A 49,243-nucleotide genomic window follows, 5' to 3' on the forward strand; every position below is an offset into this window, starting at 1 on the left:
CTTAACCGCCGCTTCCAGCGTCGTGTGGTTTCGGTTGATTGCGCCTGCCGACAGCAAGTGCGTGGCGGGGACGGCCTCCAACAGACCTGACCGGTAGTCGGCGACCATAAAGCGCACCTGTTCTGGGCTGTTCCGCGCACAGATTGCCCGAGCTATGGCATGGGCGATCGTCGTCTTGCCAGACTTGGATGCGCCGAAGATCAGCTGGTGCGGGCTCGCGTGCATGGAGTTGTGTGTAACGGTCAGATCCGACTCGCGTATGCCGACCGGAATACTCCAGCGGGTCCGGTAATCCGATTCTGGGCCCGGAGGGTTGGGATCCAGTTGGTGCAGGTAGATCCGTTCGGGCAATACGCGCACCCGTGGAGCCTCGTCCAGATGACGAGCGGTAATCGCCTGCACCGCAGCCGAGATCGCGGGCACCAGGGCCTCGGCGCTGTGCACCCCGTCCAGTCGCGGCACGCCGATCATCAAGTGGTGTTTGTCTGTCGAAACAGCGCGTCCCGGGCGGTTCAGCGGGATCTCGCGCGTGACTCGGTCCACCTGAGTCTCGTTGACGTCGCCGAGCCGAAACTCCACCTTGGTGCCTAGATAGTCACGGACCCGGGCCTTGAGCTCCGTCCAGCGGAGCGTCGAGATAACGGTGTGCACGCCGTACGCCAGTCCTTGGCCGGCGATGTCCTGCACCACGGCTTCGAGATCGGTGAACTCGGCGGCGAATGCCGGCCAACCGTCGATGACAAGGAACACGTCGCCGAAAGGGTCCGCCGATGCCGGATGATCGGGATCATCGCGCATCTTCCGGTAGTCGACCATGGAACCGACCCGGTACTGCTTGAACTTCTGTTCGCGTTGCCGCAAAACGGCTTTCACCTCGGCAACCAACCGCATAATTCGGTCGGGTTCGGCCCGAGTGGCGACCCCACCTACATGTGGAAGATCCTCCAGGTACATGAGACCGCCACCGCCCATGTCAACGCAGTAGAACTGCAACTGGCGCGGTGTGTGTGACCCCGCGCCCGACAGGATGAGCGTCTGCAGGAAAGTCGACTTGCCCGTCTGCGGGGCGCCGCCGACGGCGATGTTACCGGCCGCAGTAGCGAAATCGATGCCCCACACTTCCTGGCGGTGCCTGCGCGGTTCATCCATGACTCCCAGACCGATCCGAAGGGGGCGGCGGTCATAGTCGCGGGAGATCAGCTCGTTTACCGGCGTGGGATCGGCCAACGGCGGCAACCACATTCTGTAGGCATGGTTTTCGCCTGTGCCGAGTTGGTCGAGGACGACCTCGCGCAGCACCTTCTGATCCGGCTCGCGTGAGGTCACGGTGTCATCGACCCGTCGAGCACGGGGGCGGCGGTGAAGCGATGGACGCGGGTGCTGCTCGCGACCGTACCCGGCGCGACTCCAGCGTCGATGGTCGCCAGCGCCGTGGGCACATAGGGGTTACCGGTGTAGACGCTCTGGAACTTCACTGGGTCCTCCATCCCAACCCGCACGAATCCCACGCCGCTCTCCTTGTTCGAGATGTACTGCGCCTCTGGCGTTCCGATGACAGCTTTGGACTCTGCGGAACTTGTGGTACGCAGAGCAATCCGATAGGTCAGGTTGGGTTCGAGTTTGTCGATGCGAGTTCCGCCGGTGTTCAGCGACTGGGTCGCCAGCAGCAAGTGCACCCGCAGCGACCGCCCGACACGGCAGATCCGGTCGAATAGTCCGATGAAGTCCGGGTGGTTCTGCAGAAGCTCCGCGAATTCGTCCACCACAACGAACAGTGTTGGCAGTGGGGGAAGCTCGGCTCCGCGCTCGCGGTGCTTCTCGTACTCGGCTACCCCCGACAGTGCACCGGCGGCGCCAACCTGGATTCCCGCCTGCCGCAGGATGGACTGCCGGCGGTCCAGTTCGCCGCTGAGCACCTCCCCCATCCGGCTGACGAGCTCTGCTTCTTCCTCCATGTTGGTGACCACCGCCGCAGTGTGTGGCAGCTTCTCCATTCCCAGAAAGGTCGAGCCGCCCTTGAAATCTGTGAGTAGGAAGTTCACCTGGTCTGGATGATGCGTCGCAGCCAGTGAAAGAATGAGTGTACGAAGGAATTCTGATTTGCCTGAACCGGTGGTGCCGATGAGCATGCCGTGCGGTCCGGCGCCGAACTCAGCGCCTTCCTTGATGTCGAGATGCATCACTTCACCAGTCTTGAGCTCGTGACCAAACGGGATCCGAAGCCGGTCGCGGTCGTTGTCGGTGAGCGTCCGCCAGCGCGCTGGTATCACCTCCTCGATGGACTGCGCGCCGACGATCTCGTGCCATTCGGTGGCGACCCGCTTCTGCACTCGGGTGTTCTTGTCGATCACCGTCCCGGTGATCGACCAGCCCGCCAGCTTGCGCGCAACCCGGTCGGCCTGACCCGCCGTCATCCCGTCCACCCGGCTTGCCACCTGCCGGAAGGTCTGGGCCGGCAACCGGTCATCGGCCATGCCGTTCTCGTCAACCCGAATCCGGTAGCCCGGGCCGCGATGGTTGCCCCACGTGATGACGCTGACCCCCGATCGGCCGTCCACTGGGAAACCCGCTGTGCCACCAGTCAAGTCGATGACCACCACGTACGGCCCGCTGGGGTTGGCGTCCGCGGTGTGTGGCCCACGCCCCATCAGGTCGCTCAGCCCATCAGGCCGGCTGAACACCATGCGTATCGGACCGGCCGCATCGGTGTCGGACGGGTGCTGGACGTGTGGCAGCCACTTCAGCCATGCCCAGTCCGGGTCGTCGGGGCGTTCGATCAATACCCGGATCTGAAGGACGTCAGGTGGGTGAAATACCGCTAGATGGCAGATCATCGCCCGCATGAGCCCTGCGGCGACCTCCAGGTTGCCGCCCACTGCGATCATCGGAAACGTTCTCAGCTGCACCAGCTTCGGGCAGTCATGGATCAGACCGTGGGTGCGCAGGAATTTCGTGACCCACATGTGGCTGACCGGTTCGAGGTGCGGCTGCGGGGCACCCGCGGGGCCTCCCAACTCACCGCCTACCGCGGGTTTGAGCAGGCGATCTACAGCGGGCTCGGACCCGGTGCCGATCCGGGTCGCCGCGTAGAAGTCGGCGCTTGCGGCCCGCGACCATTGGCGGTGAGTACCGATGATCGACAACAGATCGTCCGGATGCGGCGCGTGGTAGTTGAAGAATGTCACCTGAGCGGCGGCCGAGGAGGTGACCCGGGTTCGTAGCCCTGCGAGATAGCGGAGGTATTCCTTACGGTCGGCGTTGATCTCGGGCACCTTCTTGCCCCCGCTGCCGCCGCTGGCCACCAGCCCCACGGCCGCCATCACCATCATCAGCGGCATCATCAGCATGTACGGCGACAGCTGTCGAACTCCACTGAAGATCATGATCGCGATCATGCCGAGCATGCACCCGCCCAGTACCCACGGCATCGCCTTCTGCATGCCCGAGGGCGGGATGTCAATCCCGAGGTCGTCCGGCGGGGTGACGTTGACCTCACCGGGAGTCAGGCGTGGCCCTCGTTTGATGGTCGGAGTGAACTTCCGTGTCGTCATCGGCCGCCTCCGTTGCTGGCTCCGGCTGGAACCTGCTGGTAGGCATTGATGTCGGCCGCGACTTTGCGCGGATTGGGATCCGCCGGCAGCGTGTCGTGTTCGACCAACGCCGCCTCCTTGGACAGCACGGGACCGTCGATCAGCAGGCTGACTACCTGCCAGGGCGCTGTCCTGGGCGAGTTCAGCGCCAGCTTCGCCGCCGTCTCGGTGTTCGGTATGCCGTAGCGCACACCCTGCGGGTCGACGTAGTACAGGCTCTCGCCGTAGCGGGGGTCTGGTGACTGCACCTGGATGTACCGGCCGCCGGTGATGTGCACCGTGGCGTCCTTGCTGATCTGTCTGATCCCCGTCTCGAGCGACGGGGCAGGCAGTGGCAGGCGGCGGCCCGCGATCACCGTTGTTTTCGGGGCGTGGGCCCCGGGCTCGCGGTGCCAGGCCCAGCACAGCGTGGGGATCTCGTGGCGCAAGAGAATCTTCATCGGAGAGTCCGGCAGCGGCGAACTGTAGACCTGCTCGACCGCCCGCGCGACGGCGCTCGGTTCTACGGAGGGAGGCGAGATCAGACCATACGAGTTCGTAGCGCGCAGCGCTGCGGCAGTGGTGTCATTGACTTTTGCCACACCGTTGGGCAGCACCACGAAATATCGTTCGCCGGCCTGCTCACGCGATCCGGTTTCGGTCTTGAACACCGAGCCGACCACCAGTTCGGGCGGCAAGCCCAACGAGTTCGGCGCTCCGCCGCCGGGAATGTCGGGCAGCCGCCACGGCCCTGCATTGGGCAGCGCGTTGAACAATCCCTCCGAGATCGGAGTGGACCTCGCTGTAACCGGCACTCCCACTGCAGAAGTGACGGCACGGTCGGCAAGGTCGATGGCATGGCGGCCCGCGGGTGTGACGAGCCAGTCTTGGTTCCTGTAAGAGATCAACATGCCTTGCTGGGGACGCATCGGCCCGACCGACGAGTCCAGCGACAACGGGGAGATCAGCACCGCCGAGTCGACGGCCGGCACGACACTCTCGGGCTTGACAACCGTGTCGCACACAGCCCATCGCGACTCAACCGACCCTGACACCGGGGTGGCGTACGGTGCCCCTGGTATGCCGAGCGGCGGGCCCTTCGGCATGCTGTCGAGTTCGTCGGACTTGACGGCGACAGGCCTCCCGCTGCTGCCGAGGATCAGCCGTGCCGATGTCAGGTTGTAAACGGGCCTCAGCTGACCAGCGCCCGGGAGAACCACGAAGAGTTGGTTGGTATCGCGGTCGACCAAAAGGCTGTCCCCGCCACGCTTTCCGAGGGGCTTGAAGTAGGCGAGAAGTGCGGCGCCAAGGCAGATCAGCACCGCGAGCACGATGCCCGCTGCCACCGCGCGGCTGTAGAACTGGAGCGGATCGTCGAACATTCGGGTGTCGCGGCGCACGATTGCATGCTCCACGCGGCGCAGCAGGAAGCGCCAGCCGCTGACCTGCACCTTGGTGGTGAGTCGAAATCCTGGCATGGTCTACTCGCTGAGGTTGAGTTGATTGTGAACCGACGTGATCGCCACGGCCATGTCTTCCCCGCAGATCTCACTGAGTTCCTCGATGGCAAGTGAATCGACGTCCGCCGACTGGGCGAGTCGCATATCGCGGATCTGTTCGCCGGCTTCCACGAGCCGGCGCGCGTAGCGGCCGTTGCCGGCAACATCGAGGGCGGGTTTTCCGTTCGTGGTGCTCTGGATCAGCAGCGCTGCAGCCTCCAGCACCTGCTCGGCGGCTTCGTCTGTGAAGCACGAATCATTATTGTCAGCAATGCCTTTGGCGATATCCACGATTTCATCGGCGGAGTAGGAATTGAACTCCAGCCGGGTGGAGAAACGCGACCGCAGTCCCTCGTTGGTTTCCAGCAGTCGATCGATGTCGTTGCCGTATCCCGCGATGATCACCACGAGTCGATCGCGGTCGTTCTCCATCCGGGCTAACAGCGTGTCCAGTGCTTCGGTGCCGAATGGGTCGGCGCGTCCATCGCGCTCCTGCACCAGCGTGTAGGCCTCGTCGATGAACAGCACGCCACCCATCGCCCGGTCAATGGTTCTTGCGGTCTTGACTGCTGACTGTCCTTCGTACTCGGCGACGAAGTCCTTGCGTGCAGCCTCAACGAGTTTCGGCTCGCCGATCACTCCAAGACCGGCGAGAATGTTTGCGACGACGCGCGCGATGGTCGTCTTGCCCGTACCTGGCGGGCCGGTGAAGACCATGTGCTTCGACGCTTGCGCCACCTTCATTCCGCGGGCGGACCGAACCTTGGCCATCTGCGTGGCGGCGCGATAGCGCTCAATCTGCTCCTTGACCCGGGCTAGCCCGATCTGTCGATCCAGCTCGGCTTCAGCCTCAGCCAGCAACCGCTCCCTGCCCGAGTTGTCCGTCTCGACAGTGGACGGATCCCACGGGTCACGCCTGGCCGCGATCATCTCCGCCGTCGTCGTCTCAAGCCGGTACCCAGGATCCCTCAGTGCCGCCGCGACTTTCGGAGAATGGTGAGTAGCCTGCAGCCATTCGAGCAAGGCGGTAGCCGCTTCCTCGTTGCCCTGGGCTCGGCGGGTCATCGCCAGGAACCAGGCGATCACCGGAGCGCACGCCTCGCCAGCGGGTGACGAATTCGACTCCACAAGACGGCGTTCGGCCTCAGTGAACAGGCCGAGGTTAGCTGCGGCGACGCCGTGGGTCACCCCGGCCGCCGACGCCAGGAACTTGTCCGGCCACGATATCGCGCACCGGACCTCTTCCATCACTTCTGTCCACCGTTGCGCCGCGCCGTAGATGACGGCCCTGACCCAGGAGACCAAGTGCTCAGCACCCGCGGCGGGCGCCGCGTCGAGGGCCTCCATCGCGTCGGTGTAGTTCCCCTCGGCGGCCTCGCTGACCGCGAACCCCATCGTGATGGCCAGCGGGGAGTGCACCGGATATGTGAAGTCGCCGTATTGGCCCCCGATCGGCACCCGGGCGGCCAGGCTGTTCATCGATATCTCCGCGGCCCCCGCGAGCTGCCCGAAGTTCGTCCGCGAGTACCACGCCCTGAACATCGTGACCCGATCCGTGTCTCCGCATCGGATACGTCCTACCCAAGCGTCACAGGCAGTTTCGTCAAGTTCGGTGATCTCGGTGAACATCTCTAGAGAGCTCGCAGGCGAAGTGGATAGCATGCCGACCGCAGCGGCGAACATGCGTTCCAGCTGCTCCGTCATTCCTCACCTGCGTAGCGCGCCCTGAACAGCTCGGCGCGTACAGCGTGGGCTTGTTCTGGAGTGGGAAGATCCAGCTCGCGGTTCAGGAAGTCGCGGGTGGCAACGTTGTCATGGCCGTGTTCACGCATACCTTCCAGCATGAAAGCGTATTGCGCCGACCTGGCGTCCTGGGTGGCCAGCCCGGCAATGACCACGATCTCCTCGGCCAGGAGCGCCTCGGTCAGGGTGGTCACGTTGGGTGACAGGTCGATCTGGTGCACGCGGCCGTCCACCAAGGTCGTCACTGTCACCGTTCCCGGCGGGTTCGTGACCTCGAACATGGGCGTTGCGAGGTCGTCACTAACGTCGGCAGGGTCGTGATAGTCGCGAGAGTCTCCGTGGCCGAGGAAGTCCGGCGTGCCGCCCTCGGATTCGCCAGATGCGCATGGGGGCATGTATCCGCCGAGGACAGCGGCGAGGTCTGCCTCGCCGCGGTCTTCGACGGCGGCGCTGAAATCCAGCGCCGCCAGATCGCTCTGGTCCCCATCGTCAGGGGCACCGGGCAGGGCCAAATCCACCGTCTACCACCGTCCCTGGTCTGGGTGCACAGCACCAGAGCCGACGATCGCGGCGTCATGATCAACGGCGACATTGTGGTCGTCCCACGCTCGGGACGGCAGGAACTCCACCAACCCGTTCAGCGCGCGCTGGAGATTCTCCTGGTTGCCCGGTAGGAAGCTGCCGTACAGTTCGCCGTTGACCCGTCGCGGAATCGACACGATTCTGCCGAGGGCCGAATCGAGGACACCCGCCCCCACCCCCGCATGCGCGTAAGTCCCCCCGGGGTGCCTTTCATTGGCGGTGATCTCCACCCAGCTATCGGGGTTGTCCGTCGCCTCCGCATAGATGCGTGCCGACGAATGGGACAAACCGTACCTGCCGAGTTGTTCGACGGTACAGGTCCCGGACAACTCCTCCGCGAGTCCGGTCAACGGCTCGACGTTGGCCGGCGTTGCGTTTCCGATGACGAGGTTCACCATGCCCGCCAGGCCGATCTGCGGAGCGACTCGCTGCAGCACAAGCATGTCCTCATCTCGCGCTGCGACGACATGGCGTTTGCCTCTGCGACAGACGACGAAGCGAACAAGTTTGCCTCCGGCATCGCCTCGCCACCAGCGACATTCCAGAGTACGGTCGGGCCTGCTGAGGGTGTCGGCGATCGCCGCGACTTCGGGATGTGGGTCGCCCGACGGTGTCAAGATTCCTTGCGCGGTCAGGTCGCGGGTCACCTGATCCCATACGACCGCGCGTTGATCTTCGTAGGGTATGTTCGGCCGGATGCCAAGGGCCAGAGGGAAGTCCACGAGGTGGAGTCGATCGGCGAGGACCAGCATGCCGTCGATGGTGACTTCGACACCCACCACGTCGTCGTAGTGGGTGGGTCCGGCGTCTCCCATGCCCGGGCTGGCCATCAGCGTGGGCGCCGTGGCGCAGTCGGACCGGACTGCAGCTGTTCGTCGAGGCGCGCAACTGATGCAAGATCGGTCGCCTCATATCGGTCGGCAGCGGCGGTCAGATTCCCACTCAATGCTCGCGATTCGCCGGCCATGCTGTCTCTGGCCTCGCGCCGTGCCTGCTGGATCGCCTCGATGGCGTCGGCAGTGGACGACGAGATCACGCCATGGGATGCGCGCACGGAACTTGCCACGCCGGATGCAGCGTCGGCGGCCAGGACTATCTCAGCGGCCGCCTGGCCTTGCTTGGCCGCCAGTTCGCGTAATCGGGCGGTCGTCACCTGAAGTGCTTCGGGGGACATTAACGTGTCGCCTCCTGGTGCGTCGTCTTCTTCTGGTGTGTCATTGCGGTGGTCTTGTGGCAGCCGGCGGCACCGGCGAAGTCGGTGGCTCCCCGGGGTTCTTCGAGTGGGGCTGCGACGCTTCAGCTTCCACAACGACATCAGGGGTGGCCGGACCGCTGCCCGCAGTCCCGCCTGCCCCAGCGCCGGTCGGGTCAGGATCCTCGTCAGACGTCACCTCCGGTTGGGCGACATCGACTTCCGGCTTCTTTCCCGCATTCTCCGCGCCGACAACATCTGCCGAGTTCATCGTCGACAACGACTGGCCCGCTGCGCCGGCGGCTCCCGTCAGCGCGGCTGCCATCGGGGCGACCACCGCCCCGATCATTCCGCCTACGGCGCTGAACGCCGATGTCATCCCCGAAGTCATCTCGGATGGCGCTGGGGACGCCGGGGCCGACTCCGCAGGCTGGGCTGCAGCCCCGGCGACTGGCTCATCACATCGACTCGCACACGAGACCGGCACGGGCTCAACGACCGTCGGCGCGTCTGGCAGAGCAGCAGCTGAGGTTGTGGGCGCAGGGCCCCGAGCCGGAGCCGGGTTCGGCGCGGTTTGTCCCGGTGCAGGTTGACCCGTCGGACCAGGCACGAGTGGTTCATCGAACGGCGGCCGCGGGGGCACATCGTCGAGGTCTGGCGGAGAGCGCTCCCCGGTCAATGCCGAATACTCCCCGGCAAGCTCACGCAATTGTGTGGCGTTCTCGTTGGTCTCCTGCCAAAGCTGATAGAGCTCCGTACTGCAGATACTCAGAGCGGCGCTCACCGCGCTGAGCTCCACAGCGGCCTTCATCGCCTTCCCGGCGCCGGAGGCGAGACCGAGCGGCCAGGTGAGGTAACTCAGGTCACCGAGGTAGTTCGACTGGTCGTCCAGCTTGTCGCGGTGGTAAGCGATTTGGTATGCCTCACGTGCGATCACGGTCTGCACACTGCGATCCAGCATCGCCATCGAACCGATGCGGTCGGCCTGACGGCGATTGGCCGTCTCGTAGGCCTGAGCCCCCGCCCCTGTCCAGTCCTGGTTCGGGTATGCCGAGCCCACGGTCTCGCCGGCGCGAGTGAACAGTGTCGCGCCGTACCCAAGAGGATCGCCTCGTTCAGGGTCGTCCCAGCCAGTCGTCATGCGCATCCCGGCAATCAGCACCTGCCCCGCGTCGAGTATCGGGGAACCAAGCGCAGCTCTGAGGGCATTTCTCAGCCTGCCCGAGGTTCCCGAGGTCGCCGGGGGAGTCTGCGCTGTCACTCCCTGGGGAGCGGTGGCGGGCCGCTTTTGACCGTGGAGGAGATCGGCTACGACTGTGGCAGGATCGACTTTGCCAAAACTCCCATTACCGTCGAATTCAACCATGTGAGCACACCTCCTTCGGGGGAAGCGTACCAGCGGAAAATCCCGCTTCCCGCACGAATTCTGTTGCACCGAACCCGCGCACTCAAGCCGCCCCTGCTGACCTCCAGAAATCGGTTCTCGCGCGCTGACCTGTGAATATCCTGAAAGCCTCCGTCCCACGCCGCGCCTCGGAACCGGTGTCCGACATCCGCCTGCGCGCCGTAGAGCGGCGCCCACAAGCCGTGTCTGGCCGCTGGCTCGGCGAAGCCGCCCAGGCCCCTGGGCGGGACGGCGGAAAGTTTGCTCGGGGTATCGGCCAGCTAGCCTGTCAAATGTTGAGTGGCAGCAAGGAGCTGGGTTCCATCCGGAGGAGGCGCTTTTGTGACAGACCGCGACGACGGGTTGCGCGGAGAACCGGGCTGGCCGGGCCCGCCTCCCCCACCGGCAAGGAACGAGCCCCCACGGCCGGTCCCGCCGCCGCACCACGGCGCGCCCTGGCCGGCGCCGCCCTCGCACACACAGCCCGCACACCCGGAGCCGCAGTCCTTGGCCGACCGCATCCGCGCCGAGGAGCTGGTACCCGCCCGCAAGCCGGTACCCGGGCGTGGTTGGCGGCGCGCCGTCTACAAGGGCTCCTTTGGACTTGTCAACCTCGGACCCTCACCCGAGGAACGTCGCCTCGCCGACCTCGAAGCCACGGTCCGCGGCCCGCTGCGGGGGCACTTCAAGATCGGCGTGATGGGCAAGGGCGGCGCCGGAAAGACGACCGTGGCGGCGTGTATCGGATCGATGCTTGCCGAGCTGCGTCAGGAGGACCGGGTCGTCGCCGTAGATGCCGATACCGCTTTCGGCAAGCTCGGCAGCCGAATTGACCCGAAGGCGCCGGACTCGTTCTGGGAACTCGTAAGCGATGAACACCTGGGGACATTCGCTGACGTGCGCGGCCGGTTCGGCAACAACGCTGCCGGGCTGTTCGTGCTGGCCGGTGAAGGTACTCCAGCCCGTCGCCGAGTTTTGGACCCGGCGATCTACCGCGAGGCGATCTCCCGCCTGGATCGCCATTTCACGATCTCCATCATCGACTGCAGTTCAACGGTTGACACCCCCGTAACCCAGGAAGCGCTGCGGGACTTGGACGCGCTGGTGGTGGTATCCACTCCGTGGGTGGACGGCGCGGCCGCCGCCGGGCAGACGTTGGATTGGCTCGCCGACCGGGGTCTGACCAGATTGTTGCAGTCCACAATCGTCGTCCTCAACGACTCCGATGGGCACACCGACAAGCGCACGAGAGCCATTCTTGTGCAACAGTTTTCCAGGAACGGCCAGCTGGTCATCGAGGTTCCCTTCGACGGCCGGCTACGACCGGGCGGAGTCATCGACGGCTCCGGTTCGATGTCGCCGTCGACACGCCGCCGATTCCTCGAAATCTGCGCGGCGTTGGCCGCGTACTTCCCGACCGCGGACGCACAGTCTCGGAAACCACGCTGAGCTACTCGGAGACGACGGCGCGGGCGGTGACGTCGAAAACGGAAACGACTGACCTGCGCTGGACAACGACTCGCCCGGTTCAACCGCCTTGTCTGGCTGAGTGAACGCAGTCTGTTGAATTCCGTCCTGAGCACCGTCCAGCTGAGACGAGCCTGCTTGCTCTGGTTCAGGCGCACCGTTCGGGTCAGCCACATCAGTCATGTAGTCGGCGGCCTGTGCGCTGGTAACTCTTTGCCGCGCCGTCGCATTGGGAGCTGGTGCGGCGGGAGCGCCGCCTGAGTCCCGGAGGACCTCGGGCAGAACGGGTTTGGTGCACAACGCTTTGCGACGAGCTCGGCTTCGACTGCGCCGCCCAGACGAAGCCCGGAAGAGCTCGCCGGTTGCTGCTCCCCAGTCGTCGAAGAGCAGCGGGTCATCAAAGGACGACCCTGGAGATCCCCCATTTGGTACCCGGCGTAAACGCAGTGATCAAGAGACTAGGAGCGGACGCCGAGCAGAGCAGGAACCGCTTCTGCGAAGTCGATAGAGAAATCCAGGTCGTACAGGGTATGCACGCCGATCACCAGAGCGATGGTGATCTTCGCGATCACTTCTGCGTCCAGATCGTTCCGGACGCGGCCCCGTTCCTGATCTTCGCGAACGTAGATCGCCAGCCGACCGATGCATTCGTCGACCAGTGCGAGGTAGCCACGATGCACGTCCGGTGAACGAACGCACGCGTCGAGGAGTTGGTACGGCCGAAGCCCCCCATGCCGCGTCATGGGGTACTCGCCGCTGAAGAGTTGGCCGAAAAAGTGCTCGAACAACTCGGACATGCCAGCAACCCGCTTCGACTCCGCGTCCCCAAACAACGCGTTCATGAACCGCTTGCCGAGGCGCGTCATCACCTCCAACGTCAGCTCGTCGCGCGTTTGGAAGTGCACGTAGAACGCACCTCTCGTGTAGCCGGCATGGGCGCAGATCTCATCGAGGCTTACGTCCAATCCATGCTTCGGGTACAGCTCGGTCGCCGCCTCGATGAGCGCTTCTCGGCTGGCGGCCTTGGCCGCTGCGCGAGAGGCTGAGGTGGCGCTTCTTCTCGTCTTCCCCATGCGACCTCCGGTGACTCAGGGGCAAAGATCGCGCACCGCGCGCTAGCGGATGCTGCCCGTCTTGACATACGGACCCGTATGTGAAATACATTTCGCATACGCCACCGTATGTGAAATGGGGAAGAATGCAAGCTCTGGTGACGGGTGCCGCGGGATTCATCGGGTCGCACGTCGTTCGGGCGCTGCTTCGCCGCGGTGATCGAGTACGGGCACTGCACTTGCCAGGAGAAGACCTCCGCAACCTTGCGGGTCTGGACGTCGAGCTTTTCGCCGGCGACGTGACCGATCCCGAATCGATGGCCAAGGCGGTCGATGGCTGCCAGCGCGTCTTTCACCTCGCCGCGGTCTACGCGCTTTGGCTCCCCGACATGTCACGCCTGCGGGCGGTGAACGTGGGTGGGACTCGAAACGTTCTCGAAGCGGCCCGCCGAAGCGATGTCGAGCGCGTCGTCTTCACGAGCTCGATTGCACGTTTTGGAGGTCAAGGCCTGCACCAGGTCGCGACCGAGGCATCTGACTTCGCACTGGCACCGACGCGGAACCTCTACGCGATCACCAAAGCCGAAGCACACGAGCTTGCCGCCGAAGCTGCCCAATCGGGACAGGATGTCGTCATCGTCGCGCCGACAGGCCCGATTGGACCGGGCGACCTCGCCCCAACGCCTACCGGGCGCTTGATTCTCGAATGCGCGAAAGCCCCGGTCGTCGTCGTTCCACCCACCGTCTCCAATTTCGCCGACGTGCGGGACATTGCGACGGGGCACCTCCTGGCCGACGAGAAAGGAGTTCGAGGTCGCTCGTACCTGCTCGGCGCGCAAAACTACACCGGTCGAGAGATCACGAACATGGTGTTCGAGATTCTCGGTGTCAGGCGGCCCATCGTCGATCTACCGTTCTCCGCCGCCAAGGCGGTCGGGGTCGCCGCCCTTGCGTACACAAAACATGTGAGTCGCCGTCAACCACTGATCACGCCTTCGGTCGCGGCGATCGCCAAGCTGGGGCTGGCGGCGGACTGCACGCGCGCGGTCCGCGAACTCGGGCTGCCCCAGTCTCCGCTTCAGAACGCGATTGTCGACGCCATCGCGTGGTTCGCTCACGAAGGGTACCTGGGGGACGGCGCACTTCGACGAAGGGTCGACGACCTCGCTCCGTCGACAGGCATGGAAGGAATCGCACGATGAAACCGCACGCAGCACAACTACGACCCGCAACACCGCGTCCGCTCCGGTCTGGCCTCGGTATGCGGGCGCCATTCCGGAGGGAAAACGGTCGCACCGTGATCTCGTTTCCGATCTTCGTCTACGACGTTCTTCAATGGCTGGCGTTTCCGATCAACTGCCTTCTCGGGCTGCTCTGCTACGTCCAGCCGCAGCGCTCGATCTGGAACGATCCAGGTTTCGAGAACGAGGACTTGCGGGGCTCCGGAATTGATCTGGAGGCGCTCAAGCGCATCGTCCTGACCGAGCCCGACCACATCTACACCGAGGCAGACATCGTTCGACTGTTCGACTCCTTGCCCACGGTGACCGCGGAAGGCGACCTCATCGGACGGGTCTGGGAAGGTCAGATCCTGCGTACCAATCGATCGGCGTTGGACTTCGCACACTACGCGATCCACTTGCCGCTAAAGCTGCTCGGCTTTCAGTGGGGGAAGCGCTATTGCACAGCCACTCAAGGCGATCCGTTGTTTCTCAGGTGGCGCAACACCCTCTACATCCCGGTTCCGTTCTGGGGCAACGTCGCGATGATGGATATTTCCTGGCGAGGCGAGTGCACCGCAACGATGAACTACGATCACCAACCCTGGCGTGACTATTTTCGTTTGTTATCGGATGAGGACGGTACGGTCGTTCTCCTCGGCGTGTGGACCCACAAGCACATCGCAGGAGGTTGGTTCACACTGACACTGGACCGGACGATCACCGCGACCGGTGAGTAGTTAGGGCGACAGCGGCACCCGGATTGGGTAGCCGACATCCACGGGAAAGGGTTTGGCTGGCTTTGCCGGCGGCCGAGTGGAGCTGGTCGGTTCGATGTCGTTGCTGGCCGCTGCGCAAAAGGAACTCAACACATCTGGCGTTTCCGACACTGTGCGTCTCGCGCTCCAACAAGCCGCAAGGCTGTACAGCGCGCGCAATTCGGCGAATTACGAACAACGGCGGTCCGACGGCGGCCGTGCGTATGAGTATCTCCCGACTAACGATGAGCACTGGCGGGCCGCCCTCAATGCCCAGCGCGCTTGCCCGCACCGGACGACACCGTGCAGTGGGCATGGCGGATCTGTTGAATTGTGTGCTCGCGGCTGAACATCGTCTGGATCTGGTTCATTACGGCGCTGATGTTGAGATCGCGGGCGAAGTGCTCCCGATCCGGTTCCGGTGAGTCGTCGAACGCGGCAGCATCGACTGAGTTGATTCCTCGCCGGACGAGTCCGGCAGGGCTTGGTCGGCGGCTGAAGGAACGTGGCGGCGAAGACCGGGGTCAGCCCGGCAGCACCAACACCGGGACCGGGCTATGCCGCATGATTTTCGTGGCCCGTGAGCCCAGAAATACGCGCTTGGCGCCGCCCCGCGGGGACGTCCCGAGAGCTAGGATCTCTCCGTCCTGCCAGTCAGCCACACCCAAGACCTGACCCCAGCCGTTACCGGCAACCACCTGCAGTACTGCGTCTTGACCCACGACGCCGTCAGCCCGCAACTGCGCCAACAGTTCTCGGGCGTGCTCCTCCCATGCGACCAGGATCGAATCCTCGGCATGCAGCCCCACTTCAGGGGGATACATCGTCCGGCCACGCACAGCGAACGTGACAACCCGCAGCGGCAACCCCAGCTGTTCGGCCATTTCGGCTGACCGCTGCACGACGGGCACCGCTTCGGGAGTGCCGGGGTAGGCGCAGGTGATCCGGGTGAACCGCCCGGCGCCCGCACCGCGGTAGCCGCACGGGGCGATCGCCACGGGCACCGGCGAGGAGTGCAGGAGTCGGTCGGCGGTCGACCCGACCTCAATCTGACCAGGCTTTCCGTCGGCCGACGATCCCAGAACCAGCAGATCTGCACTGAGATCCTCGACAACCTGGACGAGCCCACCGGACGCTGACCGGTCGGCATAGCGGCGATAGTCGACACTCAAACCGTTTGGCAGGGCGGCGATGTGACCCTGCGCCTCTTCGGCTGACTCTGCGGCGAGTTGGTCTGCCCAGGTGCCGTATCGGGTATCCGTGCGCACCGATGGCGGTGTGAGCCAGGGCTTCGAGACGATAGTCGCCACTGTCAGCGACGTGCGCGCGGACCGCGCGGCAGCGACCCCGAGTCGCAGCGGAGCGGCCCCGCCCTTACCGCAAAGGTAGCCGACCACGACCGTCATGACGCGTCCTCCGCTGGCGGACCGATGATCTCGACGTCCTCGACACCCGGCACGGCCGGGCCCGCTCTGCCGCCGCGGTCGTTGAGCGCGCTGTGGTGGCGGCCCCATGCGAAGTAGAAGACCAGCACAACCGCGACCCAACCCGAAAAGGCCAGCCAGGTGTACCAGTGCAGGCTGAAGAGGATGTACGTGCAAGCCAGAATGGCCAGAACAGGTGTGACCGGGTAGCCCGGGACCTTGAACCCTCGGGGCAGTTCAGGTTCGCGCACCCGGAGGATGATGACGCCGAGCGAAACGACGATGAACGCGACCAAGGTGCCGATGGACACCATGTCAGCCAGGTAGGTCAGCGGGATGAAGCCTGCCATGAAGCTGATCACCACCGCAGCGACGATCGTGTTGTTGACCGGGGTCATGCTGCGGGCATCAACTTTCGCGAACATCGACGGAAGCAGGCCATCTCGCCCCATAGCGAAGAGGATCCGCGTCTGTCCGTACAGCGTCACCAGTGTCACCGAAAAGATCGACACCACCGCGCCCGCTGCCAGGACGGTTCCCCAGTAGTTGGCGCCGGTGACATGGTCCAGGATGGCGGCGAGGCCGGCCTCTTGGTTCTGGAAGTCGGTCCACGACTGGGCCCCCAGCGCTGCCACCGCGACCAGGATGTAGACCGCGGTGACGGTCAGCAACGCGGCGATCAGGGCGCGCGGCATCGTCTTCTGCGGATTCTTCACTTCATCACCTGCCGTGGACACCGCGTCCATGCCGATGTAGGAGAAGAAGATGGTACCGGCGGCGACGCTGATCCCGGCCCCGCCGTACGGGGCGAACTCGGCGAACCGGTCGGCGTCGAAAGCGGTGAACGCAATGACCACAAACATCAGCAGCACGCCGAGTTTGATCAGCACCATGACGGTATTGACGGTGGCGGACTCGCTTGCTCCCCGGATCAGCAGCAGCGCGCACAACCCGACCAGAACGATGGCGGGCAGGTTGACCAGCCCCGGGTTGGAGTCCCACGGGGCAGCCGAAAGCGCCTGTGGCAAGCCGTGTCCGAAGAAGTTGTACAGCAACTTGTCGACGTATTGACTCCAGCCGACGGCGACGGACGCCGTCGCAACCCCGTATTCCAACAGCAGGCACGCGGCCACGCCCATCGCAACCAATTCGCCGAGGGTCGTGTACGCGTAGGAGTACGTCGAGCCGGACACCGGAACAGCCGAAGCAAGCTCTGCGTAGCAGATGACCGCCAGACCGGCCGCGACCCCGGCGATCACGAACGAGACGACGACGCCGGGACCGGCTTCGGGTACCGCCACAGACAGCACGAAGAAGATACCGGTGCCGACGGTCGACCCCACACCGAACATCGTGAGCTGGAACGTGCCAATGGTTCGTTTCAGTTGTTCGGAGGCACCGTCGGCCACGGGTGCGCCGAGCACAGGTCGTCGGCGCAGCATCTGCTGGGGCAAGTTGATCGACGGGGCCGTCATCGGTGCCGCCCGGGGGCGTCAAGCCGATTATGGGGCTGTCCCGGCAACCGTGCCGGGTGAACTGATCAACCCCTTGGCGGTGATTACCCGCACCGGAGTCGGAGAGCACGCCCGGGGCGATCCTGGTACTCAGGCGAGCTGCGTGACCAGCGCCTCAATGGCCTCGACGTCGGCGCCAGACACCGGCTCCTCGGCTTCGACCTGCTGAATGACACGCTCGGAAACGCCTGCAGCCTGTGCGGTTTCGAACACCGTCAGGTTCGCAGCGCGGCGTGCGGCGTACAGCCGCTGGCCGAGCGTCGCCTGTGGCGCCCCCGCGGCACGCACCATGAGGTCGTCATAGAGGCCGCGGACAGTGCCCAGCGCTTTGATCAGTGCCGGCGTCACCCGACCGATCCGTGCCGCCCGCGCTGCGACCGCTTCGAGCTGGCGCAGATCCGACAGGATCCCGGTGACACGAGGGGTGAACGCGGGGTCGTGGGCGGGCGGCAGCGCGGTGACGGTGGAGCTGAACGTACTGACAGCGGTGATGACCGCCTGGGCGATCAGGGATACCTCGTCGCCGCCCGCCGACGTTGTCAGTGCGGACTCACCGATCCGAACCGGTTGACCTTGCCGCAACCTGACGATCGTGCCGGGTGGCCATCTCAGGACTTCCTCAAGCTTTGACCTGGTCCGCGCCCTCGGCCAACTGCGGCCCTTCTCGAAGGCGATCAACGCACCCGCGTTGATAACTCCGTCGGCGGCAAGGCTGCGTTGGCTGATGTCGAGCTCACGCCGCCGCGCCGCCGCGGCAGCGCCCGCTCTGACCATTCCGGGATCCGGCACGTCGGTCGATACGTGGATCGACTCCGCGTTGGTCATCTTCCGGGATTCCTCGTGCCGTGTGGTCGGATCCTGCGCGCACTCGCCATCCGAGCGGCCGGGCCACCGCTACGGCTCGGTTCGGCAGAATGCGATGGTTCCATGCCCAAACTACACCGTTCTCGATGGCGGAACTGCATCGACGCAACGGAAACTCCGCCGGATCGCCATTCGCTTCCGTGCGGGTATCGGTACTAGAAAGTGACTGGTCAAACAGTTGCGGTCGGCGGCGGCGCGGCGGCACAGTTCTCTTTCCGGAAGATCGCAACCCTTGTTCCATCGCACTAACTGTTGCAACGCTACGGTTTATGGATTACTTTCTGTAGCGCTGCGGCCACCTGGCCGCGCAAGCACACAGAGGAGCGACACCGATGACCGCAATGCCGTGGGACGAAATGCCGTGGGACGAAATGCCGGTCGGCCCCTGCACCAACGAACCCGAGCGGTGGACCACCACTGCCGATGACGAAGCCAAGGTCATCTGCCGGTCCTGCCCCCGCCGGTGGCTGTGCGCCCGAGAAGCGTGCGAACTGCCCCGCGCCGAAGGGCTGTGGGCCGGCATCTACGTACCCGAGGGTGGCCGCGGACGGACGTTCGCTCTGCGGCAACTCAAGTCATTGGCCGAACGCAACGGTTACCCGGTCCGCCAACGCCGCGCCCATTATGCCGAGAGTGCCTGACCGCGGGCCGACTAATGATTTCGCCGACCCGCTCGACCGAAGCTGAGCGGCCGCCGCGCACACACCTCAGGCGAGGTACTGCGCGGTGCTGCCGGACAACGGCATGCCCGGCATGCCCAGCTTGCGATGGTCCCAGCTGCGCATACGGGACGGCAGGACCCGCACACAGATGCGGTTGTTCATCATCTGATCGACGAAGGGCCGCATCTCGTCGGTGTAAGGGCCTGTGTAGCGCTCCCAGACGCTGATGCCTACGCGCAGGTTGGTGTCAGGGTCGTCGACGATCTCGGCCTGCCCGTCGATCGACACACCACGCAGCGTGTCGTAGGTCTGGCCATCTTCGATCATCACGGTGATGGTCGGGTCACGGCGCAGGTTGACCGCCTTCTGCGACTTGGCCTTGGTTTCGAACCAGATCTCTCCGTCCAGCACCGCGTACCACATCGCGACCAGGTGCGGTCGGCCGCCGGGCAGCACTGTGGCCATGGTGGCGGTGCGACTGCGTTCGATGAACTCGGCGATCTCTTCGTCGGACATCACGATCTTCGAGCGTTCTTTGTTGCCCACGTTCCCGATACTTTCAGGCCGCGGCGCCGGCCGGTCGCCGGGGCGGGGCACACGACCAGATCATCCGTGCCGACCTCGGAGCGCCCGGCGGTGGGCTTCCCCTCAATCGGAACTCGACCTTGCCCTCGGTCTCGGCAGACTCGACGGTCCACCGCCTGTTCACCACCGATTTACCTTTTCTCCATGCGCTTTGGCGAGAGTGCGGGGTGTGGATATCCGCCGCGGGGCCAGCGCCGCGGAGCCACCCATCAAAGGAGAGTCATGTCCTCGACCACCAACGTCCCCCAGGAGCTGCGGGATGTGCTGGCAGGCGGGCAGATTGCGAACTGGCTCAAGGCGGTGCCGCTGCCCGCCGAGCGCAGTCGGCAGCTGGCCAAGCTCACCGGGTCCGAGCTCCGACAGCTCGGGGTGATTCTCGATGTCGACACCGCCGAGGACTTGTTGGACTCAGTCGACGACGACCTGGCGGCGCGCACAGTCTCGGCGTTGGATCCCGCTGTCGCCGCTCCCCTGGTCGACGGCCTCGACACCGACCACGCCACCGAGGTGCTGCGTGAGATGAAAGACCCGGCGCGCGAAGCGGTCCTGTCGGCACTGCCGCCCGAGCGCGCCGCAGCACTGCGGGCGCTGCAGGAGTGGCCCAAGGATTCCGCGGCCGCGCACATGGTGCCCGAGGCACTGCTGGTCGCACCCGGCACCCCTGCCGCGCAGGCCATCGCCGAGGTGCGTCAGGACGCGGCCGCGCTGCGCGCCGATTCCCGGACCGGCGCCTACATCTACGTGACCGACGCCGACCGTCAACTGCTTGGTGTGGTGGCGTTTCGCGACCTGGTTCTGGCCGAGGCCGACCAGCAAGTGTCGGCGTTGATGAGCGAGGACGTGCGGTGGGTCTCAGCCTTGACCGATGCCGAGGAGGCCGCCCAGGCGCTCGATGATTTCAATCTGGTGGCGGTGCCCGTCGTCGATGGAGACCAGCGCCTACTGGGCATCCTGACCGAATCAACCGCGGCCGACATCGCCGAGCAAGAAGCCACCGAAGATGCTGAGCGACAGGGCGGTTCGGCGCCACTGGAACTGCCCTACTTGCGGGCGTCTCCGTGGCTGTTGTGGCGCAAGCGAATCGGCTGGCTGCTCCTGTTGTTCGCCGCCGAGGCCTACACGGGCACGGTGTTACGGGCGTTCGAAGACGAGATGGAAGCCGTGGTGGCCCTGGCCTTCTTCATCCCTTTGCTGATCGGCACCGGCGGCAACACCGGAACGCAGATCACCACCACGCTGGTGCGGGCGATGGCCCTCGGCGACGTGCGACTGCGGGATGTGCCGGCGGTGCTCGCCAAGGAACTGTCGACCGGTGTGCTGATCGCTGTGACGATGGCGCTGGCAGCACTCATCCGGGCGTGGATGCTCGGGGTGGGGCCGGAGGTAACCCTGACGGTCTCCCTGACCGTCGGCGCGATCGTGCTGTGGGCCGCGTTCGTCGCGTCGATCCTGCCGCCGGTGCTCAAGAAGGTCGGTATCGATCCCGCGTTGGTCTCGTCTCCAATGATCGCAACCATCGTCGACGGCACCGGGTTGATGATCTACTTCTGGATCGCGCATCTGACGCTGTCCCAGTTGCAGGGTCTGTAGGCCCCGCGTTCGCGATGACCCCATCGCGGGTCAACTCCTAGGACGGCTCAGTCGCCGCCAACGCCAGCAGGGTCGGCAACCCGGCGCACCCAGATGTCACCCTCGAGGGTTCCCGGTAGCCCTGCTTCATCAGCGACGAACACGGGATTCTGTCCTGCTTCGGTCTGTCGGTGGTAGTCCTTGATCGCGGCGAACGCCCACTTGCCCAATAGACAGATCGCGACCAGGTTGACCAGCGCCATACATCCCATCGCCACGTCGGCGAGCGCCCACACCAACGTCAACTCGGACAGCGCGCCCATGGCGATCGCCATCAGCACAAAGACCCGAAAGACATTGATCGTCATTCCCCGAGCGCCGAGGAAGAACAAGTTGATCTCGGCGTAGACGTAGTTGCCGAGCACCGACGAGAAGGCGAAGACGAAGACCAGCACCACCATGAGCGACACGGTCCAGGAGCCCAGGCCTTGGGCTACTGCGGCCTGGGTGAGCGTCGCCCCCTCTACCCGTGTGGGTGTCGACGGATCGTAGATATCGGGTCCCGACACGAGGATGATGAACGCGGTCGCCGTGCAGATGATCATGGTGTCGACGAAGACGCCCAGCGACTGGATCAGACCCTGTTTGACCGGGTGGGAGACCGTGGCCGTGGCGGCCACGTTGGGCGCGCTGCCCATGCCGGCCTCGTTGGAGAACAGTCCGCGCTTGACGCCGTTGAGCATCGCTGCGGCGATACCACCGGCGAAGCCGCCAGCCATTTCGGTGAACCCGAACGCGCCTCCGATGATCTGGGTCAGCACCTCCGGGAGGTAGTCGATGTTGATCGCCACGATGACCATCGCCAGCACCGCGTAGGCGACGGCCATGAGTGGCAGGACGATCTCAGCGATCCGCGCTACCCGCTTGACACCACCGAAGAGCACCGGGGCGGCCAAGACGAGCAGGCCCACCGTCGTCCAGCCGACTTCGACCGTGTACGACACGTTGAGCACCGCGGCGATGGCATTGGCCTGCACCATGTTGAATGCGATGCCGAACGTGAAGATCAACAGGACGGCGAAGATGATGCCGCCGGTGCGCGATCCCAGCCCGCGCTGAATGTAGAACGCCGGACCGCCACGGAACGACCCGTCGCCGGCCCGGACCTTGAAGATCTGTCCGAGGGTCGCCTCGATGAGGGCGGTAGCCATCCCGATCGCGGCGACCACCCACATCCAGAAGATCGATCCAGGTCCGCCCACAGTCAGCGCGATGGCGACACCGGCGATGTTGCCAGTGCCGACACGCGAAGCCAATCCGACGCAGAACGCTTGGAACGACGAGATCCCTTCGCCGTGCGTGCGCGAGTGGGTGAGCTGGCCCAGCATCTTCTTGACGTAGCGGATCTGGATGAAGCGGGTGCGGATGGTGAAGTAGATGCCGACCGCGACCAGCAGATACACCAGGATGTAGCTGTAGAGCACATCGCCGACAGATTCGATCAGCTCTTCCATGACCACTCCCGATGTCTATTTGGGTGAACGCGGTCGGATCATCCTGTCACCGTGGCGCCGATACCGCGCGACAGTTGGCGGAAAGCACGCGCGACAGTTGCCAAGGAAGCGGGCCGCGGTCCCGCCGGCGGCGACGGGCTTTTCCCTCGTCCCAACGGGTTCCGGGCAGGATTCGCCGATCCCACTTCCCCAAAGTGGGGGCCATTTACGGGTGGCGCTCGGTGCACGCAACATTGGTAGTTCCCACGTGGATTACGCTGGCGAGTCGGGCTTGTTGCCACTGTGCAAATAACCCGCGGCCTTCGCGCAAGGCTGTCGCCGTTGGGCGGGAGGCCCGCGCGGAGGTTGACCACGTGGAAGCAACGCCCCGCCTGACTGATAGGCGGCCGCGCTTCCCAACCGTCCATCGTCAGAGGAGTCACGTGTTATCGCCCGAGTCCACCGAAATCGTCAAAGCCACCGCCGGTGTCGTCGCCGAGAACTCCGTCGCAATCACCGAGCGGTTCTACCCGCATATGTTTGCCGCACACCCCGAGTTGATGCGGGTGTTCAACAAGGCGAATCAGGCGATCGGTGAGCAGCCGCGGGCCCTGGCCGCCAGTGTTGTGGCCTATGCCGTGCACCTGATCGACCCGGACGCGCCTGACTTCGGTCCGATCATGCGCCGAATCGCCCACAAGCACGTGTCGTTAGGGATCAAGTCCTACGAGTACCCGATAGTCGGACACCACCTGATGTGGGCCATCGGTGACGTGCTCGGCGACGCGGTGACCCCCGAAATCGCGGCTGCCTGGGACGAGGTCTACTGGCTCTTCGGATGTCAGCTCATTGCCGAGGAAGGGCGCCTGTACGCGCTGGGGGGAACCGATCCGGAGCATCCGTGGCACAAGTACCGGATCGTCGAGCGGATCGACGAGAACCCGGAAGTGTTCTCCCTCCTCCTCGCCCCGGTTGACGGCGAGGCGCCCGAGCACTCGACCGGCCAGTACGTGGCGATCGCGGTGGACCTACCGAACGGTGAGCGGCAACCGCGGCAGTACACCATCTCCTCGGGGCCGCGCGGCGACACGCTGCGGGTGACCATCAAGCGCGTCCGCGGCCTGCACGGCGCCCCGGATGGCCAGGTCTCGAACTGGCTGGGCGACAACGCGGCACCGGGCATGCTGCTGGACGTCTCGCAGCCCTGCGGTGACCTGGTGCTCGACGAGTCCGATGGTCCGCTGGTGCTCGTGTCGGCGGGCATCGGGATCACCCCGATCGCGGCGATCGTCGAGGATCTGTCACGTCGCCAGCCTGACCGGCAGGTACGGATCTTCCACGCCGACCTGTCGCACACCAGCCATGCGCTCTATGACCACCTTCGCCGCCAGGTGCTTTCCATGGGCGACGCGAAGGCGCAGAACTGGTACGAGGAGGACGCCGAGTCCGCACCCACTCTGCATCCGGCCCTGCCCGGGTTCATGGACCTGTCGGACATTGAAATCCCTGAAGATGCAACGGTATTCATGTGCGGTCCATTGCCGTTCATGCAGGCTACCCGCAAAGCCCTGCTCGGCAAGGGCGTCCGCGCCGAGCGGATCCGCTACGAGGTCTTCGGCCCTGATCTATGGGCCAACAACCCCGACAGTGCGGAGACCGCTGGGTAGCCGCTGCAGGAGCCGGGTGATCTCGGTCGATCACCCGGCTACAGGTTCAGCGTGCAAGTTCTTCGCCGTGGGCGAGGTGGGCACCGTCGCCGGGTCGGGATAGGTGCGAAGTACCCGATCGGCAGTGCCCGAGCTGGTGACCGTGAACCAATAGTGCTCGTTCTTGAAGTGGTGCAGCCGGTGATCGCGGTAGATCGCTCGGTACATACGGGTTTTCGGCTTGTAGTCACTGTGGATGAGGTAGTGGCTCCACTCGTAGACCAAACCGAGCACGGTCAGGAACCCGAGGAAGGTCAGACCCAGGCCCGGGCGCGGAAACGCCAGCAGCGCAATCGCAATGGCCACCGGTAGCACCCACAGCAGCGCCGGCCAGGGAATGAATATCTCGGGCACACTGCGCGGAGCCAGGTGGTGTTCACGATGCTTGCGGGCCAGCAGGGAGTCGATGGTCAGCCGCCCGACGCGGCGTGGCCGCCAGTGCAGGATGAAGACGTGGATGATCCATTCGAAGAACGGGAACAAAGCCACCATCACCAACGGGACCAGCGCGTCGGTGTACTGCCAGTCGCCGACGGCGATTCGCGCGGTAACCGCGCCGACGAGCGTGGCGAGGATCATCCAGGGCGATGGATAGGTCCAGAACTCACGCCGGGCGTCACTGAGGGTAAAGGCCTTTCGCGCAGTCGCAGTGCTCATCGAGGTTCCTCCATGGATGTGAACACGGCACTCAGCGCCGTGGTTGCGGGTTCGAGCAGGTTCAGCGCGGCTGCTTTCGCAGCGGGGGCGTCGCCGAGCGAGATCGCCGAAGCGAGCGCGCGGTAGGCCTGCGGACGGCCGACTTCGGCAGCCATCACCGCCGCGAGGGCGGGAAGCGCGGGCTCGTAAGCGGCGCGAAGGGTGTTGTACATCAGCCGGAAGGTGATCGAGTCCGCGCCGTCGACGACGCGGTCCCAGAACGTCAGCGCGTGACGCTGCCGCTCGATCTCATCCGTCTCGGCCTCCAGCGCACCTACCGCCTCGTCCAGCAACGCGGGCAACTCCGGCCGGCGCCGCTGTGCGGCGAGTTCGGCAACCTTGGGCCCGTTGTGCAGACGTGCTTCAACGATGCTCCGCGCCACGCTGATGTCGAGTTGCCCGCCCCGCAACAGCAGGCGGGGCAACAGATCCAGTCCGGCGTGCCGGCGGAAGTCGCGCACGGTGGTGGCGTCACCCTGACGGACTTCGACAAGACCGGCGGCCGAGACTCGCTTGATTGCTTCGCGCACAGCAGGGCGCGACACCCCGAGCACCTCGGCGAGCCGGCGCTCACTGGGCAGCGTCTGGCCGGGTTGCATTTCCCCGCTGAGCACCTCGGCCACGATCTGCTCGAATACGTCTTCGGGTACTGATCTGCGGTTCACCGGCTGTAGTGCCATAACTCAGCATGGCCCATTTCCCGGCTAAACGTCAAGTGGTCTTACCAATACGGATGGATCACCGCCCCGGAGCCGCGCGAAGACGTCGTCGCCGAGCGATCCGGGCGCACCGATCGCCACCAGTCGGGCACCCGACCGAGTCGGCCCCGTGACACGGGGAGTCACCCGAATCCGGGTGCCGACGACCTGGACGGTGCAGGCCGCGGGCCCATCGCCGGTGAGTTCGGCGACACCCTTGACCCGCAGCACTCCCGGCGGGAGCGCGTTCAGCCAGTCATTGAGGACTCCCCGGTCGAGGGGCTCGGTAGATTCGAAACTCTGGGTGTCGAGTTCGGTATGCGCAGGACCCGCGCCATCGACATGCCCGGCAGGTGAAGCCGGTGTTTGTAGCGGTCCCAGAATCACCTCCAGCGGCACCGCACCGCGCACGGCTTCGACAGCGGGAACCCCCGGCGCCCGCTCGGAGATGAAATTCCGAATGGCCTCCTGCTGGGCAGGGTCAACCTCGTCGACCTTGTTGATGACGAGCAGGTCGGCGCTTTCGAGCTGCTCGCCGACGGTGTCGCCCACGTAGCGATCCGCCACTTGCTTGCGCACCGCGGCAGCATCGACCACCACCAGCGTCCCGTCGAGTCGCAACCCAGGCCCGCCGGCGGCGCCGACGATGCGCCGCGGAAGTGACACCCCGCTGGCCTCCACGAGAATCTGGTCCGGCGGGGTCGGGAGTCTGCGAAGCACCTGCAACGCTTCGGTAAGCCCGCCGCCCAGGCTGCAGCAGATACACCCGTTGCGCAGACTGATCGTCTGGCTCCCCGCGGATTCGATCAACTCTGCATCGATGTCGAGGTCACCGAAGTCGTTGACGAGCACCGCCAGCCGGCGTCCTCGATTCGCCCGCAGCACGTGATTGACCAGCGTGGTCTTACCGGCACCGAGGGCTCCCCCGATCACCGTGATGGGGATGGGGAGGCTCAACCTGGCACCGCCTTCAAACAGAGTGTCCTCGGCGCCAAGCTGGCGCCCATCGGCCTAGCCGTTTCCCGGCGCGGGCCGCGGAACCCCGCCGACCACCGTGCCCCAGATTCCGATGTCCCGAAGCTCATTAGGTGCCACTGCCAGTGGATCCTCGTCGAGTACCGCGAAATCAGCGAACTTCCCCGGTTCGATCGAACCGATTTCAGAGTCCCACTTGTGTTGGTAGGCACCCCCGAGGGTCACCGCCCGCAAGGCGTCCTCGACACTTACCCGCTCGGGTGCCCCCAGCACCTTTCCCGACGCGCTGAGCCGATTGACCGCGCACCACGCCGAGTGCAAGCCGCCGAGCGGGGTTATCGGTGCGTCGCTGTGGAAGGACAGCGGAATGCCTTCTCGCAGCGCCGTCGCGGCAGCTTCCATCCCGTCAGCTCGATCCGGTCCGACCACCATCGAGGCGTGCTGATCGCCCCAGAAGTAGATGTGGTTGGAGAAGACGTTCGCGCACATTCCGAGCGCCTTCATTCGTCGGTACTGGTCGGGTTGGGTGAACTGGGAGTGCTGCACGGTGTGGCGGTGGTCGAATCGTGGCGCCACCGTCAGCGCATGCTCGACCGCATCGAGGAAAGCGTCGACGGCGAGCGTCCCGTTGCAGTGGCAATGGATGATGTGGCCTTCGCGGTGGTACGCCTCCACGACGGCGGGCAGTTCGTGCGGATCGATGTTCCAGATGCCCTGGGGCGCCCCGTTGAAGTAGCCGGGGAATCGAAAGCAGGCCGTGAAACCCTGCGGTGATCCGTCGAGCACCAGCTTGATCCCCGGGTACCGGAGCTTGTCGGTGTTTTCCGCCGCGAATTGCGCCGAAATCCGTGCCGCGTCCGCCGGATCCGTTGGTCCGCCCAGGGCCGTACACGCCAGAATCGACACTCGCGCCGGGTAACTCGGATCGTTGACCACCGTCGACCACAGCGCCCGCTTGGCGGGATCGTAGACGCCCGCCGATGCGAGCTCTCCGAGCGCGGTGACGCCGGCGTTGCGCGCCTCCTCAGCCCAGGCCTTCATCGCCAGTTCGTCGTTCGCCGCAGAGATGAAAGCGCCCATACCTGCCGGCGCGCACGCCATCGCCGCGAGTTCCTGCAGCACCCCGGTCGGCTTGCCGTCGTCTCCCTTCAGCACGCCCTCGACGTCGGTTTCGGGCCCGATGCCCTCCACCGCCATCATCGCCGTGTTCACAACTGCGACATGCCCGCTGGCGTGCTGGACGAAGACCGGCCGTTCGGTGGACACCTGGTCGAGGTCGCGAGCGGTGAACTCAAATCCGGCTGGAAAGTAGATCGGGTCGAATCCCCAGCCGATCAACGGCGCCTTGGGGTCCTCCATCGCAGCGTCGGCTGCCCTGAGACGGGCGATGACCTCGCCCTTGGAACGCAACCCCGGGCAGAGCGTTCCGTCGGGAGCCTTGCGGTCGAACCAGCCGAGAAACGGCCAGCGCCACATCGCGCCGGCATGGACATGCGCGTGGGCCTCCACCATCCCCGGCATCAGGACCTTGGTCTCAAAGGTGCCGTCCACGGTGTGCTCACCCCATCCGGCGAGCTCGTCGACGGTACCGACCCCTACAACCCGTCCGTCGCGGACAGCCACGGCCTCGACGCTCGGGCGATACGGATACATCGTCTCGATGCGTTTGGCGGTGTAGATGGTCAGTGCGGTCATCGCGTCCTTCCCAGAATGCCCGCGGGCATGGTTCGGTTCCTGCTGCGCGAAACCCTACTGGCTGAGGGCCACACCGATGCACGATTAGGGCCGGACACCGGCGACGCAACCGCCCGCTGCGCGGGAACCATCTGGTCATGCTGACGGGGATAGAGCGCGAAACGCGCGAGGTGTGGACAATGGGGATCGTGAAGGCCGCCAACGTTGCAGATTCCGTGCTCGAAGCCACCGTTTTGCCGAGTTTCAGTCGCATCGGGCCGGAGCTACGTTCACGGCTCGACCATTGGACGAGCACCGACGCGTACCGGCTGGACGGACGGGTGATCGTGATCACGGGTGCAACATCAGGATTGGGTCTCGTCGCGGCGCGGGCCTGGCTGACCGCGGGTGCGACGGTCGAGATCGTCGCCCGCAACCCGCAGAAGGCCGCGGCGACGGTGGCTCGCCTTCAGGACGAGATCGAAGGTGCGTCGGTGACGGCGACCATCGGGGAGACTGCGGATCTCGACAGTCTGCGAACAGTGGCGGCGACCCTGCGGGAACGTCACGATCGAATAGATGCGCTCGTGCACAACGCGGGCGCGCTCGACCTGACCCACAGCTACGCGGCGACGGGGATCGAGCAGACAATCGCCAGTCAAGTGGTGGGTCCGTTCCTGTTGAGCGCCCTGCTCTACGAGCCGCTCATCGCCGCGGCGCCGGGCCGGATCGTGTGGGTGTCGTCGGGCGGCATGTACACCGAGCCGCTTTCGGTGGACGGACTCACCATCGGGCCTGCGGGCTACCGCGGCAGCGTCGCCTACGCGCGCGCCAAGCGGGCGCAGGTAACGCTCACCGAGATGATGGCCGAACGGGTCGATAGCTCCGAGTTGGTGGTTCAAGCGATGCATCCGGGCTGGGCCCTCACCCCCGGGGTCGAACGTTCGCTCCCGACGTTCCGTCGGTTGATGGGCCCGTTGCTGCGCACCGCCGAGCAGGGCGCGGACACGTTGGTGTGGCTAGCCGCCGACGATGGCCAACCGCTGGCCGCCACGGGCAAATTCTGGCTCGACCGGCGCGTGCGTTCACTGCACAAGAGCAGGGCGACCCGCGTCGCGGACACCCCCGCCGAACGAACCCGCCTCTGGGAATGGGTCACAGCCGCAGCCGGAACCGATTTCCCGCCCCAGGGGTGAACCAGATGCTTGGGCTGTCGTTACGGAAACTCATCGACAGCTCGCCGAACGTGCGTCGGGGATTGACCGTCCCCGCCGTCGCGTGCACCGCAGGCACCCTCGCCGCGGGCGCGTGGGCATGGGTACCAGTGACCGCCACGCTCGACCTCTTGAACGACCCTGGTCGACTCCCCCGGCTGCGGACCGTGTCGATGGCCGCGGCGTGGGCCGGGCTCGAGACGCTCGGGGTCGGCATGTCGACCGCCCTATGGGCTGCGGGGCGCGCGGGCGACGTCGACGCGCATTACGCCCTGCAACGGTGGTGGGCCCTACGGCTCATCGACACGATGCGCATGTTCGCGAACGTACAGCTGGACGTGAGCAACCTCGACGCGATCGCACCCGGCCCCGTCGTGCTCGCGGCCCGCCATGCCAGCATCGCCGACGTGCTGCTGCCGGTGTGGCTGCTGGCGCAGCACGACATGCGACCTCGCTATGTCCTCAAGCGCGAACTGCTCATCGATCCCTGCCTCGACATCGTCGGCAACCGGGTACCCAACCATTTCGTCGTCCAAAAAGGAGACGCTGCCGAGCTGGATTCGCTCCGCGCGATGGCGGCGGGCATGGGTCCACGCGACGGCGCCGTGATCTATCCCGAAGGCGGCATCGCGAACGACCCCCGCCGCGCCGCCGAGCTAGCAAGGCTCGCAGCGCGCGACCCCGACCGGGCACACCAGCTCAAGACGCTTGGCCGGCTCATGCCACCCCGGTACGCGGGACTTTGGGCCATCCTCAGTGGATCACCCGACGCCGACGTCGTGTTCGTCGACCACACCGGCCTGGAAGTGATCAACAAGATCCGCCGCGCGCCCGCACAGATCCCGTTCCGATCACCGATTCGCGTCACGCTCCACCGTGTCCGCCGCGCTGACATCCCCGACACCCAGGAGGCGTTCAAGACCTGGCTCGACGACGCGTGGCTCAACCTCGACCGACAGAGCACTCCCTGAACACCCTGGTTGGCTTTCGCTGACTCCACCGCCGGGTTGGACGACAAGATCACCTAAACCCGGTGGGCTCCTTCAGTTGGGCGTTGCCACCCCGGTGGGGCCAAAATTCGTGAAGAAACCCGGCCAAAGTGGGGCCAAGTCAGGTGACCACACTCAGGCGGACGGGGCATCGGCCCGTCTGGGCTGTCTGCCGCCAATGCGCTGCGCCTGTCGACTCAGATTCCCCGCCGCGCGGACTACGCCGTGGTGGATCGCCCGCCGGCGAACGGTGACGTGGTGCGCTTCGTGGCTCGTTCCTCGCGACGGGGCCGCGCCGTACACGATCTCGGCCCGCTCGATATCGCGGCCCTTGAGGTGCTTGATAGCTGGGACCGGTTGATCGAAGTGGGACCCAACGAGGCTATGGGCCACCTGACATGCCTCATCCAGTCGGGCACTCTGAACGCCAAGCGTCTCGCCTTGGCTAGCGGGACGGAACCAGGATCCTCTCGTGCGCGTCTTCGTTACTTGCCCTGTAGCGCAGGGCGGCAAGATCTCGCCGATGCGGTGCCGCCGCCGGATCCGCGCACCGAGTCCAAGGCACTCACTGGCCTGACAGTCGCTTGAGGTGGCCCTCTGGCGCAACCAGGACCCGGGGGGCTTCGCAGCGACGATCATCGCCGCAGCCGTCGGTGCACCGAAGTGCGGCGGTGATCGCCACCGTGGCGTTGTACGCCGTTCCAATTCAAACTATAGTTGCGCTACTCTAACTTTAGTTGGATAAAGGAAGGTATGCGCGCGATGCAGCTGAACCGGCCGTTCGCCACGGTGACGCCGACGTTGGATGGCGACGTGCTTGCGGTTTTGGCAGCCAGCGAGGTGACGTTCACCATCACCCAGATTCAGCGCATGCTGACCACCGCGTCAGGGGAGGGGATCCGCAAAGTCCTCACCCGCCTCACTGCCCAGGGTGTGGTGCTCCATGATCAGGTCGGCAGAACCAACACCTACCGACTCAACACCGAACATCTTGCAGCAGAGCCGATCCTGGCGTTATCGCGACTGACCGCCACGTTCCTCGATCGCCTCCAAACGCACCTGGAAAGGTGGGGCGAGGCGCTCAAGTACGCGGCGGTGTTCGGATCAGCGGCAACAGGGCGGATGACTCTCGACAGCGATATCGACCTGTTCCTGGTGCGCGCCTGTGACCCTGGACACGATGGCCGTCAGGAGGATTCGGCGGTATGGGAGCACCAGGTGACCGAACTCGCACGGTCGATCACCGCGTGGACCGGTAACGACGGCCGCGTCATCGAGTACACCGAAGATGAGCTTCGCACGGCGGCCGCCGCCGGTGAGCCGCTGCTGCGTGAGGTGGCCAGGCAGGGCCTGACCGTCGCCGGGACACGAGCATGGCTCAACAGGCAGCTGCGCCCGATCAGCGAGGCTGCTACAGCGAGGAGGATCTGATGGCGGGGACACGTGAGTGCGATTCCGTGGTCATCGCGGGGCGCTTGTCTAAGGCGATCGAGTTCTTCGACGCCGCTGAGCATCTGGAAGACGACATGCCCAACGCCGCGGGTGATCTGTTCGTGGACGCCGGGATCGCCGCTTCCGACGTCATCTGCTGCGTCCGGCTCGGCGTGCATTCGTCCAGCGGAACCCACAGCGAAGCCGTCACACTGCTGGAAACCGCAGACAAGGGATCCAAAACACACTTGAACACCCTGCTCGGTTTGAAGAACAAGGCGGCCTACACCCACCAGACACTGTCCAGCGCCGAGCGCAAGAAGATGAACCGCGCCGCTTCCCATCTGGTCGAGGCGGCCAAACGAGCCGTGGCATCAGCCGGCCAGTGATCTGACACTGCAAAGGAGCGGCCACCTGACCGGTGATTCCCTGGCCCACTGACGTTAATCACCGACGAACCTGAGACAAATCAAACCCGCTCCGACACTGGTCAGAGCGGGTTTCGCACTGTCGGGCTGACAGGATTTGAACCTGCGACCACTTGACCCCCAGTAAGCAGCGGTAGCGCATTTCCCCAGTTCGCTGATGGTTCTCACCCCAGCGGCGAGATGCGTGACGTTCATGGACGCGCAGGTCGTTCAGCATCGCGCATAACGTGTGGTCCCAGAGTGGTCCCGTCGGGGGGCACCCGTGTGTCCTCCGCCGCTCATCACCTGTCTGGTCTTACCTTGACACGAAACGTATACAGGTAACATTATCTGTATACGTTTCGTGCCAGAGTCGAACGGAGGAGGGTCACGTCGGTGGATGCTCTGACGCCGAGCACCGCGGGGCAGGCCGGCCTGTCGCGCAGCGCGCTCTACCGCGGCACGCGCGCGGGGCAGTTGCACCGCATCGCGCGCGGCATCTACTTGCCCGCGGAGGCGTCGGCTGCCGACTGGGATCAGATCGAGGCTGCGACACGGCGACCCGATGCCACAATCTGCCTGATCTCCGCGCTCGCCTATCACGACTTGACCGACACGATCCCCGCCGCGCTGCACATCGCGATCCCCCGGGGTGCGAGGACGCCCGCGAGCACAGGTGCGATCACGTGGCATCAATTCGATCGGGCTACATTCGAGATCGGACGCGAACAGATCACGATCCCCGGCTCGAGTCAGACAATCGGGGTCTACTCACCCGAGCGGTCAATCGCCGACGCGTTCCGGCTGCGCGGTGAGGTCGGATACGAACTGGCACGGGACGCGCTGCGCGAGTGGCTGCGTCGAGGCGGCAAACCAGCCCGACTGATCGAGATCGCGTCGCACCTCCCGCGAGCGAAATCCCCAGTCCTGCAAGCGTTGGAGATCCTGGGATGAGCTCCGGTGACACCGTGTTCCAACGCATCCAGGCCATCGCCCGTTCCACAGCGAAGAGCGGGACCGGCGCACCGACACAGGAGTACCTGATCCGCCACACCCTCGAATCGTTCCTAGACCGGCTCACACGCACGTCTCATGCCGAAGAATTTGTGCTCAAGGGCGGAGTTCTGCTGGCCGCCTACGGGGTACGGCGCCCCACAAAGGACGTCGATGCCAATGCCGTCCACGCCGACGTCACCGCCGAGCATCTCGTCCAGGTGGTCCGCGACCTCGCCGCGATCGACGTCAATGACGGTGTGCTGTTCGACATCGACACGATCAGCGTGCAGGAGATTCGCGAGCAGGCCGACTACCCGGGCCTTCGCGTACGGATCACCGCATCGGTCGGACCGTGGAGGGGCACCGCAGCCTGGGACGTATCCACCGGAGACCCGATCGTGCCGGCGCCGCGGCAGGTGGCGATCGACCGGATCCTCGGCGAGCCGATCACGCTCCGCGGTTATGCGCCCGAGACCATCATCGCCGAGAAAGGGGTCACCATCCTCGAACGCGGCATCACGAGCACCCGTTGGCGTGACTACGTCGACATCGTCCAGCTCGCCCGCCAAGGCATCGACCCCGATGAACTGCTCCGCTCGGCGCGGGCCGTCGCGCGCCATCGCAGCGTCACCCTCGAGCCCGTCGGACCGTACCTGGATGGCTATGGCGCAGTCGGACAAGCGAAATGGGCCGCATGGCGTCGCAAGGAGCACCTCGAATCGGCGTGCGAGGAATACCTCGACGAACAGATCACCCTGATCGCCTCCTGCCTCGATCCCGTCTTTGCCCGCGGCCCCGAATAGGCACGCGCAACATCAGTCCGACTGCGGAGTAGGCGTCCCGCGCCGCTTCGATGACGCGCACCACTTCACCCTCCGAGATGAGCCACCCAACGCCCCGGACAGACCTGGGTAGATCAAGCGGCATCCCGGCGGTGTTTTCGGTCGTTCATGGGGCGTGCCGCAGCTCGCGGCACTTTGACGATCGGACAAGTGCGCTACGACGAGCCCGAAGGTCGAGATCTGTGGTCCCAACCGGCTCAAAGCTAAACCAAGAAAAAGGTACTCTTGGATCAATACCGCACGTCAAAGCCTACTTCTCTGTGTCGGGCTGACAGGATTTGAACCTGCGACCACTTGACCCCCAGTCAAGTGCGCTACCAAGCTGCGCCACAGCCCGCGGTGCTGCCGGGATCGCCGGCGGCAGGCGAAATGCTACCGCAGCCCCACCCCGCAATCCCAACGGCCACCGGCAGCGCACCGTACCGTCGAGGGGTGACGAAAGTGCGCGAGGACACTCCCCTGTGGCTGTTCGCCGATCAGCTCGGTCCAGCCGTCCACGGCGGTGAGCACTCCCACCGCGAGGTTCTGCTGGTCGAAGCTCAGTCTGCCCTTCGGAAGCGCCGCTACCACCGCCAGAAACTGCACCTCGTGCTGTCGGCGCTGCGTCACGCCGACCGAGACCTCGGCGATCGCGCGACACTTGTCAAAGCAGACAACTACACCGACGCGCTGCACCGCTTCAACCGTCCGGTCCTCGTCCATGAACCGACCTCGCACGCCGCCGAGAAATTCGTCCACCGGCTGCATCAACAGGGTCTCATCGCCGACATCCTGCCCACCCCGACATTCGCGCTGTCCCGCAAAGACTTTCACGACTGGGCCGGTGACCGCGCCCGCTTCCGCATGGAAGATTTCTATCGCAGTCAGCGTCGCCGGTTCGACGTCCTGATGAACGGCGACGATCCCGTCGGCAACCGGTGGAACTACGACGAGGACAACCGCGAACCCCCACCGAAGAAACAGTCGACGCTGCAATTGCCCGCGCCGTATCGGCCCCGTGAGGACGACATCGACGATGCAGTCCGTGTCGACCTCGACCGAATGGATCTCGACGCGGTCGGCGTCGATGGCCCGCGCTTATTTGCCGTCACCCCCGCCGAGGCAAAGCGTGCGCTCGCCCGCTTCGTGGAGCACCGCCTGCCCGCCTTCGGCCGCTACGAGGACGCGGTCATGCGCGACGACTGGGCGATGTCGCACTCCCTGCTGTCCGTACCGCTCAACCTCGGCGTGCTGCATCCACTCGACGCCGTCGAAGCGGCCGAGCGCGCCTACCGGGACGAGAAGGCACCGCTGGCCGCCGTCGAAGGCTTCGTCCGGCAAATTCTGGGCTGGCGGGAGTACATGTGGCACCTGTATTGGCACCTCGGCCCGGACTATCTCGACAACAACCACCTCTCGGCCCACACCCCGCTGCCGGACTGGTGGACCGGCCTCGACGCCGACGCGGTGAACGCCCAGTGCCTGCGCCACGCCCTGGCCGGTGTCCGGGACCGCGGCTGGAACCATCACATCCAGCGACTCATGGTGCTGGGCAGCCACGCCCTGCAGCGCGGATACCGCCCCGACGAACTCACCGAATGGTTCGCCACCGCCTACGTCGACGGATTCCGCTGGGTGATGCCCACCAACGTCGTCGGCATGAGCCAGCACGCCGACGGTGGCCTGCTGGCCAGCAAGCCTTACACCTCCGGCGGGGCCTACATCAACAAGATGAGCGACCACTGCGGCGACTGCCGCTTCAATCCGAAGAAACGTCTGGGCGAGGACGCCTGCCCCTTCACCGCCGGGTACTGGGCGTTCACCCACCGCCACCGCGACCTGCTCGCGGGCAACCACCGGACCCGCCGAGCGGTGGCGTCGATGGACCGCCTGACCGACATAGCCGCAGTCGTCGAACAGGAATCAGCGCGCGACTGTTTCTGACTTGGACTCCGACTCGAACACCGGCGGTGAAACTTCTTCGGTCTCGGGCGCGAACCGTGGCGCGCGCGACGCCTTCCATGCGTAGACCACCAGGGACACCCACGCCACCACGATCAGCGAGTAGATCGCTGTCGACCACGGCCACTGAATATCGAAGAAGTGCACCAGCCTCTGGCTGTTGGTCAGCACGATGACACCGCCCACCGCGGTGCCCAGCAGCGCCGGGCTCACTCGGCTCACCAGCCACGCGGCGAACGGCGCCGCGATCACGCCACCGACCATCAGGCCCACCACCACCGGCCAGTTCTGCAGGAACTCCTCACGCAACCCGATCAGGAAGCCCAGCGAGGCCGACACCGACACCAGGAACTCCGACGCGCTCACCGAACCGATGACCATCCGTGGCGCCGTCTTGCCTTGCGAGAGCAACGTACTCGTCGTTACCGGCCCCCAGCCGCCGCCCCCCGAGGCATCGATGAACCCGCCGAACAGCCCCAGCGGAGCCAGGAACTTTGTGCTGTGGCTGGTCCCCCGCGCGCCGAATGTCAGCGGCGTCCGCAGCGAGAACCGCAGCAGCACATAGCTACCGATAGCCACCAGGATGGCGGCCATCAACGGTGCGGCGTGCTCGGTGGCCAGCGACGACAGCACGGTCGCGCCCACGAACGCGCCAACTGCTCCCGGCGCGCCCAGCTTGGCCACGATCGCCCAGTCGATGTTCTTGAACTTCCAGTGCGACAGGCCCGACGCGAAGGTGGTTCCGACCTCGGCCAGGTGCACTGCTGCGCTGGCCTGGGCGGCGCCGACGCTGGAAAGCACCAACAAGGTGGTGGCGGTGACGCCGAACGCCATGCCCAGAGCACCGTCGACAAGCTGCGCACCCGCGCCGACAAGCGTGAAGATGAGAAGCGAACGCATGGCTGCTTTCGAGAAGCGTGGTCACCGCATGGTGACCGCGAGGGACGGGTGGGTGCGCGTCAGGGACGCGGACAACACCACTCGTCGAAAGCCATCAGCCGGCGAGACGGCCAGAACGGCTCAAGCGCGCACACGTCGGACGGCGCCGGCGCGACCAGCACGCGTTCAGCCATCGACGTTCCTCACTACTGAGCTCTATCAACTTTCGAAAGACTACACGGTCAACAGGCGGTACAGCCCAATTGATCCCACCACGATGATCACCACCCGCAGCGCGGTCGGCGAGAGGCGCCGCCCGTAGTGCGCGCCGAGGAAGCCACCGACCAGCGACCCCACCGCGATCAGTCCGGCTGCTGCCCAGCTGATCCGGTCAAATGCAAAGACGGTATACGCGGCGGCCGCCACCACGTTCACCACCAGCGACAGCAGGTTCTTGGCGGCGTTCATGGCCTGCATGTCCTCGGGCAGCAGCGCGCCCATCGCGGCGATCAGCATGATGCCCTGTGCCGCGGTGAAGTATCCGCCGTAGACGCTGATGGCGAATGTCGCGGCCACCAACGCCGTCATCCGGCGAGCCGACACGTGATCGACTGCGCGCCCTGAGGCCTCGGCTCGAGCGCGCGCCCAGCCCTGGATCCGCGGGCCGACCACTACCAGCGCCAGCGCCATGACCAGCAGTACCGGCACCACCTGGGCGAACACCTTCTCCGGCAGGTGCAGCAGCAGCCAGGCACCCACACCCGCTCCGATGAACGACGCCGGAATCTGCCACGACAACCGGTCCCACTGACCACGCAACTCGCGACGATAGCCCCAGGTCCCCGACACGCCGCCGGCCACCAGCCCGACTGCGTTGGACATGGTGGCCGTCACCGGCGGATATCCCAGCGCGACCAGCGTGGGGAACGTGACCAGCGTGCCGGACCCGACGACGGCGTTGATGGCCCCGGCGCCGACACCTGCCAGCGCAATCACGATCATGTCGACGACAGGCACTCGGCCACCCTAGATCAGCGATTTCGGCGTGCTGATCGACGCCTGGCGACGACAACCACGCCGAAGTCACCGGGTTCGGGAGCGTGCACCCCTCTTTTCCCGAACCCTGACGTTGATCCTGATCGGGCTGCCCTCGAAGCCGAACGTCTCCCGCAGCTTGCGTTCCAGGAAGCGCCGATAGCCGGCCTCAAGAAAACCGCTGGTGAACAGCACGAAGGTGGGTGGACGCGCGGTGGCCTGGGTGGCGAACAGAATTCTCGGCTGCTTGCCGCCGCGCACCGGCGGCGGGGTCGCGGCCACAATCTCCTTGAAGAAGGTGTTCAGTCGTCCCGTCGACACCCTGGTGTCCCAGGACGCCAGCGCGGTTTCCAGGGCGGGCACCAGCCTCTGCACCGCCCGACCCGTCTTGGCCGAGATGTTCACTCTCGGCGCCCACTGCAGCTGCGCCAGCTGCAGGTCGATTTCGCGGTCCAGCAGGTAGCGGCGGTCCTCGTCGACCAGATCCCATTTGTTGAACGCCAGCACCAACGCCCGCCCGGCCTCGGTGACCATCGACAGCACCCGCTGGTCCTGCTCGGTCAACGGCTGCGACGCATCGATGAGCACGATCACCACCTCGGCCGAATCGATCGCGCCGTGGGTGCGTACCGAGGCATAGAACTCATGGCCGCTGGCCTGCCCGACCTTGCGCCGCAGCCCTGCAGTGTCGACGAATCGCCACAGCTTGCCGTCCATTTCGATCAGCGAGTCGACCGGATCCACGGTGGTTCCCGCGACGTCATGCACGACCGATCGCTCATCTCCGGCCAGCCGATTGATCAGCGAGGATTTGCCGACGTTGGGCTTGCCCACCAGCGCCACCCGCCGGGGTCCGCCGCCGCCGGCGCCGACCTCCGAAACCGTCGGCAACTCCTCGACGACGACGTCGAGGAGGTCGGCCACCCCGCGACCGTGTATCGCGCTGACTGAGTGCGGCTCCCCCAACCCCAGCGACCACAGCGCGGCGGCGTCGGCTTCGCCCCGTTCGGTGTCGACCTTGTTGGCCGCCAGGAACACCGGCTTTCCGGAACGTTGCAGCAATTTCGCTGCGGCTTCGTCGGCGGTCGTGGCCCCGACGACGGAGTCCACCACGAAGATGATCGCGTCGGCGGTGCGAATCGCCACAGACGCCTGATCGGCGACGAGCTGCTGCAGCCCCTTCGCGTCGGGCTCCCAGCCGCCGGTGTCTTGCACGACGAACCGTTGCCCCGACCACAGCGCGTCGTAGGACACCCGGTCGCGGGTCACCCCCGGGACGTCCTGAACCACCGCTTCACGTCGGCCCAGAATCCGGTTGACCAGGGTGGATTTGCCGACGTTGGGCCGACCCACGACAGCCACGACGGGCGGTGCCGCGACCTCCGCCGCAGCTTCTTGGATGGCCCCGGCGACCTCGTCGACCCCCAGTTCCCAGTCGCCTTCGTCAACCCAGGTGCCGTCCGAATCCTCGCTCATCGGGAGACCTTGGCCTTCTGCTCGACCAGTTCCCTGAGGTGAGCGATCACCTCGGACTGGTTCATGTGGCTGGTATCGACGACGATCGCGTCCTCGGCCGCCCGAAGCGGGGACACCGCACGGGTGGAGTCCAGATGGTCCCGGCGCTTGACGTCGGCGAGCACCCGTTGGTAGTCATCGGCCGAGCCCGCCTCGATGTTCTGGCCGTTACGCCGCCGCGCCCGCTCCTCGGCTGAGGCGGTCAGGAAGATCTTCACAGCGGCGTCGGGCAGCACGACGGTGCCGATGTCACGTCCCTCGACCACCACGTATCCCGGCCCCTGAGCCAAGGCCCGTTGCAGCACGACCATTCGGGACCGTACCCCCGGCACCGCCGAGACCGCCGACACCGCCTTGGTCACGGCATCGCCGCGGATCTCGGCCGACACGTCCTCGCCGGCCAGATAGCAACGGTCCTCGCCCGGATCCTGGCCGACGGCCAACTCGATGCCATCAGCCATCCCGGCGATCGCCGCTGCGTCGCCGAGGTCGATGCCGCTGCGCAGCGCGCTCAGCGTGACGATGCGGTACATCGCGCCGGTGTCCAGATACTTCGCAGCCAGAGTCTTGGCCAAACCCCTTGCCACCGAGGACTTTCCGGTACCCGCCGGACCGTCGATCGTAATCACCAGTGCACGGCTCACAGGCCCACCGCCTTGTAGAGTCCGCCGATCTCCTTCTGAGTCAGCACCCGAATACTGCCCGGCCGTTGATCGCCGAGCGCGACCGGACCGATGTCCGTGCGGACCAGTTCCTGCACGGGGTAACCCACTTCGGCCAGCAGTCGGCGCACGATGCGCTTGCGGCCTTCGTGCAGCGTCACCCGCACCAGCGACTTACCAGGCACCGCGTCCACTACCGCGAAATCGTCGACACGTACCGGCCCGTCGTCTAATTCGATCCCCTCGCGCAGCTTGCGACCCACGCCGCGAGGCGGCGTTCCGACTACGGTCGCGAGGTAGGTCTTGCGCACTTCGAACGACGGGTGCATCAATCGGTGCGCAAGCTCACCTTCGTTGGTCAGTAGCAGCAGACCTTCTGTATCGGCGTCCAGGCGTCCGACGTGGAACAGCTTCTTGTTGCCGCGAACCCGGTGCTCGACCAGGTCACCGACACAAGGGCGGCCGCGGTCGTCAGACATCGTGGAGTGCATACCCAGCGGCTTGTTGATCGCCAGGTGCACGAGCGTGTCGTCGAGGGTGATCCTGACCCCGTCCACCCGAATTACCGACACGCCGGGGTCGACCCGCGTGCCCATCTCGGTGACCACGGCGCCGTCCACCTCGACGCGACCATCGCGAATCATCTTCTCGGCGACGCGGCGGGAGGCAATTCCGGCCTGCGACAACACCTTCTGAAGGCGGACACCATCGTCATCGGCCATTCTCACTCCCGGTCTACGTCGAAGGATACCGCCGACTCGGGAGTGGGAGCGCCGTTCAGTTTCATGAAACGTGGCTCTTCACCGAGATTTTCGCTGAGATCGTCTATCACGTCTATCTCAGGCAGCAGCGGCGCGATGTCGGGGAGGTCGGTCAGCGATGTCAGGCCGAGCCGTTCCAGGAACAACTCCGTGGTCGCGAAGGCGACCGCGCCGGAGTCGGCGTCAGTTCCGGCTTCGGTGATCAGGCCGCGAGCCAGCAGCGTGCGTATCACCCCGTCGACGTTGACACCGCGCACCGCGCTGATTCGCGCCCGGGTAACGGGTTGCCGATACGCGATGACGGCCAACGTCTCCAAAGCCGCCCGGGTGAGCTTCGAGCGCGCGCCGTCCAGCAGCAGCTTCTCGACGTAGGGGGCGAATTTCGCGCGGGTGTACATTCGCCAACCGCCGCCGGCTTCGCGCAGATCGATGCCGCTGTCGCGGGCGGCGAACTCGCCGGCCAGCGACTGCAGTGCCGCGGCCACCCGGGCCGTCGGTTGCTCTGTGGTGGCGGCCAGCGCATCGGTGCTGACCGGGGTGTCGACGACCAGCAGCAGCGCCTCGAGCACCGAGTTCAGTTCGGCATCATCAATTGCGGCATCGTCTACGGCAGGGTCCATTGCGGCAGGGTCCGTTGCGGCAGGGTCCATTGCGGCAGGGTCCATTGCGGCAGCGTCGATTGCGGCAGGATCCACGTTGCCCGAGTCCGGCTCGGGGCCCGAGGGTCCGGCGCCGGTCGAGCCGTCTGAGATCTCGTTGGCCATCAGTCTTATCTATCCCGCATCGGCGGTCACCAATGGTTGGCTGCCAGTTTGCTCGCCGGTCCACGAAATCTGAAGCACACCAAGCGGTTCGGACTGATCGAAAGCCACTGCCCTGGCTTGGTACAGTTCGAGCAGCGCCAAGAACCGTCCCACGATCTCCATCGGCAGCCGACAGTCGATGACGAGGTCGGAGAACGAGGCCCACTGGCCGACTCCACGGCTCTCGAGAATGGTCATCAGCTTGGCTGCCTGTTCGGGTACCGACACCGACACCTGGTGCAGATGATCGGTGCTCACAGTCGGCACCGGCCGCGGGGTGAAGACAGCCGCGGCGATCTGCGCGAAGCGGTCGGCGTCCACCCCGAGCATCACCTCGGGCAGCAGATTCTCGTAGCGTTCCTCCAGCGCCACCGCCCTGGGGTAGCTGCGCAGCGCCGCGGCCTCCAGTTCGGCGAACATCCCGGCGACGTGCTTGAACGCCCGGTACTGCAGCAACCGGGCGAACAACAGATCGCGCACCTCAAGGAGCGCTAGGTCATCTTCATCGTGGACCTCACCTGCAGGTAGCAGACGGGCCGCCTTGAGATCCAACAGCGTTGCCGCGACCACCAGGAAGGACGTGGTCTCATCGAGCCCGAGATGGGGCCCTATCGCCTTGGTGTAGGCGACGAACTCGTCGGTGACCTGGTGCAGCGCCACCTCGGTGACGTCAAGCCGGTGACCGAATATCAGCTGCAGCAACAGGTCGAATGGACCCTCGAAATTGCTCAGCTTGACCTGGAAGCCAGCCTGCGTGGGACCGGTTTCTTCGGCCTCTTGGCTGTTCGGCGTCGCGCTCACGCGCCGAACCGGTCGATCACCTCACGAGCCAGCGCCCGATATCCCTCGGCACCAGCTGATTTCGGCGCCCAGGTGGTGATGGGCTCGCCGGCCACGCTGGTCTCGGGGAACCGCACGGTGCGGGTGATGACGGTATCGAACACCAAATCGCCGAACCGCTCCACGACGCGGGCCATCACCTCGCGCGAGTTCACGGTGCGGGAGTCGAAACGGGTGACCAGAATCCCGCTGATGGCCAGCTTCGGGTTCAGTCGGTCGTGCACCTTCTCGACGGTGTCGGTCAACAGCGCCAGACCGCGCAGCGAGAAGTACTCGCACTCGGTGGGGATGATCACGCCGTCGGCACAGGCGAGCCCGTTTACCGTCAGTAGGCCCAGGGACGGCTGACAATCGACCAGCACGTAGTCATAGCGATCCAGCACCGGGTACAGCGCCCGGCCCAGCGCTTGTTCCCGGCCGACTTCGTTGACCAGCTGGATCTCGGCTGCCGACAGGTCGATGTTGCTGGGCACCAGGTCCATCCCCGGGACCCGGGTGCTGAGCAACACCTGGTCGATGGACACCCGTGGCTCGACCAGCAGGTTGTGCACCGTGTTGTCGAGTTCGTAGTGCGGCACCCCCAGCCCTGCCGACAACGCACCCTGCGGGTCGAGGTCCACCAGCAGCACGCGTCGCCCATATTCGGCGAGGCTGGCACCCAGGTTGATTGTCGAGGTCGTCTTCCCGACGCCGCCCTTCTGATTGCACATGGCCACGACCTTGGCCGGACCGTGAGTGCTTCGGGGCCGAGGCTCGGGGATCGGCCGCGGCAGCCGACCCGTCAAGCCGGGTGTGGGCTCCGCGCTGTCCGTACCGTCGTTCATGCCAGACCCTGGCTGGTCAGGCAACCCACAGGCTTAGCGGACATCGGGGCAAGCTTAACGGGGAGCATCCGGCCGGTGAGACAGACCCGCAGGCAATAGTGCGGGCAGTCAGTGCCGAGTGTGCGTCCAGGGCCAGAAATCGCGGAAAAATTGGCTCTCGACGCACACTCGGCGAGGCGGCGTGAAATCGCGGCGTGGAATCTAGGCTGGCCTGATGAGCCTCAAACAGCGGTTTCCCTTCCTGCGGCTGTCGACGTGGCGCCTCGCTGTGGGTATGCCGTCGTTCCTGCGCACCGGTCAAATCGGAGACGGACGGGAGGCCGCGTGCGCGTCCTACGTGGAGACCACCGCCCGCCGCGGTGACATCGACGATGTTCTCGCCGCCATCGACAGGTTCGCCTACGAGAAGCAGCTGCTGGTCAACGTCGGCGACGAGAAGGGATTGCTGCTCGACGCGGCCGTCCGCCGCGCCGCGCCGAAGCTGGCGCTGGAACTTGGTACCTACTGCGGCTACAGCGCGCTACGGATCGCCCGTGCGGCGCCCTCGGCGCGCGTCTGCTCGATCGAATTCTCCGCCGCAAACGCCGAAGTGGCTCGGCGAATCTGGGCGCACGCCGGGGTCGCCGACCGGATCAGTTGCGTGGTCGGCACCCTCGGCGACGGCGGGCGAACACTCGATACCCTGGCCGACGAACACGACTTTCGGCCCGGAGGCCTGGATCTGCTGTTCATCGACCACGACAAGCGCGCGTATCTTTCGGATCTGCAAAGTGTTCTCGACCGCGGATGGCTGCATCGCGGATCGATCGTGGTCGCCGATAATGTCCGGGTTCCCGGCGCACCGAAGTACCGCGCGTACATGCGTTCGCACCAGGGCGGCCGGTGGAACACCATCGAACACAAGACCCACGTCGAGTACCAGTCCCTGCTGCCGGACCTGTTGCTCGAGTCCGAGTACCTGGGCTGAGCAGTCCCCCCGGTCGAACTCCTCACCGCGACTCGTACCTCGCCGCTCAATCGTCGTCCGACTACCGCGCCCGGGGATGGGCGCCCGACCACACTTCGCGCAGCGCATTCACGGTGACCAAGGTGTAGATCTGGGTCGTGGTCACCGACGCGTGGCCAAGCAGTTCCTGCACGACACGGACATCAGCGCCGCCGTCGAGAAGGTGGGTTGCGAAGGAGTGCCGCAGCACGTGTGGGGACACCGTCGCGGTGATGCCCGCACGCTCAGCAGCGTCCTGCAACACCTGCCAGGCGCTCTGCCGCGACAATCGGCCGGCCCGCGCATTGAGGAACATCGCGGGTGTGCCTCTGCCGCGTCTGGCCAGTTCTGGGCGCCCGCGCACCAAGTAGGTGTCCAGTGCGTTGACCGCCGGACGACCGATCGGAATGAGCCGCTGCTTGCCGCCCTTACCGCGCAGCAACACCGAGCGGGCATGGGTGTCGACGTCATCGAGGTCCAGTCCGACTGCCTCTGAGATTCTCGCGCCTGTGGAGTACAGCAGCTCCAGCAATGCGCGGTTGCGCAGCGTCAACGGCCCGTCGGCCTCACTGTCTCCGCCCGCTCCGTCCAGTAGCGCCAACACATCGTCGATGGTCAGGCTCTTGGGCAGTCGGCGGCTGGGCGTCGGCGGCTTCACCGCGGCCGCGACGTCGATGGCGGCAATTCCTTCTGAGGCCGCGAATCGGTGCAGCCCGCGCACCGCGATCAGCGCCCGGGCGGCGGAGACCGCCGACAACGGCACCACCCCGTTGTCGGGGTCGCCCCGGCGCAACGCAACCAGGAACTCGCTGACGTCGACCTCGGCCACGCTCCCCAGATCGTCGAGCCCCCGGGAACTCAGGTGTTCGGCGTAGCGCCTCAGGTCGCGGCGGTAGGAGCTCAGCGTGTTGGCCGCCACGCCACGCTCTATCGCCAGATGGTCGAGGTACCCCTGGAACTGGTCATCAAGAGCGGACCCGCGTGAGACTGAGGTGTGATTCACCGGCGCACCCCCCGACGCGCGAAGGCCGCGGGACGGTCAATCCACGGCGCGTCGACCGAGCGCAGCGAGCCGACGTCGGACATCGCGTGCGCCGCCAGGATGCCGGCGACCGATATGGAGTTGACGATCTCGCCGGAATAGACCTTGGCGACGGCGTCGCCGAGCGCGAAGCGACGCACCGTCAGATCGGCTTCTTCATCGTGTGCCACCGGACGGGGGACGTCGCTCAGGCCGGTGGCAAGGAAAACCCGCACGCTCTCGTCGCTGAACCCGGGCGCAGTGTCCAGGTCGAGCAGCGTGTGCCAGGTTCGGGCGGCCAAGCCCGCCTCTTCGGCGAGCTCACGGGCCGCCGACGCCTGGGGAGCCTCCCCGTCCAGGTCCAGAAGCCCAGCAGGAAGCTCCCACAGCCTCCTGCCGAACGCGTGTCGGTATTGCAGGACCAGGACGATGCGGCCCTCTTCGTCAATCGCGACAACGGCCACCGCCCCGAAATGCTCGACGACTTCCCGGCGCGCGGTTCCCCCGCCGGGCATGCGCACCTCATCGGCGCGAACCGCGAATATCTTTCCGACGTAGGGAGTTTCTGACGCGGCGACGGAAAACTCATGGCTGCCCGCGTCGTTCCAGTCGGTTTCACCGTCAGCCACGGGCTGGGGTGTCCTCGCGGACGTATTCGGCGCCGTTGGCCCGCTGCTCTGCTGCCTTGTGTTCGGCGGGTTCGGGGATTTCTACCGGCAGCCGCTCCTCGTTCTTGTAATCCAGCGATGCGCCGATGAACGCCGCGAACAGCGGATGCGGCCTGGTGGGACGGCTCTTGAGCTCCGGATGGGCCTGGGTGCCGACCAGGAACGGGTGCACGTCGGCGGGATATTCGACGAACTCGACGAGGTTTCCGTCCGGTGATGTGCCCGAGAACCGCAGCCCGCTTGCGGCGATGCGATCCCGGTAGGAGTTGTTGACCTCGTAGCGGTGCCGGTGACGCTCAGATACGGTCTGGGCTTCGTATGCCTGCGCCACAAGGGATTCCGATTCGAGTATCGCCGGGTAAGCCCCCAGTCGCATGCTGCCACCGAGGTCGGCTTCGCCGGCGACCACCTCACGCTGGTCGGCCATCGTAGAGATCACCGGATCAGGGGTCTCTGGATCGAACTCCGACGAGTTGGCCCCTTCCAGGCCCACAGATCGGGCGGCCTCGATCACGATGCACTGCAGACCCAGGCACAAGCCGAATACCGGGAGCCCACGCTTGCGCGCGTACCGAATAGCCCCGATCTTGCCTTCGATGCCGCGGATCCCGAAGCCGCCCGGGATCAGAAGACCATCGACATCGGCCAACGCCGCGGCGGCACCGCTGCTGGTTTCGCAGTCGTCGGAGGCCACCCAGTGCATCTCGACCTTGACGTGGTGAGCGAAGCCGCCGGCCCGTAGCGCCTCAGCAACCGACAGGTAGGCATCGGAGAGGTCGATGTACTTGCCCACCAGCGCGATTCGTACCGTATCGCGGGGCTCGTGCACGCGTTTCAACAAGTCGTTCCACTGCGTCCAGTCCACGTCGCGGAACGACAGGCTCAGCCGCCTGACCACATAGGCGTCGAGTTCCTCGCGATGCAGAACCTTGGGGATGTCGTAGATCGACGGCGCGTCCGGAGTGGAGATGACACCGTCGATGTCCACGTCACACATGAGTGCGATCTTGATCTTCAGCGGGTCAGGCACATCCCGATCGCAGCGCAGGATCAACGCGTCGGGGGTGATACCGATACTGCGCAGAGCGGCCACGGAGTGCTGGGTCGGCTTGGTCTTGAGCTCACCGGAGGGCGCCATGAAGGGCACCAGCGAGCAGTGCAGGAAGAAGCAGTTATCCCGGCCCACCTCGTGCCGAACCTGGCGGGCAGCCTCTAGGAACGGCAGCGACTCGATATCGCCCACCGTTCCGCCGATCTCGGTGATCACCACGTCGGGCTGGTCACCGTCACCGTCGCCGTCCGCCATCGCCAAGATGCGCCGCTTGATCTCGTCGGTGATGTGCGGAATCACCTGGACGGTGTCACCCAGGTACTCGCCGCGGCGTTCCTTGGCGATCACCGACGAATACACCTGACCCGTTGTGACATTGGCAAAGCCAGACAGGTTGCGGTCGAGGAATCGCTCGTAGTGGCCGACGTCCAGATCAGTCTCCGCACCATCCTCGGTGACAAACACCTCGCCGTGCTGGAACGGATTCATCGTGCCGGGGTCGACATTGAGATAGGGGTCGAGCTTCTGCATCGTCACCTGCAGGCCCCGCGCGGTGAGCAGCTGCCCGAGGCTGGAAGCAGTCAGGCCTTTGCCCAGCGATGACACCACGCCGCCGGTCACGAAGATGTGCTTGGTGGCGGGCCGCAGGTGCTTGCGAAACGGCTTCAATCGGCCAGGCAAGAGCAACCTCCGTGACGACGGGCAGGGCTTAGTTCTTGTGGGCTCGGCTCGGAAGTTTGAACCCGGTTCGGGGCCTGCCGACCCACGGAATCTCACCCTAACACCAGCACCGACAAGCCGTCGTTGACACGCGGGGCGCCCCGCTACACAACCGTCAGGGCTGTCCGATCCGGGCCGGATTCATCGTCGGCATCGGCGCCGGTGTCGACCCCCGCGCCTAGAGTCGCGAAAAACGCGAACCAGGTCTGAGGCTGCACCGCTGGTCCCCCCGATATTCGCCCGTAATCACAAACTGAGCTCCAGATAAATTACCTTGAGATCGCTCATTAGTTTATTCAGAGTTTCCACAAATTTGGCGGCATGCAAGGGCGTCGCGGAAGTGTCATATTCGGCCGCGCGGCCCTTTCCTTGGCGTTGGCTGTGAAGTTGCTGTGAGGCCTGAAGGCGGCATCCTGCTGCACCAAAGGGCCGAAATTAGCGCAGTACACAGTTTGCAGAATATGTCCATTAACGGCCGCAAACTAACTTGCCCGTCTGAAATTGAGGATGCTCTTGACGCTCGGCGAAAGCTGGTGTTCGATAGCTTTTCGTGTTGAGTTGATATCAGTTCGTGATCTGAACGTGATCGGACCGAGTCTCCGCAGAGTTGGTCTCAATAGAGTGGACAGGGGTGGGTTGCCATGGGTTACGGGCGATTTGTGGGCCGTGTTGGTGCGTTGGCTGTGGCGCTGGGGATTGGCCTGGCTGCCCCCGCAGTAGCGACGGCTGATTCTGCCGACGAGACGAGCGGGGGTGGAGCGAGCTCCGATGCCGCGAGTACCCGCAGCGAGGCCGCCGGCACGGGCAGCTCTGAGACGGAGTCGACCGATGATTCCCGGACCGATGAATCCCCGCACGGGACAACTCAGACAGATGACGCCGACCTGGATGACGCCGACCTGGATGACGCCGACCTCGATGCCGGTTTGGATGCCGGTTTGGATGCCGACCTGGATGACACCGACCTGGATGACACCGACCTGGATACCGGTCTGGATGACACCGACCCCGTGCACAGCCCCGAGTTAGTCGATGAAACCGAGTTGCTCGCTGAGACTGAGTTGCCGGAAGAAGCCGATGCATCGGACCCACCGGCATCTGCGGGTGATTCAGCGTCGGACCTCGAAACCACCGAGGAGACGGACGACTCAGGTGCACCAGCCCAGGTCGCTGCTTCCGACGCTGAGGTCCCGGACGTGTCACTGGGGGCCGACGGTGGCGAGGCCGCGTCGCGCTCCGACGCCGATCCGGTTGTGCTGACCGAAACGCTGGATTCCGGCGACATGCGCATCGCCGATGAGCCGGACATCGCAGTAGTCGCCGAGCGGAACTC

The 49,243-nt window shown here is 65.4% G+C and carries 43 protein-coding genes, 1 tRNA gene and 1 pseudogene (1 of these 45 cut by a window edge); 15 read left to right on the forward strand and 30 right to left on the reverse strand.

The features are described 5' to 3' along the window. The 8 genes from eccCb to ACPGXI_RS04785 form a co-directional block, all read right to left on the reverse strand. Window positions 1-1,326 carry the 5' portion of a type VII secretion protein EccCb gene (gene eccCb, locus ACPGXI_RS04750; protein WP_526650326.1) on the reverse strand. Its footprint begins 429 nt before the window's first position, so only the first 1,326 of its 1,755 coding nucleotides appear in the window; it begins with the start codon at window positions 1,324-1,326; the stop codon falls past the left edge of the window. Continuing rightward, on the reverse strand, window positions 1,323-3,551 hold the full coding sequence (gene eccCa / locus ACPGXI_RS04755; protein ID WP_526650328.1) for a type VII secretion protein EccCa: 2,229 nt from the start codon (window positions 3,549-3,551) through the stop codon (window positions 1,323-1,325). Before eccCa ends, eccCb begins: the two co-directional genes overlap by 4 nt. Then, a complete protein-coding gene (eccB, locus tag ACPGXI_RS04760) occupies window positions 3,548-5,047 on the reverse strand; it encodes a type VII secretion protein EccB (RefSeq protein WP_526650330.1) in 1,500 nt (499 codons plus the stop codon). The genes eccCa and eccB overlap by 4 nt, the downstream gene beginning before the upstream one ends. Before the next feature lie 3 nt (window positions 5,048-5,050). Next, window positions 5,051-6,772: a type VII secretion AAA-ATPase EccA gene (gene eccA, locus ACPGXI_RS04765; protein WP_526650332.1), complete on the reverse strand. Its 1,722-nt coding sequence runs from the start codon at window positions 6,770-6,772 to the stop codon at window positions 5,051-5,053. Beyond that, window positions 6,769-7,329 carry a hypothetical protein gene (locus ACPGXI_RS04770; RefSeq protein ID WP_526650334.1) on the reverse strand — a complete coding sequence of 187 codons (561 nt, stop codon included), beginning with the start codon at window positions 7,327-7,329 and terminating at the stop codon, window positions 6,769-6,771. Before ACPGXI_RS04770 ends, eccA begins: the two co-directional genes overlap by 4 nt. 3 nt (window positions 7,330-7,332) lie before the next feature. Then, window positions 7,333-8,223 (reverse strand): ESX secretion-associated protein EspG, encoded by an 891-nt coding sequence (locus tag ACPGXI_RS04775; protein ID WP_526650336.1) that lies wholly within the window; start codon window positions 8,221-8,223, stop codon window positions 7,333-7,335. After that, window positions 8,223-8,546: a type VII secretion target gene (locus tag ACPGXI_RS04780; RefSeq protein ID WP_526650338.1), complete on the reverse strand. Its 324-nt coding sequence runs from the start codon at window positions 8,544-8,546 to the stop codon at window positions 8,223-8,225. The genes ACPGXI_RS04775 and ACPGXI_RS04780 overlap by 1 nt, the downstream gene beginning before the upstream one ends. A gap of 61 nt (window positions 8,547-8,607) precedes the next feature. Then, window positions 8,608-9,951 (reverse strand): EspA/EspE family type VII secretion system effector, encoded by a 1,344-nt coding sequence (locus tag ACPGXI_RS04785; protein ID WP_526650340.1) that lies wholly within the window; start codon window positions 9,949-9,951, stop codon window positions 8,608-8,610. Between the two features lie 360 nt (window positions 9,952-10,311). Here ACPGXI_RS04785 and ACPGXI_RS04790 point away from each other — a divergent pair, with 360 nt between their 5' ends. Next, window positions 10,312-11,418 carry a MinD/ParA family ATP-binding protein gene (locus ACPGXI_RS04790; RefSeq protein WP_526650342.1) on the forward strand — a complete coding sequence of 369 codons (1,107 nt, stop codon included), beginning with the start codon at window positions 10,312-10,314 and terminating at the stop codon, window positions 11,416-11,418. A 476-nt stretch (window positions 11,419-11,894) separates the two neighbouring features. Here the strand turns inward: ACPGXI_RS04790 and ACPGXI_RS04795 are convergent, their stop codons facing one another. Next, complete coding sequence (locus tag ACPGXI_RS04795) at window positions 11,895-12,509, reverse strand: TetR/AcrR family transcriptional regulator (RefSeq protein ID WP_526650344.1); 615 nt, start codon at window positions 12,507-12,509, stop codon at window positions 11,895-11,897. 137 nt (window positions 12,510-12,646) lie between these two features. Between ACPGXI_RS04795 and ACPGXI_RS04800 the strand changes: the two genes are divergently transcribed. Next, on the forward strand, window positions 12,647-13,690 hold the full coding sequence (locus ACPGXI_RS04800) for an NAD-dependent epimerase/dehydratase family protein (protein ID WP_526650346.1): 1,044 nt from the start codon (window positions 12,647-12,649) through the stop codon (window positions 13,688-13,690). A 95-nt stretch (window positions 13,691-13,785) separates the two neighbouring features. After that, window positions 13,786-14,448, forward strand: a complete 663-nt coding sequence (locus ACPGXI_RS04805; RefSeq protein WP_526650348.1) for a DUF4334 domain-containing protein — start codon at window positions 13,786-13,788, stop codon at window positions 14,446-14,448. A gap of 542 nt (window positions 14,449-14,990) precedes the next feature. On the opposite strand, the gene ACPGXI_RS04810 is transcribed toward ACPGXI_RS04805, so the two are convergent. The 3 genes from ACPGXI_RS04810 to ACPGXI_RS04820 all read right to left on the reverse strand — a co-directional run bounded on the left by ACPGXI_RS04810 (window position 14,991) and on the right by ACPGXI_RS04820 (window position 18,229). Then, window positions 14,991-15,872 (reverse strand): universal stress protein, encoded by an 882-nt coding sequence (locus tag ACPGXI_RS04810; RefSeq protein WP_526650350.1) that lies wholly within the window; start codon window positions 15,870-15,872, stop codon window positions 14,991-14,993. Beyond that, the gene (locus tag ACPGXI_RS04815; RefSeq protein WP_526650352.1) at window positions 15,869-17,365 is read right to left on the reverse strand and encodes an amino acid permease; all 1,497 of its coding nucleotides are present in this window, start codon (window positions 17,363-17,365) and stop codon (window positions 15,869-15,871) included. Before ACPGXI_RS04815 ends, ACPGXI_RS04810 begins: the two co-directional genes overlap by 4 nt. A gap of 129 nt (window positions 17,366-17,494) precedes the next feature. Further along, entirely contained in the window at window positions 17,495-18,229 is a 735-nt protein-coding gene (locus tag ACPGXI_RS04820) for a transcriptional regulator (RefSeq protein ID WP_526650354.1), read from the reverse strand. 371 nt (window positions 18,230-18,600) lie between these two features. On the opposite strand from ACPGXI_RS04820, the gene ACPGXI_RS04825 reads away from it, so the two are divergent. Next, complete coding sequence (locus ACPGXI_RS04825) at window positions 18,601-18,909, forward strand: WhiB family transcriptional regulator (protein WP_526650356.1); 309 nt, start codon at window positions 18,601-18,603, stop codon at window positions 18,907-18,909. Window positions 18,910-18,975: 66 nt separating this feature from the next. Here the strand turns inward: ACPGXI_RS04825 and ACPGXI_RS04830 are convergent, their stop codons facing one another. Further along, the gene (locus ACPGXI_RS04830; protein WP_526650358.1) at window positions 18,976-19,476 is read right to left on the reverse strand and encodes a pyridoxamine 5'-phosphate oxidase family protein; all 501 of its coding nucleotides are present in this window, start codon (window positions 19,474-19,476) and stop codon (window positions 18,976-18,978) included. A gap of 261 nt (window positions 19,477-19,737) precedes the next feature. Here ACPGXI_RS04830 and mgtE point away from each other — a divergent pair, with 261 nt between their 5' ends. Further along, window positions 19,738-21,105: a magnesium transporter gene (gene mgtE / locus ACPGXI_RS04835; RefSeq protein ID WP_526650360.1), complete on the forward strand. Its 1,368-nt coding sequence runs from the start codon at window positions 19,738-19,740 to the stop codon at window positions 21,103-21,105. A gap of 47 nt (window positions 21,106-21,152) precedes the next feature. Here the strand turns inward: mgtE and ACPGXI_RS04840 are convergent, their stop codons facing one another. Then, window positions 21,153-22,598: an alanine/glycine:cation symporter family protein gene (locus tag ACPGXI_RS04840; protein ID WP_526650362.1), complete on the reverse strand. Its 1,446-nt coding sequence runs from the start codon at window positions 22,596-22,598 to the stop codon at window positions 21,153-21,155. Window positions 22,599-23,020: 422 nt separating this feature from the next. Between ACPGXI_RS04840 and ACPGXI_RS04845 the strand changes: the two genes are divergently transcribed. Beyond that, window positions 23,021-24,244: a globin domain-containing protein gene (locus ACPGXI_RS04845; RefSeq protein ID WP_526650364.1), complete on the forward strand. Its 1,224-nt coding sequence runs from the start codon at window positions 23,021-23,023 to the stop codon at window positions 24,242-24,244. Window positions 24,245-24,274: 30 nt separating this feature from the next. Here the strand turns inward: ACPGXI_RS04845 and ACPGXI_RS04850 are convergent, their stop codons facing one another. From ACPGXI_RS04850 to ACPGXI_RS04865, 4 genes are read right to left on the reverse strand one after another with little or no spacing between them, the layout of a single operon-like run. Then, on the reverse strand, window positions 24,275-24,940 hold the full coding sequence (locus tag ACPGXI_RS04850; RefSeq protein WP_526650366.1) for a sterol desaturase family protein: 666 nt from the start codon (window positions 24,938-24,940) through the stop codon (window positions 24,275-24,277). Further along, window positions 24,937-25,659 (reverse strand): FadR/GntR family transcriptional regulator, encoded by a 723-nt coding sequence (locus tag ACPGXI_RS04855; RefSeq protein WP_526650368.1) that lies wholly within the window; start codon window positions 25,657-25,659, stop codon window positions 24,937-24,939. Before ACPGXI_RS04855 ends, ACPGXI_RS04850 begins: the two co-directional genes overlap by 4 nt. A gap of 24 nt (window positions 25,660-25,683) precedes the next feature. Beyond that, the gene (locus ACPGXI_RS04860) at window positions 25,684-26,634 is read right to left on the reverse strand and encodes a CobW family GTP-binding protein (protein ID WP_526650370.1); all 951 of its coding nucleotides are present in this window, start codon (window positions 26,632-26,634) and stop codon (window positions 25,684-25,686) included. A gap of 54 nt (window positions 26,635-26,688) precedes the next feature. After that, the gene (locus ACPGXI_RS04865) at window positions 26,689-28,347 is read right to left on the reverse strand and encodes an amidohydrolase (protein ID WP_526650372.1); all 1,659 of its coding nucleotides are present in this window, start codon (window positions 28,345-28,347) and stop codon (window positions 26,689-26,691) included. A gap of 179 nt (window positions 28,348-28,526) precedes the next feature. Here ACPGXI_RS04865 and ACPGXI_RS04870 point away from each other — a divergent pair, with 179 nt between their 5' ends. From ACPGXI_RS04870 to ACPGXI_RS04895, 6 genes are all read left to right on the forward strand, one after another. After that, window positions 28,527-29,522, forward strand: coding sequence for an SDR family NAD(P)-dependent oxidoreductase (locus tag ACPGXI_RS04870; RefSeq protein WP_526650373.1), 996 nt, complete (start codon window positions 28,527-28,529; stop codon window positions 29,520-29,522). 5 nt (window positions 29,523-29,527) lie between these two features. Next, a complete protein-coding gene (locus ACPGXI_RS04875) occupies window positions 29,528-30,511 on the forward strand; it encodes a 1-acyl-sn-glycerol-3-phosphate acyltransferase (RefSeq protein WP_526650375.1) in 984 nt (327 codons plus the stop codon). Between the two features lie 780 nt (window positions 30,512-31,291). Continuing rightward, entirely contained in the window at window positions 31,292-31,960 is a 669-nt protein-coding gene (locus ACPGXI_RS04880; RefSeq protein ID WP_526650377.1) for a nucleotidyltransferase domain-containing protein, read from the forward strand. Then, window positions 31,960-32,349, forward strand: coding sequence for a hypothetical protein (locus ACPGXI_RS04885; RefSeq protein WP_526650379.1), 390 nt, complete (start codon window positions 31,960-31,962; stop codon window positions 32,347-32,349). Before ACPGXI_RS04880 ends, ACPGXI_RS04885 begins: the two co-directional genes overlap by 1 nt. 414 nt (window positions 32,350-32,763) lie before the next feature. Further along, window positions 32,764-33,321 (forward strand): type IV toxin-antitoxin system AbiEi family antitoxin domain-containing protein, encoded by a 558-nt coding sequence (locus ACPGXI_RS04890; protein ID WP_526650381.1) that lies wholly within the window; start codon window positions 32,764-32,766, stop codon window positions 33,319-33,321. Then, on the forward strand, window positions 33,318-34,166 hold the full coding sequence (locus ACPGXI_RS04895) for a nucleotidyl transferase AbiEii/AbiGii toxin family protein (RefSeq protein ID WP_526650383.1): 849 nt from the start codon (window positions 33,318-33,320) through the stop codon (window positions 34,164-34,166). Before ACPGXI_RS04890 ends, ACPGXI_RS04895 begins: the two co-directional genes overlap by 4 nt. 302 nt (window positions 34,167-34,468) lie before the next feature. Here the strand turns inward: ACPGXI_RS04895 and ACPGXI_RS04900 are convergent. Further along, window positions 34,469-34,542 (reverse strand) — tRNA-Pro (locus ACPGXI_RS04900). 95 nt (window positions 34,543-34,637) lie between these two features. Between ACPGXI_RS04900 and ACPGXI_RS04905 the strand changes: the two genes are divergently transcribed. Then, on the forward strand, window positions 34,638-36,128 hold the full coding sequence (locus ACPGXI_RS04905; protein ID WP_526650385.1) for a cryptochrome/photolyase family protein: 1,491 nt from the start codon (window positions 34,638-34,640) through the stop codon (window positions 36,126-36,128). On the opposite strand, the gene ACPGXI_RS04910 is transcribed toward ACPGXI_RS04905, so the two are convergent. The 8 genes from ACPGXI_RS04910 to ACPGXI_RS04945 all read right to left on the reverse strand — a co-directional run bounded on the left by ACPGXI_RS04910 (window position 36,108) and on the right by ACPGXI_RS04945 (window position 43,465). Continuing rightward, window positions 36,108-37,046, reverse strand: a complete 939-nt coding sequence (locus ACPGXI_RS04910; protein ID WP_526650387.1) for a sulfite exporter TauE/SafE family protein — start codon at window positions 37,044-37,046, stop codon at window positions 36,108-36,110. The two genes, ACPGXI_RS04905 and ACPGXI_RS04910, sit on opposite strands and share 21 nt — an antisense overlap. A 213-nt stretch (window positions 37,047-37,259) precedes the next feature. After that, window positions 37,260-38,027 carry a sulfite exporter TauE/SafE family protein gene (locus tag ACPGXI_RS04915; RefSeq protein WP_526650419.1) on the reverse strand — a complete coding sequence of 256 codons (768 nt, stop codon included), beginning with the start codon at window positions 38,025-38,027 and terminating at the stop codon, window positions 37,260-37,262. Window positions 38,028-38,108: 81 nt separating this feature from the next. After that, on the reverse strand, window positions 38,109-39,536 hold the full coding sequence (gene der, locus ACPGXI_RS04920) for a ribosome biogenesis GTPase Der (RefSeq protein WP_526650389.1): 1,428 nt from the start codon (window positions 39,534-39,536) through the stop codon (window positions 38,109-38,111). Continuing rightward, a complete protein-coding gene (cmk, locus tag ACPGXI_RS04925; RefSeq protein ID WP_526650391.1) occupies window positions 39,533-40,219 on the reverse strand; it encodes a (d)CMP kinase in 687 nt (228 codons plus the stop codon). Before cmk ends, der begins: the two co-directional genes overlap by 4 nt. Continuing rightward, window positions 40,216-40,959 (reverse strand): pseudouridine synthase, encoded by a 744-nt coding sequence (locus tag ACPGXI_RS04930; RefSeq protein WP_526650393.1) that lies wholly within the window; start codon window positions 40,957-40,959, stop codon window positions 40,216-40,218. The genes cmk and ACPGXI_RS04930 overlap by 4 nt, the downstream gene beginning before the upstream one ends. Window positions 40,960-40,961: 2 nt before the next feature. Next, window positions 40,962-41,648 carry an SMC-Scp complex subunit ScpB gene (scpB, locus tag ACPGXI_RS04935; protein ID WP_526650421.1) on the reverse strand — a complete coding sequence of 229 codons (687 nt, stop codon included), beginning with the start codon at window positions 41,646-41,648 and terminating at the stop codon, window positions 40,962-40,964. A 123-nt stretch (window positions 41,649-41,771) separates the two neighbouring features. Beyond that, the gene (locus tag ACPGXI_RS04940) at window positions 41,772-42,602 is read right to left on the reverse strand and encodes a segregation/condensation protein A (protein WP_526650395.1); all 831 of its coding nucleotides are present in this window, start codon (window positions 42,600-42,602) and stop codon (window positions 41,772-41,774) included. Next, the gene (locus ACPGXI_RS04945) at window positions 42,599-43,465 is read right to left on the reverse strand and encodes a ParA family protein (protein ID WP_526650397.1); all 867 of its coding nucleotides are present in this window, start codon (window positions 43,463-43,465) and stop codon (window positions 42,599-42,601) included. Before ACPGXI_RS04945 ends, ACPGXI_RS04940 begins: the two co-directional genes overlap by 4 nt. A 214-nt stretch (window positions 43,466-43,679) precedes the next feature. Here ACPGXI_RS04945 and ACPGXI_RS04950 point away from each other — a divergent pair, with 214 nt between their 5' ends. Continuing rightward, window positions 43,680-44,432: an O-methyltransferase gene (locus tag ACPGXI_RS04950; RefSeq protein ID WP_526650399.1), complete on the forward strand. Its 753-nt coding sequence runs from the start codon at window positions 43,680-43,682 to the stop codon at window positions 44,430-44,432. Between the two features lie 61 nt (window positions 44,433-44,493). Here the strand turns inward: ACPGXI_RS04950 and xerD are convergent, their stop codons facing one another. From xerD to pyrG, 3 genes are read right to left on the reverse strand one after another with little or no spacing between them, the layout of a single operon-like run. Next, window positions 44,494-45,453, reverse strand: a complete 960-nt coding sequence (xerD, locus tag ACPGXI_RS04955) for a site-specific tyrosine recombinase XerD (RefSeq protein ID WP_526650401.1) — start codon at window positions 45,451-45,453, stop codon at window positions 44,494-44,496. Then, window positions 45,450-46,100: an NUDIX domain-containing protein gene (locus tag ACPGXI_RS04960; protein WP_526650403.1), complete on the reverse strand. Its 651-nt coding sequence runs from the start codon at window positions 46,098-46,100 to the stop codon at window positions 45,450-45,452. Before ACPGXI_RS04960 ends, xerD begins: the two co-directional genes overlap by 4 nt. After that, window positions 46,093-47,859, reverse strand: a complete 1,767-nt coding sequence (gene pyrG / locus ACPGXI_RS04965; RefSeq protein ID WP_526650423.1) for a CTP synthase — start codon at window positions 47,857-47,859, stop codon at window positions 46,093-46,095. Before pyrG ends, ACPGXI_RS04960 begins: the two co-directional genes overlap by 8 nt. Window positions 47,860-48,551: 692 nt before the next feature. Between pyrG and ACPGXI_RS04970 the strand changes: the two are divergent. Then, window positions 48,552-49,243: pseudogene (locus tag ACPGXI_RS04970) on the forward strand (hypothetical protein); the annotation flags it as partial.

The sequence above is a fragment of the Mycobacterium sp. genome (assembly GCF_049608025.1).
In the GTDB taxonomy this organism is placed as follows: domain Bacteria; phylum Actinomycetota; class Actinomycetes; order Mycobacteriales; family Mycobacteriaceae; genus Mycobacterium.

Excerpts from the sequence above, each read along its gene's own strand:
- eccCa (WP_526650328.1), bottom strand. The coding sequence starts at position 3,551 with ATGACGACACGGAAGTTCACTCCGACCATCAAACGAGGGCCACGCCTG.
- eccB (WP_526650330.1), bottom strand. The coding sequence starts at position 5,047 with ATGCCAGGATTTCGACTCACCACCAAGGTGCAGGTCAGCGGCTGGCGC.
- eccA (WP_526650332.1), bottom strand. The coding sequence starts at position 6,772 with ATGACGGAGCAGCTGGAACGCATGTTCGCCGCTGCGGTCGGCATGCTA.
- ACPGXI_RS04775 (WP_526650336.1), bottom strand. The coding sequence starts at position 8,223 with ATGGCCAGCCCGGGCATGGGAGACGCCGGACCCACCCACTACGACGAC.
- ACPGXI_RS04785 (WP_526650340.1), bottom strand. The coding sequence starts at position 9,951 with ATGGTTGAATTCGACGGTAATGGGAGTTTTGGCAAAGTCGATCCTGCC.
- ACPGXI_RS04795 (WP_526650344.1), bottom strand. The coding sequence starts at position 12,509 with ATGGGGAAGACGAGAAGAAGCGCCACCTCAGCCTCTCGCGCAGCGGCC.
- ACPGXI_RS04810 (WP_526650350.1), bottom strand. The coding sequence starts at position 15,872 with ATGACGGTCGTGGTCGGCTACCTTTGCGGTAAGGGCGGGGCCGCTCCG.
- ACPGXI_RS04815 (WP_526650352.1), bottom strand. The coding sequence starts at position 17,365 with ATGACGGCCCCGTCGATCAACTTGCCCCAGCAGATGCTGCGCCGACGA.
- ACPGXI_RS04820 (WP_526650354.1), bottom strand. The coding sequence starts at position 18,229 with ATGACCAACGCGGAGTCGATCCACGTATCGACCGACGTGCCGGATCCC.
- ACPGXI_RS04825 (WP_526650356.1), top strand. The coding sequence starts at position 18,601 with ATGACCGCAATGCCGTGGGACGAAATGCCGTGGGACGAAATGCCGGTC.
- mgtE (WP_526650360.1), top strand. The coding sequence starts at position 19,738 with ATGTCCTCGACCACCAACGTCCCCCAGGAGCTGCGGGATGTGCTGGCA.
- ACPGXI_RS04840 (WP_526650362.1), bottom strand. The coding sequence starts at position 22,598 with ATGGAAGAGCTGATCGAATCTGTCGGCGATGTGCTCTACAGCTACATC.
- ACPGXI_RS04850 (WP_526650366.1), bottom strand. The coding sequence starts at position 24,940 with ATGAGCACTGCGACTGCGCGAAAGGCCTTTACCCTCAGTGACGCCCGG.
- ACPGXI_RS04855 (WP_526650368.1), bottom strand. The coding sequence starts at position 25,659 with ATGGCACTACAGCCGGTGAACCGCAGATCAGTACCCGAAGACGTATTC.
- ACPGXI_RS04865 (WP_526650372.1), bottom strand. The coding sequence starts at position 28,347 with ATGACCGCACTGACCATCTACACCGCCAAACGCATCGAGACGATGTAT.
- ACPGXI_RS04870 (WP_526650373.1), top strand. The coding sequence starts at position 28,527 with ATGGGGATCGTGAAGGCCGCCAACGTTGCAGATTCCGTGCTCGAAGCC.
- ACPGXI_RS04875 (WP_526650375.1), top strand. The coding sequence starts at position 29,528 with ATGCTTGGGCTGTCGTTACGGAAACTCATCGACAGCTCGCCGAACGTG.
- ACPGXI_RS04880 (WP_526650377.1), top strand. The coding sequence starts at position 31,292 with ATGCAGCTGAACCGGCCGTTCGCCACGGTGACGCCGACGTTGGATGGC.
- ACPGXI_RS04885 (WP_526650379.1), top strand. The coding sequence starts at position 31,960 with ATGGCGGGGACACGTGAGTGCGATTCCGTGGTCATCGCGGGGCGCTTG.
- ACPGXI_RS04895 (WP_526650383.1), top strand. The coding sequence starts at position 33,318 with ATGAGCTCCGGTGACACCGTGTTCCAACGCATCCAGGCCATCGCCCGT.
- ACPGXI_RS04910 (WP_526650387.1), bottom strand. The coding sequence starts at position 37,046 with ATGCGTTCGCTTCTCATCTTCACGCTTGTCGGCGCGGGTGCGCAGCTT.
- ACPGXI_RS04915 (WP_526650419.1), bottom strand. The coding sequence starts at position 38,027 with ATGATCGTGATTGCGCTGGCAGGTGTCGGCGCCGGGGCCATCAACGCC.
- der (WP_526650389.1), bottom strand. The coding sequence starts at position 39,536 with ATGAGCGAGGATTCGGACGGCACCTGGGTTGACGAAGGCGACTGGGAA.
- ACPGXI_RS04930 (WP_526650393.1), bottom strand. The coding sequence starts at position 40,959 with ATGGCCGATGACGATGGTGTCCGCCTTCAGAAGGTGTTGTCGCAGGCC.
- scpB (WP_526650421.1), bottom strand. The coding sequence starts at position 41,648 with ATGGACCCTGCCGCAACGGACCCTGCCGCAATGGACCCTGCCGTAGAC.
- ACPGXI_RS04945 (WP_526650397.1), bottom strand. The coding sequence starts at position 43,465 with ATGAACGACGGTACGGACAGCGCGGAGCCCACACCCGGCTTGACGGGT.
- ACPGXI_RS04950 (WP_526650399.1), top strand. The coding sequence starts at position 43,680 with ATGAGCCTCAAACAGCGGTTTCCCTTCCTGCGGCTGTCGACGTGGCGC.